General features: G+C 74.5%; 51 protein-coding genes and 2 pseudogenes (2 of these 53 running past the window's edge). 15 read left to right on the forward strand and 38 right to left on the reverse strand.

Going from position 1 to position 56,950, the window contains the following annotated elements; all coding sequences use genetic code 11:
* From alaS to IEY75_RS08690, 9 genes are all read right to left on the reverse strand, one after another.
* A protein-coding gene (gene alaS, locus IEY75_RS08650) for an alanine--tRNA ligase (RefSeq protein ID WP_189113724.1) crosses the window boundary here: on the reverse strand, positions 1-359 show its start. The gene continues 2,323 nt to the left of window position 1, outside the view; 359 of the gene's 2,682 nt are visible here — the first part of the coding sequence; it begins with the start codon at positions 357-359; the stop codon falls past the left edge of the window.
* Positions 356-625: a hypothetical protein gene (locus IEY75_RS08655; RefSeq protein WP_189113725.1), complete on the reverse strand. Its 270-nt coding sequence runs from the start codon at positions 623-625 to the stop codon at positions 356-358. The genes alaS and IEY75_RS08655 overlap by 4 nt, the downstream gene beginning before the upstream one ends.
* A gap of 58 nt (positions 626-683) precedes the next feature.
* A complete protein-coding gene (locus IEY75_RS08660) occupies positions 684-1,145 on the reverse strand; it encodes a DUF948 domain-containing protein (RefSeq protein WP_268244339.1) in 462 nt (153 codons plus the stop codon).
* Positions 1,146-1,239: 94 nt separating this feature from the next.
* Positions 1,240-4,026, reverse strand: coding sequence for a hypothetical protein (locus IEY75_RS20845; protein ID WP_229789463.1), 2,787 nt, complete (start codon positions 4,024-4,026; stop codon positions 1,240-1,242).
* Positions 4,023-5,450 (reverse strand): replication-associated recombination protein A, encoded by a 1,428-nt coding sequence (locus tag IEY75_RS08670; protein ID WP_189113726.1) that lies wholly within the window; start codon positions 5,448-5,450, stop codon positions 4,023-4,025. The genes IEY75_RS20845 and IEY75_RS08670 overlap by 4 nt, the downstream gene beginning before the upstream one ends.
* Before the next feature lie 189 nt (positions 5,451-5,639).
* Positions 5,640-7,454, reverse strand: a complete 1,815-nt coding sequence (gene aspS / locus IEY75_RS08675) for an aspartate--tRNA ligase (protein ID WP_189113727.1) — start codon at positions 7,452-7,454, stop codon at positions 5,640-5,642.
* A gap of 150 nt (positions 7,455-7,604) precedes the next feature.
* Positions 7,605-8,819: a S8 family peptidase gene (locus IEY75_RS08680; protein WP_189113728.1), complete on the reverse strand. Its 1,215-nt coding sequence runs from the start codon at positions 8,817-8,819 to the stop codon at positions 7,605-7,607.
* 212 nt (positions 8,820-9,031) lie between these two features.
* Complete coding sequence (gene hisS, locus IEY75_RS08685; RefSeq protein WP_189113729.1) at positions 9,032-10,378, reverse strand: histidine--tRNA ligase; 1,347 nt, start codon at positions 10,376-10,378, stop codon at positions 9,032-9,034.
* A 1-nt stretch (position 10,379) separates the two neighbouring features.
* Positions 10,380-11,093: an MBL fold metallo-hydrolase gene (locus IEY75_RS08690; protein WP_189113730.1), complete on the reverse strand. Its 714-nt coding sequence runs from the start codon at positions 11,091-11,093 to the stop codon at positions 10,380-10,382.
* A 284-nt stretch (positions 11,094-11,377) separates the two neighbouring features.
* Between IEY75_RS08690 and IEY75_RS08695 the strand changes: the two genes are divergently transcribed.
* Positions 11,378-12,235: a peptidylprolyl isomerase gene (locus tag IEY75_RS08695; RefSeq protein ID WP_189113731.1), complete on the forward strand. Its 858-nt coding sequence runs from the start codon at positions 11,378-11,380 to the stop codon at positions 12,233-12,235.
* A gap of 43 nt (positions 12,236-12,278) precedes the next feature.
* Positions 12,279-13,082 (forward strand): peptidylprolyl isomerase, encoded by an 804-nt coding sequence (locus tag IEY75_RS08700; RefSeq protein WP_189113732.1) that lies wholly within the window; start codon positions 12,279-12,281, stop codon positions 13,080-13,082.
* A 110-nt stretch (positions 13,083-13,192) separates the two neighbouring features.
* Here the strand turns inward: IEY75_RS08700 and IEY75_RS20850 are convergent.
* From IEY75_RS20850 to ruvC, 10 genes and pseudogenes are all read right to left on the reverse strand, one after another.
* A pseudogene (locus IEY75_RS20850) lies at positions 13,193-13,510 on the reverse strand (transposase family protein); the annotation flags it as partial.
* Between the two features lie 217 nt (positions 13,511-13,727).
* Positions 13,728-13,907, reverse strand: a pseudogene (locus IEY75_RS20855) (IS5/IS1182 family transposase); the annotation flags it as partial.
* A gap of 563 nt (positions 13,908-14,470) precedes the next feature.
* Positions 14,471-14,995 carry a hypothetical protein gene (locus IEY75_RS08710; protein WP_189113733.1) on the reverse strand — a complete coding sequence of 175 codons (525 nt, stop codon included), beginning with the start codon at positions 14,993-14,995 and terminating at the stop codon, positions 14,471-14,473.
* Positions 14,996-15,163: 168 nt separating this feature from the next.
* The gene (locus IEY75_RS08715; RefSeq protein WP_373290237.1) at positions 15,164-18,001 is read right to left on the reverse strand and encodes a RelA/SpoT family protein; all 2,838 of its coding nucleotides are present in this window, start codon (positions 17,999-18,001) and stop codon (positions 15,164-15,166) included.
* 271 nt (positions 18,002-18,272) lie between these two features.
* Positions 18,273-19,394 carry a protein translocase subunit SecF gene (secF, locus tag IEY75_RS08720; RefSeq protein ID WP_189113734.1) on the reverse strand — a complete coding sequence of 374 codons (1,122 nt, stop codon included), beginning with the start codon at positions 19,392-19,394 and terminating at the stop codon, positions 18,273-18,275.
* Position 19,395: 1 nt separating this feature from the next.
* On the reverse strand, positions 19,396-21,204 hold the full coding sequence (secD, locus tag IEY75_RS08725) for a protein translocase subunit SecD (RefSeq protein WP_189113923.1): 1,809 nt from the start codon (positions 21,202-21,204) through the stop codon (positions 19,396-19,398).
* A 169-nt stretch (positions 21,205-21,373) separates the two neighbouring features.
* Positions 21,374-21,715 (reverse strand): preprotein translocase subunit YajC, encoded by a 342-nt coding sequence (yajC, locus tag IEY75_RS08730; protein WP_189113735.1) that lies wholly within the window; start codon positions 21,713-21,715, stop codon positions 21,374-21,376.
* Between the two features lie 125 nt (positions 21,716-21,840).
* Complete coding sequence (ruvB, locus tag IEY75_RS08735; protein WP_189113736.1) at positions 21,841-22,896, reverse strand: Holliday junction branch migration DNA helicase RuvB; 1,056 nt, start codon at positions 22,894-22,896, stop codon at positions 21,841-21,843.
* The gene (gene ruvA, locus IEY75_RS08740) at positions 22,896-23,498 is read right to left on the reverse strand and encodes a Holliday junction branch migration protein RuvA (RefSeq protein ID WP_189113924.1); all 603 of its coding nucleotides are present in this window, start codon (positions 23,496-23,498) and stop codon (positions 22,896-22,898) included. Before ruvA ends, ruvB begins: the two co-directional genes overlap by 1 nt.
* Positions 23,498-24,019: a crossover junction endodeoxyribonuclease RuvC gene (gene ruvC / locus IEY75_RS08745; RefSeq protein ID WP_189113737.1), complete on the reverse strand. Its 522-nt coding sequence runs from the start codon at positions 24,017-24,019 to the stop codon at positions 23,498-23,500. Before ruvC ends, ruvA begins: the two co-directional genes overlap by 1 nt.
* Positions 24,020-24,166: 147 nt before the next feature.
* Here ruvC and IEY75_RS08750 point away from each other — a divergent pair, with 147 nt between their 5' ends.
* The gene (locus IEY75_RS08750; RefSeq protein WP_189113738.1) at positions 24,167-25,426 is read left to right on the forward strand and encodes a GNAT family N-acetyltransferase; all 1,260 of its coding nucleotides are present in this window, start codon (positions 24,167-24,169) and stop codon (positions 25,424-25,426) included.
* Between the two features lie 4 nt (positions 25,427-25,430).
* On the opposite strand, the gene IEY75_RS08755 is transcribed toward IEY75_RS08750, so the two are convergent.
* The 8 genes from IEY75_RS08755 to pgsA all read right to left on the reverse strand — a co-directional run bounded on the left by IEY75_RS08755 (position 25,431) and on the right by pgsA (position 32,396).
* Positions 25,431-26,183 carry a YebC/PmpR family DNA-binding transcriptional regulator gene (locus IEY75_RS08755; RefSeq protein WP_189113739.1) on the reverse strand — a complete coding sequence of 251 codons (753 nt, stop codon included), beginning with the start codon at positions 26,181-26,183 and terminating at the stop codon, positions 25,431-25,433.
* 15 nt (positions 26,184-26,198) lie between these two features.
* The gene (gene pdxT, locus IEY75_RS08760; RefSeq protein ID WP_189113740.1) at positions 26,199-26,849 is read right to left on the reverse strand and encodes a pyridoxal 5'-phosphate synthase glutaminase subunit PdxT; all 651 of its coding nucleotides are present in this window, start codon (positions 26,847-26,849) and stop codon (positions 26,199-26,201) included.
* A 35-nt stretch (positions 26,850-26,884) separates the two neighbouring features.
* Positions 26,885-28,066 (reverse strand): serine hydrolase domain-containing protein, encoded by a 1,182-nt coding sequence (locus tag IEY75_RS08765; protein ID WP_189113741.1) that lies wholly within the window; start codon positions 28,064-28,066, stop codon positions 26,885-26,887.
* A 64-nt stretch (positions 28,067-28,130) separates the two neighbouring features.
* Positions 28,131-29,042 carry a pyridoxal 5'-phosphate synthase lyase subunit PdxS gene (gene pdxS, locus IEY75_RS08770; RefSeq protein WP_189113742.1) on the reverse strand — a complete coding sequence of 304 codons (912 nt, stop codon included), beginning with the start codon at positions 29,040-29,042 and terminating at the stop codon, positions 28,131-28,133.
* A 75-nt stretch (positions 29,043-29,117) separates the two neighbouring features.
* The gene (locus IEY75_RS08775) at positions 29,118-29,663 is read right to left on the reverse strand and encodes a hypothetical protein (protein WP_189113743.1); all 546 of its coding nucleotides are present in this window, start codon (positions 29,661-29,663) and stop codon (positions 29,118-29,120) included.
* Between the two features lie 59 nt (positions 29,664-29,722).
* A complete protein-coding gene (locus IEY75_RS08780; protein ID WP_189113744.1) occupies positions 29,723-30,892 on the reverse strand; it encodes a glycosyltransferase family 4 protein in 1,170 nt (389 codons plus the stop codon).
* Positions 30,892-31,788, reverse strand: coding sequence for a phosphatidylinositol mannoside acyltransferase (locus IEY75_RS08785; RefSeq protein WP_229789465.1), 897 nt, complete (start codon positions 31,786-31,788; stop codon positions 30,892-30,894). Before IEY75_RS08785 ends, IEY75_RS08780 begins: the two co-directional genes overlap by 1 nt.
* Positions 31,785-32,396, reverse strand: a complete 612-nt coding sequence (pgsA, locus tag IEY75_RS08790) for a phosphatidylinositol phosphate synthase (RefSeq protein WP_189113745.1) — start codon at positions 32,394-32,396, stop codon at positions 31,785-31,787. The genes IEY75_RS08785 and pgsA overlap by 4 nt, the downstream gene beginning before the upstream one ends.
* Positions 32,397-32,575: 179 nt before the next feature.
* On the opposite strand from pgsA, the gene IEY75_RS08795 reads away from it, so the two are divergent.
* Positions 32,576-34,696 carry an elongation factor G-like protein EF-G2 gene (locus tag IEY75_RS08795; RefSeq protein ID WP_189113746.1) on the forward strand — a complete coding sequence of 707 codons (2,121 nt, stop codon included), beginning with the start codon at positions 32,576-32,578 and terminating at the stop codon, positions 34,694-34,696.
* Between the two features lie 214 nt (positions 34,697-34,910).
* On the opposite strand, the gene IEY75_RS08800 is transcribed toward IEY75_RS08795, so the two are convergent.
* Positions 34,911-35,435, reverse strand: a complete 525-nt coding sequence (locus IEY75_RS08800; protein WP_189113747.1) for an HIT family protein — start codon at positions 35,433-35,435, stop codon at positions 34,911-34,913.
* Positions 35,432-37,456, reverse strand: coding sequence for a threonine--tRNA ligase (gene thrS / locus IEY75_RS08805; protein ID WP_189113748.1), 2,025 nt, complete (start codon positions 37,454-37,456; stop codon positions 35,432-35,434). The genes IEY75_RS08800 and thrS overlap by 4 nt, the downstream gene beginning before the upstream one ends.
* A 354-nt stretch (positions 37,457-37,810) precedes the next feature.
* Here thrS and IEY75_RS08810 point away from each other — a divergent pair, with 354 nt between their 5' ends.
* The 3 genes from IEY75_RS08810 to IEY75_RS08820 all read left to right on the forward strand — a co-directional run bounded on the left by IEY75_RS08810 (position 37,811) and on the right by IEY75_RS08820 (position 42,018).
* Positions 37,811-38,497 (forward strand): response regulator transcription factor, encoded by a 687-nt coding sequence (locus tag IEY75_RS08810; RefSeq protein WP_189113749.1) that lies wholly within the window; start codon positions 37,811-37,813, stop codon positions 38,495-38,497.
* Positions 38,498-38,517: 20 nt separating this feature from the next.
* Complete coding sequence (locus IEY75_RS08815; protein ID WP_189113926.1) at positions 38,518-39,936, forward strand: HAMP domain-containing protein; 1,419 nt, start codon at positions 38,518-38,520, stop codon at positions 39,934-39,936.
* Between the two features lie 240 nt (positions 39,937-40,176).
* A complete protein-coding gene (locus tag IEY75_RS08820) occupies positions 40,177-42,018 on the forward strand; it encodes an RICIN domain-containing protein (protein WP_189113750.1) in 1,842 nt (613 codons plus the stop codon).
* A gap of 35 nt (positions 42,019-42,053) precedes the next feature.
* Here the strand turns inward: IEY75_RS08820 and IEY75_RS08825 are convergent, their stop codons facing one another.
* Both IEY75_RS08825 and IEY75_RS08830 read right to left on the reverse strand, forming a co-directional pair.
* On the reverse strand, positions 42,054-43,064 hold the full coding sequence (locus IEY75_RS08825; protein WP_189113751.1) for an adenosine deaminase: 1,011 nt from the start codon (positions 43,062-43,064) through the stop codon (positions 42,054-42,056).
* A complete protein-coding gene (locus IEY75_RS08830) occupies positions 43,061-43,864 on the reverse strand; it encodes a methyltransferase domain-containing protein (protein ID WP_189113752.1) in 804 nt (267 codons plus the stop codon). Before IEY75_RS08830 ends, IEY75_RS08825 begins: the two co-directional genes overlap by 4 nt.
* Before the next feature lie 98 nt (positions 43,865-43,962).
* On the opposite strand from IEY75_RS08830, the gene IEY75_RS08835 reads away from it, so the two are divergent.
* Positions 43,963-44,934 (forward strand): aldo/keto reductase, encoded by a 972-nt coding sequence (locus tag IEY75_RS08835; protein WP_189113753.1) that lies wholly within the window; start codon positions 43,963-43,965, stop codon positions 44,932-44,934.
* Between the two features lie 6 nt (positions 44,935-44,940).
* Here IEY75_RS08835 and IEY75_RS08840 read toward each other — a convergent pair whose 3' ends face one another.
* A complete protein-coding gene (locus tag IEY75_RS08840; protein ID WP_189113754.1) occupies positions 44,941-45,294 on the reverse strand; it encodes a hypothetical protein in 354 nt (117 codons plus the stop codon).
* A gap of 24 nt (positions 45,295-45,318) precedes the next feature.
* Here IEY75_RS08840 and IEY75_RS08845 point away from each other — a divergent pair, with 24 nt between their 5' ends.
* A complete protein-coding gene (locus IEY75_RS08845; protein WP_189113755.1) occupies positions 45,319-45,609 on the forward strand; it encodes a GNAT family N-acetyltransferase in 291 nt (96 codons plus the stop codon).
* 83 nt (positions 45,610-45,692) lie between these two features.
* Positions 45,693-46,196, forward strand: a complete 504-nt coding sequence (locus IEY75_RS08850; RefSeq protein WP_189113756.1) for a hypothetical protein — start codon at positions 45,693-45,695, stop codon at positions 46,194-46,196.
* A gap of 30 nt (positions 46,197-46,226) precedes the next feature.
* Here the strand turns inward: IEY75_RS08850 and IEY75_RS08855 are convergent, their stop codons facing one another.
* Complete coding sequence (locus IEY75_RS08855) at positions 46,227-47,363, reverse strand: glycosyltransferase family 4 protein (protein ID WP_189113757.1); 1,137 nt, start codon at positions 47,361-47,363, stop codon at positions 46,227-46,229.
* Positions 47,364-47,537: 174 nt separating this feature from the next.
* On the opposite strand from IEY75_RS08855, the gene IEY75_RS08860 reads away from it, so the two are divergent.
* The 3 genes from IEY75_RS08860 to IEY75_RS08870 all read left to right on the forward strand — a co-directional run bounded on the left by IEY75_RS08860 (position 47,538) and on the right by IEY75_RS08870 (position 49,625).
* Positions 47,538-48,923 carry a hypothetical protein gene (locus tag IEY75_RS08860; protein ID WP_189113758.1) on the forward strand — a complete coding sequence of 462 codons (1,386 nt, stop codon included), beginning with the start codon at positions 47,538-47,540 and terminating at the stop codon, positions 48,921-48,923.
* A 121-nt stretch (positions 48,924-49,044) separates the two neighbouring features.
* On the forward strand, positions 49,045-49,269 hold the full coding sequence (locus IEY75_RS08865) for a DUF6410 domain-containing protein (RefSeq protein WP_189113759.1): 225 nt from the start codon (positions 49,045-49,047) through the stop codon (positions 49,267-49,269).
* On the forward strand, positions 49,266-49,625 hold the full coding sequence (locus IEY75_RS08870; protein WP_229789467.1) for a DUF6401 family natural product biosynthesis protein: 360 nt from the start codon (positions 49,266-49,268) through the stop codon (positions 49,623-49,625). The genes IEY75_RS08865 and IEY75_RS08870 overlap by 4 nt, the downstream gene beginning before the upstream one ends.
* A gap of 129 nt (positions 49,626-49,754) precedes the next feature.
* On the opposite strand, the gene IEY75_RS08875 is transcribed toward IEY75_RS08870, so the two are convergent.
* From IEY75_RS08875 to IEY75_RS08885, 3 genes are all read right to left on the reverse strand, one after another.
* The gene (locus tag IEY75_RS08875) at positions 49,755-50,567 is read right to left on the reverse strand and encodes a mechanosensitive ion channel family protein (protein ID WP_189113760.1); all 813 of its coding nucleotides are present in this window, start codon (positions 50,565-50,567) and stop codon (positions 49,755-49,757) included.
* Between the two features lie 152 nt (positions 50,568-50,719).
* Entirely contained in the window at positions 50,720-51,232 is a 513-nt protein-coding gene (locus IEY75_RS08880; protein WP_189113761.1) for a CAP domain-containing protein, read from the reverse strand.
* 154 nt (positions 51,233-51,386) lie between these two features.
* Positions 51,387-51,863, reverse strand: coding sequence for a protealysin inhibitor emfourin (locus IEY75_RS08885; RefSeq protein WP_189113762.1), 477 nt, complete (start codon positions 51,861-51,863; stop codon positions 51,387-51,389).
* A gap of 422 nt (positions 51,864-52,285) precedes the next feature.
* Here IEY75_RS08885 and IEY75_RS08890 point away from each other — a divergent pair, with 422 nt between their 5' ends.
* Positions 52,286-53,569 (forward strand): citrate synthase, encoded by a 1,284-nt coding sequence (locus IEY75_RS08890; RefSeq protein WP_189113763.1) that lies wholly within the window; start codon positions 52,286-52,288, stop codon positions 53,567-53,569.
* Between the two features lie 92 nt (positions 53,570-53,661).
* Here IEY75_RS08890 and IEY75_RS08895 read toward each other — a convergent pair whose 3' ends face one another.
* Together IEY75_RS08895 and secA2 are read right to left on the reverse strand one after the other, a co-directional pair.
* Positions 53,662-53,931 carry a hypothetical protein gene (locus IEY75_RS08895; RefSeq protein WP_189113764.1) on the reverse strand — a complete coding sequence of 90 codons (270 nt, stop codon included), beginning with the start codon at positions 53,929-53,931 and terminating at the stop codon, positions 53,662-53,664.
* A gap of 219 nt (positions 53,932-54,150) precedes the next feature.
* The gene (secA2, locus tag IEY75_RS08900; RefSeq protein ID WP_189113765.1) at positions 54,151-56,439 is read right to left on the reverse strand and encodes an accessory Sec system translocase SecA2; all 2,289 of its coding nucleotides are present in this window, start codon (positions 56,437-56,439) and stop codon (positions 54,151-54,153) included.
* 170 nt (positions 56,440-56,609) lie between these two features.
* Here secA2 and IEY75_RS08905 point away from each other — a divergent pair, with 170 nt between their 5' ends.
* A protein-coding gene (locus IEY75_RS08905; RefSeq protein WP_189113766.1) for a LamG domain-containing protein crosses the window boundary here: on the forward strand, positions 56,610-56,950 show its beginning. Its footprint extends 400 nt past the window's final position; only the first 341 of its 741 coding nucleotides appear in the window; the start codon lies at positions 56,610-56,612; its stop codon lies off the right edge, out of view.

Consider the following 56,950-nt stretch of genomic DNA (forward strand, 5'->3'; position numbering starts at 1 on the left):
AGGCCGAAGCCGCCGTCGGCGACGGCGTTGGTCGACAGCTCCCAGGCCAGCGGGATCGCCCGCTCCTTGAAGTAGTCGCCGAACGAGAAGTTGCCGTTCATCTGGAAGAACGTGCCGTGCCGCGACGTCTTGCCGACCTCGTCGATGTCCGGCGTGCGGATGCACTTCTGGACGCTGGCCGCCCGCTGCCACGGCGGGGCCTGCTGGCCGAGGAAGTACGGTACGAACTGGACCATGCCGGCGTTGATGAACAGCAGGTTCGGGTCCTCGATGGCCGGCAGCGGGGCACTGGGCACGGCAGTGTGCCCGTTGGCCTCGAAGTGCGCCAGGAACCGGCGCTTGATCTCCGCTGTCTTCATCGCTGCCCTTCCTCCGACCACGCCGGATCCGCGTCCGGCACGACGGTGCCCTCGGCGAACGCGGAGTGGATCTCCGCCTCCCGCTCCGCCATCGCGGCGCGGACATCGTCCACGAAGCTACGCACCGCGCCGACCGCGTTCTCCGCCGACCCCGCCACCGCGCCGGCGATCCCCTGCGGGGTGAAGGCCTGCGCCCTGCGGGTGACCTTGCGTACCACCAGCGCGCCGACCGCCAGGCCGATCCCCAGCCACAGCATCCGCTTCACGGGTCACTCCTCGATCTGTTCGGGTCGCCGACGCCGGGCGCCGGGCGGGAGGCGGCGGTCAGACCTGGTGCCGGCCGCCGCGGCGGCGGTCCTTCATCGTCGCCCGCACCTCGCGCTCGGTGTCGGCGTGCCGGCGGGCCGACGCGGCCTTGCGCAGGCCGTAGCCGAACGACGCGACCTTCACCAGCGGGTTCGACGCCGCCGCGGCCACCACGGTAGCGAGGTTGGCGACGTTCCCGCTGACCTGCTGGGCGTGCGCGGTGATCGTGTCGATCCGGGCGAGCTGCGCATTGACCCCGTCGAGGGACACCTGCACCTGGCCCAGCGCGACGTTCACACCCTCCACCGTGGCCGTGACGTTGCCGATCAGCGGCTCGGTGCGCGCGTTCAGGTCGGTGATCGCCTGGGTGGCCGCGTCGATCGTCCGGCGCAGCCGCAGGATCGGTACGGCCAGCACCAGTACCAGCATCAGGAAGGCACCGGCTGCCACCAGCCCCGCCACGTCCCCAGCAGCCCCCAACGCGTTGCCTCCTCACTAGCGCGCGGGTGCGGTGACACCCACGCTCGTCCGCTCGACCCGGCTGACCTTACCGGCCGGGTCGAGCGGGCGGGCATCACGACGGCGCGGATGTCGGCGGCGGCGCGTCCGTGAAGACCGGGTCGGGATCCTCGCCGGTCTCGTTCGGGTCCGTGCCGGGCGGGTCGGGGTCCAGCCGCTCGTCGGCCACCGCCTGGCGCACCTTCAGCGTGACGGCGGCGCCGGTGCACCCCGGGGCCTGCGGATTCTCGCACGCGGGCTTGCGCACCCACAGGTCCAGCGTGAACTCGTCGCGGCGCCAGCAGCTGTAGAACTCCTCCGGGCGCAGCGGCTGGCCCGGGCAGAGCTGCACCTGCCACGGGCGCCAGCCGTCGGCCGCGAGCCCGGCGGTGTACGCCCGGTTCGTCTCCTCCGGGGAGCGGTCGGCGGTCGCCCGGCGCTCCCGGAACCGGCACTCCTCCAGGCACCAACTGCTGCCGCCGCTCTCGTCGCGCGGCTGGCCGGCGGCCCACGCCGGTACCGCCAGGGCGTCCAGCGCACCGAAGACGGGGTCCTGGACGCTCGCCCGGATGCCGAAGAACAGCGGCACCGCGCCGAGGATCACGACGCAGCCGACGACCAGCGTCGCCAGCCGGAGGCGCTTGCGCTCCCGGAGCTGGCGGCGGATCTCGGCGGGGGTCAGGCGCAGCGGCGCCGCGCGTCCGTTCCCGGGTGGTGGCCCGTCGGCCCCGGCCGCGTGCGTCCGGTCGGCGTCGCCCCCGCGCGCCGGGGGGGCCGCGTCGTCGGCGTACGGCCGGCGCGGCGCGGCGTCCCGGCCGGCGAACGGCGGGACCGCGTCGTCGGACGGGGCGCCGAACGGAGCCGCGGCGCGGCCGCCGTACGGCGCGTCCCGATGCGGGTCGTCCCCCTGCGGGGCCGGCGCGGCCGGCAGGGGCGCGGTCCCCCGCGGGTGCGCCCGCGGTACGGAGGGCGGCACCTGGCGGGCCGGCAGCGCGGGCGGGATCGGGGACGTGTGCGGCGCCGCGGGCGGGTGCAGCGCCGCGGGCGGGTGCGGCAACGCAGGTGTGGGCGGCAACGCGGGCGTGTGCCGGGTCGCGGGCGGGGTCGGCGGTGCCGGGGGGCCGGCGAGGCTCGGCGGCGAGTCCGCGGCGCGGCCGGGCGCGCGGGGCGCCGCGGCCGGCGGTCGGACGGGCGGAGCGGTCGCCTCACCGGAGCGGGCCAGACTCGGCGGCGAGTCCGCCGGCCGGCCGGGGCGCCGGACGGACGCCGGAGCGCCGCGGTCGGCGGCCGGGGGCGGGGTCGCGCGGCCGGCGGTCGGCGGCGCACCGCGCCCGGCGGCGGCCGGCGGCGGTCCGTCGTCGCGGGTGGGTCCGGCGGGCAGCGCGCGGCCGGATCCGCGGGCGTCCACGACGTACCCGGTCGACGGGGCCGCGGGCGGTCGGGGCGCGGCCGGGCCGCCGCCGCGGGCGCCGCGCGGCGGGTTGGCGGGGCTGGTCCGGCCCGGGCTGACCGGCGGCGGGGCGGCGTGGGTGTCCGGGCGGCGCGGCTCCCGGGTGCGCCCGCCGGGCGGCGCGGCGCCGGGCGGGCCGGCCGGCGGCAGTCCGGTCGGGGGCAGGCCCGGCGACGCCGCGGCGGGCGGGGGCCGGTCGGCCGGCGGCGGTCCGGCCGCGCGGCGCGGGGCGCTCGTCGGCGGCAGCGGCGGGAAGTTCCGCGGATCACCGGTCGGGCGGGCGCCGGTCGGCGGCGCCGCGGCGCCGCGGCGCCGCGGCGGCTCGACCGCGGGCCGGCGCGGGTCGGCCCCGCCCCCGGGACCCGCCGTGTCCCGCCGGGACGCGCCAGGCTCGGCAGGACGCGGCTCGGACTGACGCAGCTCGGACTGACGCGACTCGGGCTGACGCAGCTCGGGCTGACGCGACTCGGACTGACGCAGCTCGGACTGACGCGACTCGGGCTGGTGCCTGCCTGGCTGGCGCGGCTCGCCGCGACGCAAGTCGGTGCGGTGCACCTCGGGTACCTCGGGCCGACGCGACCCGGGGTGACCGCTGTCGGCGGGGCTGGCCTCCGGGTGGCGCGCCCGGGCGGCGCGGGTGTCGGCGGGCTCCGGGCGGCGCGGCAGCGGCTCCGGGGCAGGCTGGCGCGCCTCCGGACCTTGCGCGGCGCGGGGCCGCGTCGGATCCGGGTCGGCCGGCCCCCGGTCCCGGCGGGGCGCGTCAGGATCGCGCCGGGGCAGGTCGGGGAGCCGCGGCGCGGCGGTGCCGTCCCGGTGCGGGGGGACGCCGGCGCGGGGCGGCTGGCCCGGATCGCGGCGCGGCTGCGGCCGCTGCGCCCGCTGGTCGACCGGCGGTACGGCCCGCGGGTCGACCGCCGGTACCGCGCCGGAGTGGGGCGGGGCGGCGGCGCGCGGCGGCGGTTCGGCGGCCGGCGCGCGGCGCGGCGGCTCCGTCGCCGGTCGGCGCGGCGGGGCGGTCGCGGGTCGGCGCTGCGGCTCCCCGCCCTGCTCCTGCGTACCCCGGCCCTGCTGGCCCCCTGTGCCCTGCTGGACACCCGGACCAGGCGGGGCAGCGGCCGGACGCTGCAGCGCACTCGGACGTTGCGGAGCACCCGGACGCTGCGGCGTACCGGGGCGCGGCTGGGTACCCGAGCGCGGCTCGGTGCCGGGGCGCTGCTCGGTGCCGGGGGCCAGGCTCGCCTTGGCCTCTTTGGCGTCCCGGAGGTCGGCGATCCAGCCCAGCTCCTCGCGGGGGACCTCCTCCTCGACCGGGACCTCGGTGGGCTTGCCCCGCCCCCAGCGACGGTTCCTGCCCCGGCCCTGCCGGCCCTCGTCGTCGCTGTCCTCGGGGCGATCGCCGCCGCGCGCTCTCACGTCGTCCTCTTTCCGTCGGTGGGTGCGCCGTCGGCGCCCCGGCGGGAACCCCCGGCGCGGACGATGCGGCGCAGCGCGGGCATCCGCGCGGCGACCGCCTCCTCCGCCCCGTGCCGGGTCGGCTGGTAGTAGTCCACACCGACCAGGGGGTCCGGTGCGTACTGCTGCGCGACGATCCCGCGGGAGTCGTCGTGCGGGTAGCGGTACCCCACCCCGTGGCCGAGGCCCCGGGCGCCGCCGTAGTGCCCGTCGCGCAGATGCGGCGGTACCGCGCCGCCCCGGCCCGCCCGGACGTCGGCGAGTGCCGCCGCCAGGGCCGCGGTCACGGCGTTGGACTTGGGCGCGGTCGCCAGATGGATAACGGCGTGGGCGAGGTTGAGCTGCGCCTCGGGCAGGCCGACCCGGTCGACGGCGGCCGCGGCGGCGGTCGCCACGCCGAGCGCGGCGGGGTCGGCGAGGCCCACGTCCTCGCTCGCGAAGATGACCAGCCGGCGGGCGACGAACCGGGCGTCCTCGCCGGCCGCGAGCATCCGGGCGAGCCAGTGCAGCGCGGCGTCGGGGTCGGAGCCGCGCATACTCTTGATCAGCGCGCTGGTGATGTCGTAGTGGGCGTCGCCGTCGCGGTCGTACCGGACGGCGGCGGTGTCGATGGCGCGCTCGGCGGTGCTCAGGTCCACCGTGTCCAGGCCGGCCGCGAGGGCGGTGGCCGCGGCGGCCTCCAGCGCGGTGAGGGCCTTGCGGACGTCGCCGTCGCAGAGCCGCACCAGGTGGGCGCACGCGTCGTCGGTCAGCGTCACGGCGCCGCCGAGGCCGCGGGGGTCGACCAGGGCGCGCGCCAGCAGGGTCTGCACCGCGTCGGGCGTGAGCGGACGCAGTGTGAGCAGGACGCAGCGCGACAGCAGTGGGGCGATGACCGCGAAGTGCGGGTTCTCGGTGGTGGCCGCGAGCAGCGTGACGGTGCGGTCCTCGACGGCGGCCAGCAGCGAGTCCTGCTGGGTCTTGCTGAACCGGTGCACCTCGTCGATGAACAGCACGGTCGCCGGCCCGCCGACCCCGCGCTGCCGGCGGGCCTCGTCGATAACGGCGCGCACGTCCCGGACCCCGGCGTTGAGCGCCGAGAGGGCGACGAACCGCCGGTCGGCGGCCCCGGCCACCAACCGTGCGACCGTCGTCTTTCCGCAGCCCGGCGGCCCCCAGAGGATGACCGACAGGAGCGCGCCGCCGGTGACGAGCTGGCGCAGCGGCGCCCCGGGGGCCAGCAGGTGGTCCTGGCCGACGAGATCGTCCAGGCGGGTCGGCCGCATCCGGGCGGGCAGGGGCGCGTCGGCGCGCTCACCGGCGGCGCCCGGGCCGCGGGACGGGACGCCGGCCGCGCCGCCGGTCGACGCGGGCGGCGTCACCGGGAACAGTGCGTCGGACTCCATCAGCACCGAGAGTACCGGCCGCCGGTGATGGGCCGAAAATCACCGTTCAGCGGCCCATCACTCTCGGTAGCTGATCGAGATCGTTGTGCTAGGTCCACCTGCCAGGGCGGAGGCGGCGCGGTCGAAGCGGCCCGGGCGGAATCTGCGCGCGCCGGGTCGGCCCCGCCCCGGTCGGGGCGGGGCTCGCCGTCAGGCCGGTCCGGGCGCCGACGCCGCGGCCGACGGGGCTTGGGCCGCCTGCTTGGGCTTCCCGTCGATGCCCGCCTCGGCGCGCTGCTGGCCGGTGATCGGGGTGGGCGCTCCGGTCAGCGGGTCGTACCCGCCGCCGGTCTTCGGGAAGGCGATGACCTCGCGGATCGAGTCCGCGCCGGTGAGCAGCATGCACACCCGGTCCCAGCCGAAGGCGATGCCGCCGTGCGGCGGCGGGCCGAACGTGAACGCCTCCAGCAGGAAGCCGAACTTGTCGGCCGCCTCCTGCGGGCTGATGCCGAGCAGGTCGAAGACGCGCTTCTGGACGTCCCCGCGGTGGATACGGATCGAGCCGCCGCCGATCTCGTTGCCGTTGCAGACGATGTCGTACGCGTAGGCCAGCGCCTGGTCCGGCGCCGTCTCGAAGCGGTCCGCCCACTCGGCGGTCGGCGAGGTGAACGGGTGGTGCACCGCCGTCCAGCCGTCGCCCTGGGCGCCCACGCCCTCGACCTTCTCGAACATCGGCGCGTCGGTCACCCAGCAGAACATCCACGCGTCGGGGTCGATCAGCTTCGTCCGCCGCCCGATCTCCAGCCGGGCCGCGCCGAGCAGCTCCTGCGCCGTCCGCCGCTCCTCGTCGGCCGCGAAGAAGATCGCGTCGCCCGGCTTGGCGCCGGCCGCGTCGGCCAGGCCGGCCAGGTGCTCCGCGGACAGGTTCTTCGCCACCGGGCCGCGCGCCTCGCCGGTCTCGGCGTCGAGGACCACGTAGGCCAGGCCGCGGGCGCCGCGGGCCTTGGCCCAGTCCTGCCAGCCGTCCAGCTCCTTGCGGCTCTGGGCCGCGCCGCCGGGCATGACCACGGCGCCGACGTACCCGCCGGACTCGATCGCCCCGGCGAACACCCGAAACGTGGTGCCGCGCAGGTAGTCGGTGAGGTCGACCAGTTCGCAGCCGAAGCGCAGGTCGGGCTTGTCGGAGCCGTACCGCTCCAGCGCCTCGTGCCAGGTGATCCGCGGCAGCGGCGACGGAATCTCGTGCCCGGCCAGGTCGCGCCACAGCGCGCCGACGATCTCCTCGCCGAGGGCCATCACGTCGTCCTCGCCGACGAACGACATCTCGACGTCGAGCTGGGTGAACTCGGGCTGCCGGTCGGCGCGGGAGTCCTCGTCGCGGTAGCAGCGGGCGAGCTGGTAGTACCGCTCCATCCCGCCGACCATCAGGAGCTGCTTGAAAAGCTGCGGCGACTGCGGCAGCGCGTACCAGGTGCCGGGCTGCAGCCGGACGGGGACCAGGAAGTCCCGCGCGCCCTCGGGCGTCGAGCGGGTCAGCGTCGGGGTCTCGATCTCCACGAAGTCGTGCGCGTGCAGGACCCGGCGGGCGATCTGGTTGGCCTGCGAGCGCAGGCGCAGCGCCGCCGCGGGGCCGGCGCGCCGCAGGTCCAGGTAGCGGTAGCGGAGCCGGATGTCGTCGCCGGCCTCGACGTGGTCGTCGACCGGCAGCGGCAGCGGCGCGGACTCCGACAGGACGGTCAGCGAGGCGGCGATCACCTCGATCTGGCCGGTCGGCAGCTCCGGGTTGTCGTTGCCCTCGGGGCGGCGCCGGACCTCGCCGGTCACGGCGACGCAGAACTCGTTGCGCAGCGCGTGCGCGGCCGGGACCTCCTCCCGGAACACCACCTGGGCGACGCCGGAGCCGTCCCGGAGATCGACGAAGATCACGCCGCCGTGGTCGCGGCGGCGGGCGACCCAGCCGGCGAGGGTGACGGTGGCGCCCGCGTCGGCGGCCCGCAGGCTCCCGGCGTCACGGCTTCTGATCACGGCGTTCTCCTTCGGTCGGTCTGCCGCCATTGTGTCAGTGCCGCCGAACGATTTTCGCCCGGCTCCGGGATCCGGCGGGGACGGCCGAGGGCCCCGGTCCGACCGCGGTAGCGGCCGGGCCCGGGGCCCTCGTGGAGCGCGACGTGCGGGTCAGGAGCCGACGTACATCAGCTTGTTGACCGTGTTGTTCGGGTTGCTGATCACGTTCGGCGTCGACTTGGCGATCATCGCCTCGGCGATCTGGGCCGGCGTGGCGGTGGGGTTGGCCTCCAGGAACAGGGCCGCGGCACCCGCGACGTGCGGCGAGGCCATCGACGTACCGCTGATGGTCTTGGTGGCGGTGTCGCTGTCCTTCCACGCGCTCGGGATGTCGACGCCCGGTCCCCAGATGTCGACGCACTTGCCCCAGTTGGTGAACGAGGCGCGCGCGTCGGTCTTCTGGCTGGCCGCGACCGTGATCGCCTCCGGGGTGCGGGCCGGCGAGGTGTTGCAGGCGTCCTTGTTGTCGTTGCCGGCGGCCAGGACGAAGACGACGCCCGCGGCGATACCGCGCCGCACCGCGTCGTCGGTGGCCTGGTTGGCGCCGCCGCCGAGGCTCATGTTGGCCACGGCGGGCTTGACGGCGTTCTTGGCCACCCAGTCGATGCCGGCGACGACGCCGCTGTTGGAGCCGCTGCCGTTGCAGTCCAGCACCCGCACGGCGAAGACCTTCGCCTTGGGGGCGATGCCGTAGGTGGTACCGGCGGTCGAGCCGCCGACGTGGGTGCCGTGGCCGTGGCAGTCGTCGGCCTTGCCGCCGCTGGTCACCGCGTCGAAGCCGGGGACCGCGCGGCCGCCGAAGTCCTTGTGGGACTGGCGGACGCCGGTGTCGACGATGTAGGCGTTGACGCCCTCGCCCTGGCCCATCGGCGAGTAGTTGCCGTCGAGCGGCAGCTTGCGCTGGTCGCTGCGGTCCAGGCCCCAGGCGGTGGCGAGCCGGCCCGGCTTGTAGTCGAGGCGGACCGTCTGGTCCTGCTCGACGTAGGCGACGGCCGGGTCGGCGGCGAGCCGGGCGGCCTCGGCGGCGTCGCCGACGAACTGGAAGCCGGACACCGCGGTGTAGGTGCGGACGACCTGGCCGTCGTGCGCGCCGGCGAGCCGGTGGGCGGTCGCGTCGACCGCGCCGCGGGTGACGGCGTCGTCCTTGAACTTCACGATGTAGCTGCCGGGGATCGCGGTGGGGCTGTCGGCGGCCAGTACGCGGCCGACGGCCTCCTCACCGGCGGACGCGGTGCCGGCGCCGGCGAGGGTGGCCGCGGCGACGGCAGCGGCGGCCACGACGGATCCGGCGATCCGGCGGGTGGTGGAACGGGTGGTGTGCCCCATGGGTAATGCCTCCTGACGGGCGGTGGGTGAGCCCGGTATCGCGGGCACGGCGTGCCCCCATGCACGGCCGCAGGGAAATACGGCAGCGATGTCGATCGATACCCGAGAACTTATGTGCAGGAGGTCATCTCATGACAGCCTTGAACTTTCACACTGTGAATGCTATCGCTTGCCGTCAATGTGTGAAGTTCAGGACGTGAAGTCGCCCGCGTTCACGGCGCGAGGACCTCGGGCCGCAGGTCGGCGGCCGGCGGCTGCCAGGTGGCGGCGTCGGCGGCGTCCTGCGCACCGGAGCGGATGTCCTTGACGGTGTCCGGCTCCCCGTCGGCGCCCGGGAACCACACGAACGGGATGCCGCGCCGCTGCGCGAACCGGATCTGCCGGCCGAACTTCGCCGCCGACGGGGCGACCTCCGTGGCGATCCCCCGCCCCCGCAGCGCCGCCGCGGTCCGCTGGCAGGCCCCCCGCGCGCCCTCGTCCGCCAGCGCCACGAGCACCGCCGTCGGCACCTCCCGGCTGGCCGTCAGCGCGCCCGCGCCGAACAGCAGCCCGAGCATCCGGGTGACCCCGATCGACAGCCCCACCCCCGGGTACCGGTCCGCGCCGGCCGAGGCCAGGTTGTCGTACCGCCCCCCCGAACAGATCGAGCCGAACCGCTCGTACCCCCGCAACTGCGTCTCGTACACCGTGCCCGTGTAGTAGTCGAGCCCTCGGGCGATCTTCAGCTCCGCCCGGCACAGGCCCGGCGCGTGCGCCGCGGCGGCCTCCATGACCTGCGCCAGCTCGGCCAGCCCCTCGTCCAGCAGCGGGTCGACGACGCGCAGCGCCCGGACCCGGTCCACGAAGGACCCGTCCGCGGACGAGATCTCCGCGAGCGCCAGGCAGGCGCGCGCCTGCGCGTCGGTGGCCCCGGCGGTCGCGGTCAGCAGCCCGGCCACCTTCGCCGGCCCGATCTTGTCGAGCTTGTCCACGGCGCGCAGCGCCGCCTCGGTGTCGGTCAGCCCGAGGCCCCGGTAGAACCCCTCGCAGACCTTGCGGTTGTTCACCTGGATGACCACCGGCAGCGTGCCGGCCTCCTGACCCAGCGGCAGGCCGCCCAGGGCGTCGCCGATCACCAGCGGCAGCTCCACCTCGTAGTGGAACGGCAGCGCGTCGCGGTCGACCACGTCGATGTCGGCCTGGAGGAACTCCCGGTACCGGCCCTCCTGCGGCCGCTCGCCCCGCCACACCTTCTGGATCTGGTACCGGCGGAAGGGGAAGTGCAGCCGGCCGGCGTTCTCCAGCACGAACCGCGCGAAGGGCACCGTCAGGTCGAAGTGCAGCCCCAGCCCGGCGTCGGCCCCCTGCGCCACCTCCTGGAGGCGGCGCAGCACGTACACCTCCTTGGAGGTCTCGCCCTTGCGCAGGAGCTGGTCCATCGGCTCGACCGCCCGCGTCTCCAGCGACGCGAAGCCGTACAGCTCGAAGGTCCGGCGCAGCCGGTCCAGCACGTGCAGCTCGACGGCGCGCTGCCGGGGCAGCCACTCGGGGAAACCGGACAGCGGTGTGGGCCTGCTCATGTCACCAGCCTCGCTCGGGGGCCGCCAGGCCGGCCGCGTCGGCGGCGACCTCGCGCAGGTACGGGTTGGCGCGGCGCTCGCGCCCGATCGTCGTGGACGGCCCGTGGCCGGGCAGCACCACCGTGTCGTCGGCCATCGGCAGGACCTTGTCCCGCAGGCTGGCCAGCATCCGGGGCATACTGCCGCCGGGCAGGTCGGTGCGGCCGATCGAGCCGGCGAACAGCACGTCACCGCTCAGGCACACCTGGTCGGCGTCGAACGCGCCGCCGGCCGGCAGCCGGAACAGCACCGACCCGCCGGTGTGCCCCGGCGCGTGGTCGATGGTGATCTCCAGTCCGGCGATGGTCAGGGTGACTCCGTCGGTCAGCTCGCGCACGTCGTCGGGCTCGGTGTAGGGCAGGCGGCCGCCGAACAGCGCCGTCAGGTCGGCAGACAGCCCCTTGGCCGGGTCGGCCAGCAACTCGCGGTCCGCGGGGTGGGCGTACGCCGGGATGCCGCGGGCGCCGCACACAGGCGCGACGGAGAAGGTGTGGTCCAGGTGGCCGTGGGTCAGCAGGACCGCCGCCGGGTGCAGCCGGTGCCGCGCGAGCGCCTCGTCCAGCCGGTCCAGCACCCCGATCCCGGGGTCGACGATCACGCACTGCTCCCCCGGGGCCGGGGCCACCACGTAGCAGTTGGTGCCGAACGCCTCGGCCGGGAAGCCGTCGACCAACACTGATTTCCTCCAAGGGCCGGGGCGCGCGCGGGAGCCGGCTGCCGGAGCGCGCCGCAGCGACCGATCATACGGGGCACACCGGGCGCCGGTGCCCTCCACGCACCGGCGCACGCCGCCGGCGACCGCCGCAAACCCGGCGCCTCGGTACCACCGCGGCCAGGTCGAACCCGTACACTCTGGCGAACGTGTGGCGCGGCCCACGTCACCGGCCGTGACGGTCGGTGGAGGCGGGGCACCACCCGGGCGCCGCGGGCGGGCCGGGGCGGACGGAGGAGGGAGCGCACATGGCTTCCCGCAACGAGCGGCAGCGGGCACTCGACCGCGCCAAGTACGACCGGCAGCTCGCCCGGCGGGCGGCCCGGGCGCGGCGGCGCCGGCAGTGGATCGCCGGCGCGGGCACCGCCCTCGCGGTCCTGCTGATCGTCGCGGGCACCGTCTACTTCTTCCGCGGCGACGACGACGGGCGGCCCACCGGGGCCGGCGCGTGCGGCTGGAGCCGGCTCGACCCGGCCGCCAACCCCCGCCTCAAGGACGTGGGCACCCCGCCGCGCGAGGGCAACCCGACGGCCGGCACCACCCCGATGAGCATCAACACCAACGTCGGCCAGATCGGCGTCACCCTGGAGCAGGGCACCGCCCCCTGCGGCATCGCCAGCCTGCGCCACCTGTCCGCCAAGGGCTTCTACGCGGGCACCGCCTGCCACGAGCTGACCGGCGACTACCTGCGCTGCGGCGACCCGTCGGGCACCGGCGAGGGCGGCCCGACCTACGGCCTCCTCGGCGAGAATCTGCCGGCCGCCGCCAGCGGCACCCCCGGCCCCGGTACCCCGGCGCAGTACCTGCGCGGTACCGTCGCCCTGTTCCGCACCGGCCCCGGCACCTACGGCAGCCAGTTCGTGATCGTCCACAAGGACATCCGGACCAGCGACCCGACCCTGTCGCCGGTCGGCTACGTCAGCACCAACATGGGCCTGGTCGACAAGATCGTCCGAGCGGGGACGGTGGCCGACGCCGCAGGCGCCAAGACCAAGCCGGCCTCGCCGGTGACCATCGACACGCTGAAGGTCGACGACCGGGTGATCCTGCCGGGGGACGGGGCGCCGGCAACCGGGGCACCCGCCCCGTCGGCCGCCGGCCGGTGAGCGGCCGGGCGGGCAGCAGCAGCACACGCCGTAAGGAGCGAGGGTGAACGCGACGAACCAGCCGGAGCGGGCCGCGGCGCGGGCGCGCCTGGAGAAGGACATGGCGGACCGCCGCGCGGCCGCCCGCAGGCGCCGCAGGACCCAGTCCTGGGTGGCCGGCGGCGCGGCGATCGCCGCCGTCGTCGGTGGCACGGCCTGGGTGATCTACAAGGTCACCTACGTCCCGCCGCCGCCGACGTCGAAGGCGTGCACCTGGCTGGACGCCGAGCCCGGCGCGCCCGGCACGGTCAAGGACGTGGGCAAGCCCCCGGCGACCGTGTCGATGGTGGGGTCGAAGACCGTCACGTTCAGCACGAACTTCGGCGACATCAGGGCCGTGATGGACCTGACCAAGTCGCCCTGCACCGCGGCCAGCCTGGCCTACCTGGCGGAGAAGGGCTTCTTCACCGGCACCAAGTGCCACCGGATGATCCCGGCCGTCCTCCAGTGCGGCGACCCGGGCGCCAAGGGCAAGGGGTACCGGCAGACCGACGGCCAGGGCGGGCCGAGCTACCGGTTCGACACCGAGTACCTGCCGACGAGCGCGGCGGAGCCGTACCCGGCCGGCACGCTGGCGATGGCCCGGCGCTCGGACTCCACCCAGACCAACGGCAGCCAGTTCTTCTTCACGTACGAGAACTTCAAGCTCCCGCCGGAGTACACGGTGTTCGGCCAGCTCGACCCGGCCAGCATCGAGGTCGTGAAGAAGGCGACCAAGGCCGGCGACGACAAAGCCTATGAAAAAATTGGCCAGTCTGGCGGTCATCCAAAAGCTGAAATTGTCTTCCAAAGTGTGATAGTGAAGTGATCTCAATACGGATTCGGTAGGTACCGGTATTCGAAGTGTGTGAGGTGGAGGGCGGGGCGGGCGATGTCGCCGAGGTTTCGTGGGATGCTGGTGGTGTGTTTGAGGGTGCGTCAGCGGCCGGTGAGGGTGGCGAATCCGCGTTCGCCTTGGGCGCGTAACGTTCGTAGACAGCGGTTGTAGGCGCGGTTGTCGGGGGCGAGTTTCTTGCCGTCGGTGGGCTGCTTGTGTGGGGTGTGTATGCCCTGGCCAGCGCCTTGGTAGCCGATGTCGGCCAGCGTCGGAAGGTCCAGTTGGGAGGCGGCCCAGTAGAGGGCGCCGGTGACGTCTAGCTGGTGGGCGCAGGTGATGTCGTGTAGGTGGCCGGGCATGACGTCGGAGGTCCAGATCGGTAGTCCGTCGGGGCGCATGACGGCTTGGAGGTTCCCGCCGAAGTGGCGGTGCTTGCCCGAGTACCAGGCGTCGCTCCTTGCCTCTGACGCTGACGGTGGTCTCGCTGAGCCGGTCTGTGTCGAAGACCTTCCCGTCCAGGATCACGTGTGACCAGCCGTCGGCGGCTACCCGCGCCAGGGCATCGCATAAGTTGGGAGCCTGGGCGGCCAAGACCTCGACCGCTTCGGCCACGTACCGGTAGGCGGTGGCCCGCGACACCCCGAACCCTGTCCCGAGGGTGCTCTTGTCTTCGCCCTTACGGAACCACACCGGCACGAGAAGCGCCTGGTAGAAGCAGGTCAGCTTCCGTGTCCCCCGCCGGGTACCGACCGTGCGACGGCAGGAGCGTAGGAGCCACGCCACATGCCGCACGAGTTCCCTGGGCACGTCCAGCATGGCACGATAGGCAATCACGTGGGACCCTTCCGATGACCGGTTTCTGTCCCAAGAACCTGTCTATCGAGGGCCCCACGCCCTCCACCAGCACCGTCCGGTATAGACGTGATGCCCGTGTCGTTCCCAGCTACGATGCGCCCCTTGTTGAGATCACCTCAGTGAGCTAACGGAAACGTAGTCCTGTGGGGACGTCGTGCAGATATTTGAACGGCGTCCCCACAACAAGCTCGCCTAGATTCTTACCGCGTTTTTTGCTATTAAGGGTTCAGCTTGATGGCAGTCTAGCCATTCAAGCAAATTTGCCCATACTACGAAAATAAAGGAATGATCTGGCCCTAACTCCGAACTATCGGGCAAATTATCCAACAGGTCACTCACATCGAGCGTCCACAGCCAACGCTCTAATTGAGGCTCTTCCAAGAACTCTAAGACTATTCGAATTAGACAGTGGTCCACTCCGACCTCTGCGGTAAGGTCGACAATTCGAACCCTTCTTTTACCCACAGCAACTCGTGAATTAAAATCTTGGAGTTGCAAATCGAGTTCTCTTCGAAGGGGCTTGACTAAGAAATCAGACACCTTTCTGCTCCCGAATTAAATTTGCCAGTTACATGATAGGCTGTAATAACACCCTGAGGCTTGATGCCGTTACCATTATGGGCACCATAGTTAAAGATTACTTTGAAAATGTCTTTAGGCGGACAAGTTCCGTCTTTCAGAATGAACCCGTGGCCTGCACGCCACTCTCCGCTTGCCGTGGTCTGCACCATCATTCTCTCAAAGTCGCTGTTCCAGCGCCCTTTCTTAACAATGTGCCGGAAACCCCAACTGTCACTACCACAGCGCATTGGCAAATCTTCGACTCCCCGCTTGAAAAGCCGGATTACATGTTCGGCACCTTTCCCGTTGCAACTTAGCAACAGTTCATCTAGCGATTTTGCCTCGAAACTAGGCCGAATCGATGCCGATAACGCAAAGGTACGATCAAATTGATTTTGATTGTTGTTTGTTTTTGCAGCAGCAGGCTCACTGATCAAAAGGATGCTCAGAAGAGCAACTGGGATACTTCTCTTGATTGACTTGTGCATAAATATCCTCCGCGACGAGTGCACGAATTCGAACAACTCGCCACAGGTTAAGCGCGCCCACTTAACGATGGCAACCATGTTGTCAGGTTCTCGACACTTCTAAATACGATTTCGGCAGGTGCACGGACCGCAAGCTGAAGTCAGTGTCCAACTTTCGACGATGGATAGTCAGGCGCCGGAGGTCACCCGGTAGGCGTCGAAGACGCCGTCGACCTTGCGGACCGCGGCCAGCAGGTGGCCCAGGTGCTTAGGGTCGGCCATCTCGAAGCTGAACCGGCTCACCGCCACCCGGTCACGCGTCGTCGTCACCGTCGCGGACAGGATGTTGACCCGCTCCTCGCTCATCACGTTGGTGACGTCGGCTAGCAGCTTGTGCCGGTCCAGCGCCTCGACCTGTATCGCGACGAGGAACGTCGAGGCCGACGTCGGTTTCCACTCCACCTGGACCAGACGCTCGCTCTGTTCGCGCAGGTCCCCGGCGTTGGCGCAGCCCTCGCGGTGGACGCTGACGCCGCCGGAGCGGGTGACGAAGCCGAAGATCTGGTCGCCCGGCACGGGCGTGCAGCAGCGGGCGAGCTTGACCCACACGTCGCTGACGTCCTTCACCACCACGCCCGGGTCCTGGCCGGCGCCGCGGTGCCGCGGCGGGCGGGTCGGCATCGCCGTCTCGGCGATGTCCTCGACCGCCCCCTCCTCGCCGCCGTACCCGGCGACCAGGCGGGTCACCACCGCCTGCGCGGACACCTGGCTCTCCCCCACCGCGGCGTACAGCGACGCCACGTCGGACAGGTGCAGGTCGCGGGCGATGGCCATCAGCGAGTCGGGCGTCAGGAGCCGCTGCAGCGGCAGCCCCTGCTTGCGCATCGCCTTCGTGATCGACTCCTTGCCGATCTCGATGGCCTCCTCGCGCCGCTCCTTGTTGAAGTACTGGCGGATCTTGGTACGGGCGCGCGGGCTCTTGACGAAGCCGAGCCAGTCCTGCGACGGGCCGGCGGTCTCGGACTTGGACGTGAAGATCTCGATCACGTCGCCGTTGGACAGCGCCGACTCCAGCGGCACCAGCTTGCCGTTGACCCGGGCGCCGATGCACTTGTGCCCGACCTCGGTGTGCACCGCGTACGCGAAGTCCACCGGCGTCGAGCCGGTCGGCAGGGGGATGACGTCGCCCTTGGGCGTGAAGACGTAGACCTCCTGGCTGGACAGGTCGAAGCGCAGCGCGTCCAGGAACTCGCTGGGGTCGCTGGCCTCCCGCTGCCAGTCCAGGAGCTGGCGGAGCCAGGTCATCTCGTCGATGTGCGCGGGCGGGCCGACGACCGCCGCGTTCTTGATCTCCTTGTACTTCCAGTGCGCCGCGATGCCGTACTCGGCGGTGCGGTGCATGGCGTACGTGCGGATCTGCATCTCCACCGGCTTGCCGGTCGGGCCGATCACGGTGGTGTGCAGCGACTGGTACATGTTGAACTTCGGCATGGCGATGTAGTCCTTGAACCGGCCCGGGACGGGCTGCCAGTTCGCGTGGATCACGCCCAGGGCCGCGTAGCAGTCGCGGACGGTGTCGACCAGGATGCGGACGCCGACCAGGTCGTAGATGTCGGAGAACTCGCGGCCGCGGACGATCATCTTCTGGTAGATCGAGTACAGGTGCTTCGGCCGGCCGTTCACCTCGGCCTTGATCTTGGCACTGCGCAGGTCGAGGCCGACCTTCTTGGTCACCTGGCGCAGCAGGGCCTCGCGCTGCGGCTGATGCTCGCCGATCAGCCGGTTGATCTCCTCGTACCGCTTCGGGAACAGCGTGCCGAAGGACAGGTCCTCCAGCTCCCACTTGATCGTGTTCATGCCCAGCCGGTGGGCGAGCGGGGCGAGGATCTCCAGGGTCTCCTTGGCCTTCTGCTCCTGCTTGGGGCGGGGCAGGAAGGTCAGCGTCCGCATGTTGTGCAGCCGGTCGGCGAGCTTGATCACCAGGACGCGCGGGTCCTTGGCCATCGCCACGACCATCTTGCGGATGGTCTCGGCCTTCGCGGCGTCGCCGAGCTTGACCCGGTCCAGCTTCGTCACGCCGTCGACCAGGAGCGTGACCTCCTCGCCGAAGTCCTTGCGCATGTCGTCGAGCTTGTACGGGGTGTCCTCGATGGTGTCGTGCAGCAGCGCGGCGACCAGCGTGGTCGTGTCCATGCCCAGGTTGGCCAGAATCGTCGCCACGGCCAGCGGGTGGGTGATGTACGGGTCGCCGGACTTGCGGAACTGCCCGTCGTGCCAGCGCGCGGCGGCGTCGAAGGCGCGCTGCAGCAGCCGGGCGTCGGCCTTGGGGTGGGCGTTGCGGTGGACGGCGATCAGCGGTTCGAGGACCTCGCTGACCTGGGGCGACTGCCAGGGCGCGTTGAACCGCGCCAGCCTGGCGCGGACCCGCCGGCCGGTGGGCGCGCCGGAGAGCCCGAACGCGCCGGGCCCCTCGGCGGCGCCGTCGGCCGTGCCGGAGCCCGGGTCGGAGATGTCGGCGGCGGTCCCGGCGACGCCCGCGGCGCGCTGCTCCTCGCCCTGCGCCGGGTCGGCGCCCGGGGCGGGGAGGGTCGTCGCCGTCCCGGCGGGACCCGCCTCGTCGCCCGCCGGCTCGGCGGCGCCCCCGCCGCTCGTCCGCCCGCCAGCGGGGGTGACGGCCGGTGCCCCGGCGCCGGACGCGGACCGTCCCTCAGCGCCGGAGGCGGGCCGTCCCTCAAGGCCGGAGGCGGCCCGGCCGGCCGCGCCGTTCAGGGACGCGCCCCCGGGCGTACGCGGTCCGTCCGCGGGACCGGTGACCGTCGCGCCGTCCGCGGGACCGGTGACCGTGGCCCCGTCGACGGGACCGGTGACTGTGGCGCCGTCGGTCGCGGATCCGGTGACGGTGGCCCCGTCGGTCGCCGACGTGGTGACGGTGGCGCCGTCCGGGGGCGGAGCGGCGCCGGACGGACGCGACGGGGCGCCGTCGGCGTGCGCCGACCCGCGGGACGGGGGCGCGACGTCGCTGGACACCGGGGCTGCTCCTCACCACGCCTGCCCGCCGACGGCCGCCGACGCGCTGTGATCCCGACACCGAGGGCCAGAGCGTGCGGTACCGCCTGCGACGGCGCCGGCAGCCCGGGAAAACCCCGGAGCGGGCAGGAAGGCCATCCTACCCGGCGTTTCACCCCCGCGCGTCGCCCGCACGGCCGGTCTCCCGCGCCGCCAAACGATCAAGGGATTTCCCGCGGAATCCGTGTGGTCCCTGCGGGAAATCCCTTGCCGACGCCGGGGGCGTGCCGCGTCAGCGGCGCTTGCCGCCGCCCGGGCGCCGGTTCTTCGAGGCCGGGCGGGTACCCGGCTTCGGCGGGGCGGCCGGCGGCCCGGCCGGCGCCTCGGTGGCCGCCGACGCGGCGGTCTTCGCGGGGGTCCTGGCCCGGCGGGAGCCGGGGACCTCCTCGCCGCGGGCGATGGCCGCGCGGCGGCTCAGCACCCGCTGGGCGTGAGCCTTGATCCGCGGCTCCTGGGCCTTCAGCGCCACCAGGATCGGCGTGGCGAAGAAGATCGAGGAGATGACGGCGAACGCCATGCCGACGAACAGCACGAGGCTGAGGTCCTTCAGCGTGCCGGCCTTCATCAGCCCCGCGCCGATGAACAGCAGGCCGCCCACGGGCAGCAGCGCCACCAGGCCGGTGTTGATCGACCGCATCAGCGTCTGGTTGACCGCCAGGTTCGCCGCCTCGGCGTACGTCTGGGTGCCGCTGGCGGTGATCCCCCGGGTGTTCTCCTGGATCTTGTCGAACACCACGACGACGTCGTACAGCGCGAAGCCGAGGATCGTCAGGAAGCCAATGACGGTCGAGGGCGTCACCTCGAAGCCGGTCATCGAGTACACGCCCGCGGTGAGGATCAGGTCGAGGACGAGCGAGGCGATGGCCGCCACCGCCATCCGCCACTCGAACCGCAGCACCAGGTACACCGCGACGACCGCGATGAAGATGACCAGGCCGAGGACGGCGCTCTCGGTGACCTGCTCGCCCCAGGCGGGACTGACCGCGCTGGTGCTGACCTCGTCCGACGCCAGGCCGAACTTCGCCTCGATCTGCCTCTGGAGCTGGTTGGCCTCGTCCACCGAGAGCGCGGCGGTCTTCACCTGGTAGACGTCGCCGCCGACCTTCTGCGGCGTGGTGGTCACCGCGCCGTTGTCCTTGAACGCCTGCTCGACCTGCTCGATCGAGCCGGCCCGGGCGGGCACCGTGAACTGGTTGCCGCCCGCGAACTCGATGCCCAGGTGGAACCCCGAGAGCACGAAGCTGAGGATCGCCACGAGGATGGCGCCGCCGGCGATGCCGAACCACAGGTTGCGGCGGCCGACGATGTTCAGGCCGGCGTCGCCCTTGTAGAGGCGGGTTGCGATGCCGCTCATGTCAGGCCTCCTTCACCGCGTCGTCGCGCTGCAGGACGCGGCCCAGGCCGCTGACCCGCGGCGAGAGGAACGCCTTGGTACGCGCGAACATCGTCATGATTGGATGCCGGAACAGGAACACCACCACGAGGTCCAGGACGGTGGCCAGGCCCAGCGCGAACGCGAAGCCCTTCACCGTGCCGACGGACACGAGGTAGAGGACGACCGCCGCCATGATGGTGATGGCGTTGGCGGAGATGATCGTCCGGCGGGCGCGGGCCCAGGCGCGCGGCACGGCGCTGCGCGGCGAGCGGCCGTCCCGGATCTCGTCCTTCAACCGTTCGAAGTAGATGACGAACGAGTCCGCCGCGACGCCCAGCGACACGATGAACCCGGCGATGCCGGCCAGCGTCAGCGTGAACTGGATCTCCCGGCCGAGGACCACGAGCGCACCGAAGATGAGCAGCCCCGACAGCACGAGGCTGAGGAAGATCACGCCGCCGAGAAGGCGGTAGTAGAAGAACGAGTAGATGATGACCAGCAGCATTCCGATGCCCGCGGCCAGCAGGCCGGCCTTGAGGTGCTCGCTGCCCAGGGAGGCGGAGATGGTCTGCGCGTCCGGGACCTCGAAGGTGACCGGTAGCGCCCCGTAGCGGAGCTGACTCGCCAGCTCCCCCGCGCTCTCCGCGGTGAAGTTGCCGTCGATCTGGGACTGCTCCCCGAGCACGCCCTGAATCTCCGGCGCCGAAATGATCTTGTTATCGAGGACGACGGCGACCAGGCAGTGTCCGTCGTTGCCCAGGACCTGCTGCGGACACTTGGTCTCCTCGGGGCCGGAGTTGTTGTACGCCTCCGAGGTCAGCTTGCTCCACTTGTCGGCGCCCTCGTCGGTGAACTCGAGGCTGACGACCCGCTGGCCGGTCTGCGCAACCTGCGGACTGGCGGTCGCGACATCGCCGCCCAGGACCTTGGCGATGTCCAGCAGGTACTTCTGACTACCCTCACAGGCCACCGCCCGCACGTTCTCCCCGGAGATCGACCCCTGGCGGCGCTTGTCCAGCTTCTCGCAGGTCACCTGCGGCACGTTGAACTGAATCATGAACGGAAGGGCGCTGACCTCCTCCTCCGTCAGGCTGGCGAAGGGCTTGAGCGCCGCGTTCTTGCCGGTGTCGGGCGTCTTCAGCGCCTCGGCCGCGGCCCAGGCGGCCGGGCCGACCTTGCGCTTGGCGTCGGCGAGCAGCTCCGGCATCGGCTTCTGTCCCGGCCGGGCCGCCGCGGCCGACGGCGCAGCGGGCGCGGGGGACGCGGTACCGGGCGCGGCCGGGGCCGGGGCCGCGGCGCCGGGAGAGCTCGTGGCCTGGGGCCGCGCGGGCGGCGTCGTCGCCGGCTTCGGGGTGGCGCTCGCGCTGGCCGAGGGCGTCGGCACCGGGGTCGCCGAGGTGTCGTTGCCGTCGGTGACGTTGAGTACCTTGCGGAAGCGGAGTTGGGCCGCCTCGCCGATGTCGGCTCCGAGGTTCTGGCCCTTGCCCGCGCGGGAGATCACGATGTTGCGGTCGCCCTCGACGACGATCTCGGCCTCGGCGACGCCTCGGGCGTCGACACGCTGATGGATGATGTCGCGCGCCTCGGCCATCTGCTTCGCGTTCGGCGGCTGGCCGTTGGGCAGCGGCTGGGCCTCCAGGGTCAGGCGCTGGCCGCCGACCAGGTCGAGACCCAACCGCGGCGCGAACCTCTCCGCCCAGCCCATCCCGCTCGTGCCGACGAACATGACCATCACGTAGAGGAGGACGAGGAGCCCGCTGAGGACGGCCAACTGCCGCCCCGGGCGCATCTGCCCGTCTGAAGGTGGTGCCACGGCTAGCTATCTCCCATTGTCGTGGTCACGCGGGCGGATCACGAACACTCCCCCGGCGGACCTGCGGTGCGGCCGACGCGGGCGTCGGCGCGGTGGTGCCGGTGCCGCGCCGACCGCCCCGGCCGGGAGCGGCGCGGCACCGGGATCAGTCTGCCTGCTCCACGGCGGCGGCGGACGCGGTCTCGTCGGTCACCTTCGGCAGCACCTGCGCGATGGCAGGGCGCGCGAAGGTCACCCGGACGCCGGGCGCGATCTCGATGTCCACCGTGTCGCCCTCGATCGCGGCGACGGTCGCGTGCATCCCGCCGATGGTGACGACCCGGTCGCCGGCCGCCAGCTCGCTCTGCATCCGCTCGGCCTCGCGGCGGCGCCGCTGCTGCGGGCGGATCATCATGAAGTACATGGCGGCGAAGAGCAGGACGAGCAGGAGCAGGGGCAGGTAGCTGCCGCCGCCGCCGCTCTCGGGCGCTGCTGAGAGCACGATCATCGACCTTCCGGTGGGCCGCCGGGCGTGGGAGCACCGGCGGTCGCGCTGAACATGTCCAGGACGGACGGCGCGAAGTCTAGTCCGTGCGCCTGTGAAGACACGGACCCGCGCAGATCACGGTACGGTTACGGGCGGTCGCCCGGCTTGTCCGGCTCCGCGAAGAGCGCGTCCTGCGCCGGGCCGGGCGGGGTCCGGCCGAGATGGCGCCAGCCGGCCGCGGTCGCCACGCGGCCCCGGGGGGTGCGGGCGAGCAGGCCGGCCCGGACGAGGAACGGCTCGCACACCTCCTCGACCGTGTCCGGCTGCTCCCCCACGGCCACGGCCAGGGTCGACAGCCCGACCGGGCCGCCGCCGAAGGTGTCGACCAGGGCGCGCAGCACGGCGGTGTCCAGCCGGTCCAGGCCGGAGGTGTCGACGTCGTACACCCGCAGGGCCGCCTGCGCCGCCGCCCGGTGCACCACGCCGTCGCCGCGGACCTCGGCGAAGTCCCGGACCCGGCGCAGCAGCCGGTTGGCGATCCGCGGAGTGCCCCGGGAGCGGCCGGCGATCTCCGCCGCCCCGTCCTCGGTGGTCTCCACGCCGAGGATGCCCGCCGCCCGGCGGATCACCTGCTCCAGTTCGGGCGGGTCGTAGAAGTCGAGGTGGGCGACGAAGCCGAACCGGTCCCGCATCGGCCCGGTCAGCAGCCCGGCCCGGGTGGTGGCGCCGACCAGGGTGAAGGGCTCCAGGTCCAGCGGGATCGCGGTGGCGCCCGGGCCCTTGCCGACGATGACGTCGACCCGGAAGTCCTCCATGGCGCTGTAGAGCAGCTCCTCGGCCGGCTTGGCGATCCGGTGGATCTCGTCGATGAACAGCACGTCGCCGCGGTCGAGGCTGGTCAGTACGGCGGCCAGGTCGCCCGACCGCTCGATCGCCGGCCCGCTGGTGATCCGCAGCCCCCCGCCCAGCTCGGCGGCGACGATCATGGCCAGCGTGGTCTTGCCCAGACCGGGCGACCCGGACAGCAGGATGTGGTCCGGCGCCGTACCGCGCCGCAGCGCGCTGTGCAGCAGCAGCTCCAACTGTTCGCGCACCCGGTGCTGGCCCACGAACTCGGCCAGCCGCTGGGGACGGACACTGGCCTCGGCGTCGCGCTCCGCGTCGTCGTCGGCGTACGCCGACACCACGCCGTCGGCCGCCATCAGCGGGCCTTGCCGAGGAGGCGGATCGCGTGCCGCAGCAGCACCGGCACCGGCGGCGGCGTGCCGTCGACCGTCTCGGCGACCGCGGAGACCGCCGCGTCCGCCTGGGCGGCCGACCAGCCGAGCCCGACCAGCCCCTGGCGCACCTGGTCCTGCCACACCGCCGGCACGGCGGCGCCCGCGCCGTCGCCGCCCGCGGCGAGCCGCCCGACCTTGTCGCGCAGCTCCAGGATCAGCCGCTCCGCGCCCTTCTTGCCGATGCCCGGAACACGGGTCAGGGTGCCGACGTCGCCGTTGGCGAGCGCCGCCCGCACCGCCTCCGGGCTGTGGACCGCCAGTACGGCCTGGGCCAGCCGCGGGCCGACCCCGCTGGCGGTCTGGAGCAGCTCGAACAGCGCCTTGGCCGGCTCGTCGGCGAAGCCGAACAGGGTCAGCGAGTCCTCGCGCACCACGAGGCTGGTGGCCAGCGCCGCCTCGTCGCCCGGCCGCAGCCCGGCCAGCGTCGCCGGAGCACACTGGACGGCGAAGCCGATCCCCCCGACCTCGACCACGGCGTGGTCGGCACCGACGGCGGCCACCCGGCCGCGCACACTGGCGATCATCATCGTCCTCCGGGATGGCGGGCCGCGGCGGCGGCGACCTTGGCGCGGGTACCGCCGCGCCAGACGTGGCAGATGGCCAGGGCCAGGGCGTCGGCGGCGTCCGCCGGACGGGGCGGGGCGTCCAGCCGGAGCAGGCGGGTGACCATGGCGGTCACCTGCGCCTTGTCGGCCCGGCCGGAGCCGGTGACGGCGGCCTTGACCTCGCTGGGGGTGTAGGTCTCCACGGGCAGGCCGAGCCGGGCGCCGCTGAGTACGGCCACGGCGCTGGCCTGCGCGGTCCCCATGACGGTGCGGACGTTGTGCTGGCTGAACACCCGCTCGACCGCCACGGCGTCGGGGCGGTGGTCGGCGACGAGGCGCTCCAGCGCACGGTCCAGGTGGAGCAGCCGCAGCGGAAGCGGGTCGCCGGGGTCACTGTGCACGATGTAGTAGCCGACCAACTGGCACGGCCGGCCGGGAACGCCCTCGACGACCCCGACGCCGCACCGGGTCAGGCCGGGATCGATGCCCAGTACCCGCACCGCCGTCCACCTCCCCGCCCTCGCCGCACGTACACGTGTTCGACACCCTACCGGCTGCCCCGGCCGCCGCCGCGCACCTCACCCGCCGCGCCCGGCCCGCGGAAAAGGGGGCGCCGACCGGCCCGGCGGAGCCATAGGATCGCGGCCGTGGCGACTGACTTCACCGTCCGAACGCTGACAGCGGCGGACCTGCCCGCGGCGTGGCGGCTGGGCCGGGACGCGTTCGGCGGGCCCGCCGAGCCGCCGGCCCGCGCGCTGACCGTGCGCCCGGCGACGACCCAGTACGGGGCCTTCGACGGCGGCGGCGGGCTCGTGGGCCGGGCGATCGACCTGCACGACGGGCAGTGGTGGTCCGGCCGGCCGGTGCCCGCCGCCGACGTGGCCGGGGTCGCCGTGGCGCCGGCCTGGCGCGGCCGCGGGGTGGGCCGGGCGCTGCTGGCGGCGCTGCTCGCCGGGGCGCGCGGGCGCGGCGCCGCGGTGAGCGCGCTGTTCCCGACGGTGGCCGCGCCGTACCGGGCCGCCGGCTGGGAGGTGTGCGGGACTCGCCGCGAGTACCGGGTCGCCGCCAGCGCCCTGCCGTGGCACCGGCCCGGGGACGGGTTGACCGTCCACGACGGCGGCCCGGCCGACGAGGCGGAGGTACACGCGCTGTACACGCGGGTGGCGCGGCACCGGGCCGGGCCGCTGACCCGCGTCGGCGGGCGGTTCGCGCCGGCCGACGCGGCGGGCCCGGCCGACGTCGGCGGGCTGACGGTCGTGCGGCGGAGCGACGTGGTGGTGGCGTACGCGCGGTGGGAGCGCGGCAGCGGCTACGGCACCGACGGCGTGCTGGCGGTGGAGGACCTGGCCGCGGCCGAACCGGCGGCGGCGCGGGCCCTGGTCGGCGTGCTGGCCGGCTGGCAGAGCGTCACGCCCGTGCTGCGGCTGGCGCCGCTGGCGTACGACGCGCTGTCCCCGGTGCTGCCGTGGGAGGTGATGGCCGAGCACGAGGCGCAGCCGTGGATGCACCGGCCGGTGGACGTGGTCCGCGCGGTCGCGGCGCGTGGCTGGCCGGGGTACGCGCGCGGCGAGGCGACCTTCACCCTGGCCGACCCGGTCTGCCCGTGGAACACCGGTACGTGGCGGCTCCGCGTCGAGGGCGGCGACGGCGCGCTGACCCCGGCCTCACCGACGGAGGCGACGCCGGAGCTGACCGTGGGCGGCTTCGCCCAGCTCTACTGCGGGGTCGCCACCGGAGCGGGTCTGGTCGAGGCGGGGATGGCCGAAGCCGGCCCCGCCGAAGCAGAGCCGGTCGCAGCAGGGCCGGCCGAAACGGGTTCGGCGGGGGCGGGCATCGCGGGGTCTGGGGTCGCGGCGCTGGACCTGCTCGCGTGCGGCGGACCGGCCCAGCTCCCCGACTACTTCTGAGCCGTCACTCGTCGAGGGCGGCCATGATCTCGTCGCTGACGTCGAAGTTGGCGTACACGTTCTGCACGTCGTCGCAGTCGTCCAGGACGTCGATCAGCTTGAAGATCCTGCGGGCGCCGTCCTCGTCGAGCGGGATGGTGACGCTGGGCACCAGCGGCGACTCGGCGGAGTCGTACTCGATCTTTGCCTTCCGCAGCGCCTCGCGGACGCCGAGCAGGGCGCCCGGTTCGGAGACGACCTCGAAGACCTCGCCGAGGTCGTTGCACTCCTCGGCACCGGCGTCCAGGACCGCCAGCAGGACGTCGTCCTCGGTCAGGCCCTCCTTCGGCACGATCACGACGCCCTTGCGGGCGAACATGTAGGACACCGAGCCGGCGTCGGCGAACGAGCCGCCGTTGCGGGTCAGGGCGGTGCGGACCTCGGTCGCCGCGCGGTTGCGGTTGTCGGTCAGGCACTCGATCAGCAGCGCGACGCCGTTCGGGCCGTAGCCCTCATACATGATCGTCTGCCAGTCGGCGCCGCCGGCCTCCAGGCCCGAACCGCGCTTGACGGCGCGGTCGATGTTGTCGTTGGGGACCGAGGACTTCTTGGCCTTGGCGATCGCGTCGAACAGCGTCGGGTTGCCGGCCGGGTCGCCGCCGCCGGTGCGGGCCGCGACCTCGATGTTCTTGATCAGCCGGGCGAAGAGCTTGCCACGCTTGGCGTCGATCGCCGCCTTCTTGTGCTTCGTGGTCGCCCACTTTGAGTGCCCGGACATCCAGCCTCCGTCGTCTTAGGCCGCCGCCCGCACCATCTCCACGAACATCCGGTGGACGCGCAGGTCGCCCGTCAGCTCCGGGTGGAACGAGGTGGCGAGCAGTCGCTGCTGCCGAATCGCGACAATCCTACCGCTGGCGGCGGCGCCGTCGGCGGCGGCCGCATCGACGCCGCCCGTGGCCGTGCCGGGGGCGACCCGGCCGAGGACCTCGACGCCGGCGCCGACGGACTCGACCCACGGGGCGCGGATGAACACCGCGCGCACCGGCCCGCCCTCGACGCCGGCCAGGTCGACGGGCGCCTCGAACGAGTCGACCTGGCGGCCGAACGCGTTGCGGCGCACGACCATGTCGATGCCGTCGAAGCCGCGCTGGTCGGGCCGCCCGTCCAGGACGGTGCGGGCCAACATGATCATCCCGGCGCAGGAGCCGTAGGCGGGCAGGCCGTCGGCGATCCGGGCGGCGATGAGGTCGCGGACGCCGAACGTGTCCACCAGCTTGCTCATCGTCGTGGACTCGCCGCCGGGCAGGACCAGGCCGTCGACCGAGGCGATCTCCTCCCGGCGGCGGACCGGCCGGGCGATCACGTCGCACTCGGCCAGCGCCGCCAGGTGTTCCCGGACGTCGCCCTGCAGCGCGAGCACCCCGACGGTCGGATCAGCGTTCATGCCCCGCAGCCTAGGGGGCGCCCGCGCCGGTGCGGCTACCGGACCGCGGGGACGACGAAGTCGGCGAGGAACTGGCGGATGTCGAGTTCCCGGTTCTCCGCCCGGTCGCCGTCGCCCTGGGTGTTCTGCGTGGTGGTCACGACCAGGTCGAGGTCCCGGACGACGGCGACGTACTGGCCGCCGAAGCCCCACGCGAGCTGGACCGGGTGCCCGGCGACCTCGGTGGCCCACCAGCCCGACGCGTACTGGAAGCCGGGCTGCCGGACCCGGGTGGCCGTGACGGTGCGGGACTGGGCGACGGTGTCCTTCGGGACCACCTGGTTGCCGCCCCACACCCCGTCGGCCAGGTAGAGCTGGCCGAACCTGGCCAGCTCCCGGGCGGTCAGGTACATGTTGTAGCCGCCGGCGTAGACGCCCTGCGGGTCCTGGATCCAGCGCTCCGGCGCGATGCCCAGCGGGGTGAACAGCACCTGGTCGGCGTACGCGCAGGTGCTCATGCCCGTGGCCGCGGCGAGTACCGCCGAGAGCACATGGGTGTTGCCGGTGCTGTACGTGAATCCGGCGTCGGCGGTGCGCGGCAGGGCGAGGATGGCGCCCACCCAGTCGTCGGCGGCCTCGATCTGCTCCTCGGTCTCGTCCTCGCGCCAGCGCAGGCCCGAGGACATGCTCAGGAGCTGGCCGACCGTGATGGCGCCCGCGGCGGACCCGGCCGGCGCGTACTGCGGCAGGTACGCCGACAGGGGGGCGTCGAGGCTCTTGATTTTGCCCTGTGCCACGGCGATGCCGGTCACCGCCTGCAGGATGCTCTTGGAGGCGGAGTGCACGTTGTTGCTCTGCTCGCGCGCGCCGTCGCGGAAGTACCGCTCGTAGGCGAGCTTGCCGTGGCGCACGAGCACCATGCTGCGCAGCCCGCGCTGCTCGGCCAGCCAGTCGCCGGCCGCCTCGACGCCCCCGGCGTCCAGGCCGACGTCGCCCGGTGCGGCGGCGGCCCAGTCCGCGGAGTCCTCGCGCGGGTCCTCCAGCGGGCGGCCGCGGTCGTAGAACGACCGGCCCTGCCGCTCGCCCACGGCGGCGCAGTCCAGCGCGGCCGAGTGCGGGGAGCGGAGGCTGACGGCATCGCACGCGGTGGCGGTGGCGGCGAGGAGCCCGACGCACAGGAGGGCCGCCGACGGCCGGCCTGCACGCCCGGGCCGCCCGCGGCGGGAGGGGAGAGACATGCCGGCCATCGTGGCGCGAAAAGCTATGAGGGAGCTGTGCGCGTAGCTGGGAGGACGCTGTGGGTCACCAGCCACGCTCGGCGAGCCGGTGCGGCACCGGGATCTCGTCCACGTTGAGGCCGACCATGGCCTCGCCCAGGCCGCGCGAGACCTTGGCCAGGACGTCGGGGTCGTCGTAGAAGGTGGTGGCCTTGACGATCGCCTCCGCGCGCTGGGCGGGGTTGCCGGACTTGAAGATGCCGGAGCCGACGAACACGCCCTCGGCGCCGAGCTGCATCATCATCGCCGCGTCGGCCGGGGTGGCGATGCCACCGGCGGTGAACAGGACGACCGGCAGCCTGCCGGTCTCCGCGACCTCCCGGACCAGCTCGTAGGGCGCCTGGAGCTCCTTGGCCGCGACGTACAGCTCGTCGGCCGGCAGCGAGGCCAGCCGGCGCAGCTCGCCGCGGATCTGGCGCATGTGCGTGGTCGCGTTGGAGACGTCGCCGGTGCCGGCCTCGCCCTTGGACCGGATCATCGCCGCGCCCTCGGTGATCCGGCGCAGCGCCTCCCCGAGGTTGGTGGCGCCGCAGACGAAGGGCACCGTGTACGCCCACTTGTCGATGTGGTTGGCGTAGTCGGCCGGGGTCAGCACCTCGGACTCGTCGACGTAGTCGACGCCGAGGGCCTGGAGGATCTGCGCCTCGGCGAAGTGCCCGATCCGGGCCTTGGCCATGACGGGGATCGACACGGTGTCGATGATGCCGGCGATCATGTCCGGGTCGCTCATCCGGGAGACGCCGCCCTGGGCGCGGATGTCGGCGGGCACCCGCTCCAGCGCCATCACGGCGACGGCGCCGGCGTCCTCGGCGATCTTGGCTTGCGCGGGCGTGACGACATCCATGATCACACCGCCCTTGAGCATCTCGGCCATGCCGCGCTTGACGCGGGCGGTGCCGGTGGCGGTGGTCTGGTCGTTCTCGGCGTTCGCGGACACGGCGGTTCAGCTCCTCGGGCAGGGGTGATTCGCGGCTCATGCTACGCCGCGGCGCGCGCCCGCCCCGACGGCCAATCAGTCCCCGGTGGCCTGCGCTGTGGCCGTTCTCACTCCTGCCGCACCGGCGCCGACGGGCACGGGGGCCGGCGCCCCGGCCAGGGCCGGGTCGTCGATGTCGAAGTACGCCGGCAGGGCGTGCTGCTGGGCCAGGCGCAGCAGCCGCACCGGCCGCAGGCGCCGCACCGCCAACGCGTCCCGGACCAGGTCGGTGTGCACCTGCCGGGCCACCGCAACCCGGCGGCTGGCCGCCCGGACCGGCTCGCCCACGTCGCAGCGCGCCGCCACCGCCCGGAGCTGGCGGGTGAGGGCGTTCTCGGCGGCCTCCCGGTCGCCGGGAGCGCCGTCGAGGGCCCCGCGGGCGGCCGCGTAGAGCAGCGGCGCGGGGAGCCGCTCGGCGAGGACGGCGGCCGCGGCGGCCCGCCGGACCAGGTGGGCGTCCAGTGCCCGGGCCGCGGCGCCCGCGCGCGCGTGCAGCCGGTTGACCCGGGCCGTCGTCGCCGCGAGGTAGAGGGCGAGGACCAGGACCGCGAGCAGCACCGCCGTGTAGAGCATGTCCGGCATCGTAGGCGGCCCCCGGCGGCGCCGCGAGGCCCGCGACCCCCCGGTGGGCGTGGCCGTCGTTACACCACGTCGAGGTCGAGCGGCAGCGCGGTGTCCACGACCCGGCCGCTGACCGCCTCGATCGCGGTCGCGTACACCTCCAGGACCCGGCCGGCGACCAGCGGCCAGTCGTAGGCGGCCACGGCCCGGCCGGCGCGCGCGGCCAGCTCCGCGCGGCCGGCCGGGTCGTCCAGCAGGGCGCCCAGGGCCGCGTCGAGGGCCGCGGCGTCGCCCGTGGGGAAGAGCACCCCGGCCGCCCCGCCGTCGAGCACCCGGCGGAAGGCGTCCAGGTCGCTGGCGACCACCGGCGCCCCGGCGGCCATCGCCTCGGTGAGGATCATGCCGAAGGACTCGCCGCCGGTGTTGGGGGCGACGTAGACGTCGACGCTGCGCAGCATCCGGGCCTTCGCCTCGTCGGAGACCATGCCGAGGAAGGTCACCTGGTCGTGCCGCGCGGCCGGGAGCTGGGCCAGGGCCGACTGCCGGTCCCCGCGGCCGGCCACCAGCAGCCGTACCCCCGGCCGCCGGGCGGCCAGCCGGTCGAACGCCTCCAGCAGCACCGGGAAGCCCTTGCGCGGCTCGGTGTACCGGCCCAGGAAGCCGACCGTGCCGCCGTGGCCGGGGCCGCACGGGCCGGGCAGGTCCGGCAGCGCTACGGCGTCGCGGAAGGCCGCCACGGCCACGCCGTTGGGGATCTCCACCGCGCCGCCGTCGAGGTGCTCGACCTGGACCCGGCGGGCCAGCGCGCTGACGGCGATCCGGGCGGTGATCCGCTCCAGCACCAGTTGCAGCACGTTCTGCGCCGCGGCCATCGCCCGCGAGCGGGTCATCGCCGTGTGGAAGGTCGCCACCACGGGGCCCCGGGCGCAGAGCACGGCCAGCAGGCTGAGGCTGGGCGAGAGGGGCTCGTGCACGTGCAGGACGTCGAAGTCGCCGGCCGCCAGCCAGCGCCGCACCCGCGCCGCCGACAGCGGGCCGAACGCCAGTCGCGCCACCGAGCCGTTGTACGGCACCGGCACGGCCCGCCCGGCGCTGACCACGTACGCCGGCAGGGCGTCCTCGTCGTGGGCCGGGGCCAGCACGCTCACCCGGTGCCCCAGGCCGGCCAGCGTCTCGGCCAGGTCGCGGATGTGGCCCTGGACCCCGCCGGGGACGTCGAAGGAGTAGGGGCACACGATGCCGACGCGCATCAGGCCGCACCCGCCGACGCGTCGTCCCACAGGGGCTGGAGCATGTGCCAGTCGGCGGGGTGCGCGGCGATGCCGGCGGCGAACCGGTCGGCGATCTCCTGGGTGAGCCGGCCGACCCGCTGCGCCCGCGGCCCGTCGGCGGGCAGCGGCAGCGGCCCCTCCAGGGCGCCGGCCGGCCCCTCGGCGTCGTACCACATCCGCACCGTGTAGAGCGGGGCACCGGTGAGCAGGGCCAGCATCGCCGGGCCGCCGGGCATCCGCGCCCGGCCGCCGAAGAACCTGACGGGCACGCCGCTGCCGCCCAGGTCCCGGTCGGCGAGCAGCGGGACCACGTACCCGGCGCGCAGCTTCTCGACCAGGACCCGCAGCGGCGGCCGGTCGCCGCCGGTCAGCGGGAGGATCTCCAAGCCGAGGCCCCGCCGGAAGTCCAGGAACCGCGCGTACAGCGCCGCCGGCTCCAGCCGCTCCACGACCGTCACGACCGGCCAGCCCTGCGCGGCGACCCACGCCCCGGCCGCGTCCCAGTTGCCGGCGTGCGGCAGGGCCAGCACGGCGCCGCGGCCGGCCGCGACGTCGGCGGCGAGCCGCACGGCGCCGGCCAGCCGGAAACACTCCCGGCGCTGGTCCGGGCGCAGCGCGGGCAGCCGGAACGCCTCCAGGTAGTACCGGGCGTACGAGCGCATCGCGCACCGGAGCAGGTGCTCCAGCGCGGGGCCGGGGACCTGCGCGCCGACGACCCGGCGCAGGTTGTCCCGCAGCGTCTCGACCGGCCTCCCGCCGCGCCGGGTGGCCAGGTCCGCCACCGCGCGGGAGGCCGCCGCCGCGACCGGCTCCGGCAGCGCCCGCGCCAGTCGCCAGCTTGCCGCGTAGCCCCAGGCGGTCAGCCGGTCGCTCACGGGGGCGGCGCCTCGGCACGGGCGGCGAGGATCCGCTGCCCGATGGTCACGACGGTGAGGACCCCCAGCAGACACAGCGCGGCCGCCATCCCCCAGGGCAGGCCGACGCCGTCGGTGAGCACGGCGCCGATGCCGACGAGGACCAGCCGCTCGAAGCGCTCGGCGATGCCCACGTCGCAGCGCAGGCCCAACCCCTCGGCGCGGGCCTTGACGTAGGACACCACCTGCCCCCCGGCGAGGCAGACCAGGGCCGCCACCAGGGCGAGGTCGTCGCCCTGGCCGGCCGCCCAGAAGGCGACGGCGCCGAAGACCGCGCCGTCGGCGACCCGGTCCAGGCTGGAGTCCAGCAGGGCGCCGAAGCGGGTGGACCCGCCGCGCAGCCGGGCCATCGTCCCGTCCACCACGTCGGTGAGGGCGAACAGGGTGACGACGGCGGCGGCCGCGAGCAGCCAGCCCCGCGCGCCGAGCAGGGCGCCGCCCAGGACCCCGACCGTGCCGAGGACCGTGACGGCGTTGGGGGTGAAGCCGGTGCGCAGCAGCCCGCGGGCGACCGGCTCGACGACGCGGCCGACACCCACGCGCGCGGACACACTGAAGATCTTCGCCATGGCCGCTCCACCCTATCCGCGGCGGTCGCCGGGCCCGGCGACCGGAGTCCCCCCGGCGGGGTGGTGGCGGCCGGTTTCACCGTCGGGCTGACGCACACCTGCCCGAAAAGCCCAGTTCGTGCGGCAGACTCATCGCCAGGGGGCGCGAGCGCCCACCCGAGTACCGAGGAGGTACGCCGATGGCGCAGAAGGGTTCCGACCGCGTCGCCGCCGGGCCGGCACCGACCGCCGACGGGCCGGCCGCCATCCGCAACGTCGCCGTGGTGGGCCACAGCGGCGCCGGCAAGACGACCCTCGTGGAGGCGCTGCTCGTCGCGGCCGGCGCGATCGCCCGGGCCGGGGACGTCGCCGTCGGCGGCACCGTGTGCGGCAGCGACCCGGCCTCGGTCGCGCAGGGCCGGTCGACCACCCTGTGCTGCGCCCCGCTCCGGCACGGCGACGTGAAGATCAACCTGCTGGACACCCCCGGGTACGCCGACTTCGTGGGCGAGCTGCGGGCGGGCCTGCGGGCGGCGGACGCGGCGCTGTTCGTCGTGTCGGCGGCCGAGGGCGTCGACATCGCCACCGCGACCCTGTGGCAGGAGTGCGCCGCGGTCGGGATGCCGCGCGCCATCGCCGTGACCCGGCTCGACCACCCCCGCGCCGACTACGACGACACCGTGGCCCTCTGCCAGCGCATCCTCGGCGGCGAGGACGCCGCCGACGCCGTGCTGCCGCTGTCGCTACTCCTGCCCGGCGACGACGTGCTGCACCTGCTCGCCGGGCGGGTGCGCGCCCCGGGTACCGGTGGCGGCCCCCGGGAGCGCGCCGCCACCGACGCGGAGCTGTCCGCCGCCGCGGAGGCCCGCGGACAGCTCCTGGAGGCGATCATCGCCGAGAGCGAGGACGAGGGCCTGATGGACCGGTACCTGGCCGGGGAGGCCATGGACCCCGCGGTGGTCCTCGCCGACCTGGAGCGCGCCGTCGCCCGCGGCCACTTCTACCCGGTGGTGCCGGTGTGCGCCGGTACCGGCCTCGGCCTCGGCGCCCTGCTCGACCTGCTGGCCACCGGGTTTCCCAGTCCCCTGGAGCACGGCTCCCCCGCCGTCACCACGCCCGCCGGGGCGCCGTGCCCCGCGCTGGCCTGCGACCCGGCCGGGCCGCTGGCCGCCGAGGTCGTCAAGAGCACCGTCGACCCGTACCTGGGCCGGGTGTCGCTGGTCCGGGTGTTCTCCGGCACGCTGCGGCCGGAGGCCACGGTGCACGTGGCCGGGCACGCGCTCGCCGCGCGCGGGCCGGCCACCCACGACGCCGACGAGCGGGTCGCCCACGTGTACGCCCCCCTCGGCGCCCAGCTCCGCGAGGTCCCCGCCGGCATCGCGGGCGACCTGTGCGCGATCGCCAAGTCCGGCACCGCCCAGACCGGCGACACGCTCTCCGACCCGGCCGACCCACGGCTGATCGCGCCGTGGGACCCGCCCGAGCCGCTGCTGCCGGTGGCCGTGCGGGCCGGCACCCGGGCCGACGAGGACGCGCTGGCCCGCAACCTGGGCCGCCTCGTCGTCGGCGACCCGGCCATGCGGCTGGAGCGCAGCGCGGACACCGGCCAGCTCGTGCTGTGGTGCATGGGCGAGGCGCACGCGGAGGTCGCGCTGCACCACCTGCGCACCGGCGGCGTCGAGGTGGCCACCGAGCCGGTGCGGGTGGCGCTGCGGGAGACCTTCGCCGGGACCGCGCGCGGGCACGGCCGGCACGTCAAGCAGTCCGGCGGGCACGGCCAGTACGCGATCGTGGACCTGCTGGTCGAGCCGCTGCCGCGGGGTACCGGCATCGTGTTCGTCGACAAGATCGTCGGCGGGTCGGTGCCGCACCAGTACGTGCCGTCGGTGGAGAAGGGCGCGCGGGCGCAGCTCGCCAGGGGCCTGCTGGCCGGCCACCCGGTGGTGGACGTACAGGTGACGCTCGTCGACGGCCGGGCGCACAGCGTCGACTCCTCGGACGCCGCCTTCCAGGCGGCCGCCGGCCTGGCGCTGCGGGACGCCGCCGCGGCGGCGGTGATCCTGCTGGAGCCGGTGGACGAGGTGCGCGTCCGGGTGCCCGAGGCGCTCGTCGGCGCGGTGATGAGCGACCTGCCGGCCCGGCGCGCCCACGTCCTGGGCACCGAGGCCGACGCGGCCCGGCCGGATCTGGCGCTGGTCCGCGCCGAGGTGCCCGCGGCGGAGCTGGTGCGCTACGCCGTCGAGCTGCGCGCCCTCACCTCCGGCGCCGGCACCTTCACCCGGGCCTTCGCCCACTACGCGCCCGCGCCGCCGACGCGCTGAGCCCCCGGGCGCGCCGCCCCGGCCGCCCACTGGTGCCGTTCTCCCGCATCCCGCCTCGTGCGTGGTCGCCGCGGCGGCCACGCACGTCGACAGCTCTGGTCGCCGGCAGCGCGTCACACCCCGTAACGCATCCTAGGAAGACAGGTTGGAGCTGTCGTCGCGGACGCACCGAGGATGCCGGGCCGGGCGGCGGTTTCCGCCCGCCGGGTGCCCGTCAGGCGGGCCAGGCGGCGGCGAACAGGTCGCGGGTGTCGGTGAGGAGCTGCGGCAGCACCTTGGTCCGGGCCACCACCGGCATGAAGTTGGCGTCGCCGCCCCAGCGCGGCACGACGTGCTGGTGCAGGTGCGCGGCGATGCCCGCCCCCGCGACGCCGCCCTGGTTCATCCCGAGGTTGAAGCCGTGGGCGCCGCTGACCTGCCGGACCACCCGCATCGCCGTCTGGGTGAGGTGCGCGACCTCGGCCGTCTCCGGCACCGTCAGGTCGGTGTAGTCGGGGACGTGCCGGTACGGGCACACGAGCAGGTGGCCGGGGTTGTACGGGTACAGGTTCAGGACCACGAACGCGTGGGTGCCGCGCGCGACGATCAGCGACTCCTCCCTCGGCCCGTCCGGCGCCTGGCAGAACGGGCAGCCCGCGCGCTCCGCCCCGCCGTCGGCCGGCCGGACGTCGCCCTTGACGTACGCCATCCGGTGCGGCGTCCACAGCCGCTCCAGCCCGTCGGGCTCCCCCGGCCTCATGCGGCGCCGTCGGCGGCGGCGGACGGCCCGGCGTTGACCCGCGAGCGGACGACCTCGACGACGTGGGCGACCGCGTCGGCCAGCGGCACGCCGTTGCGCTGCGAGCCGTCGCGGTACCGGAACGAGACCGTCCCCTGCGCCACGTCCTCGTCGCCGGCCAGCGCCATGAACGGGATCTTCTGCTGCTGCGCGTTGCGGATCTTCTTCTGCATCCGGTCGTCCCCGGCGTCGACCTCGGCCCGGATGCCGTGCTCGCGCAGCCGCGCGACGAACCCGTCCAGGTAGCCGGCGTGGTCGTCGCGGATGGGGATGCCGACGACCTGGACCGGCGCCAGCCAGGCCGGGTACGCCCCCGCGTAGTGCTCGGTGAGGATGCCGAAGAACCGCTCGATCGAGCCGAACAGCGCCCGGTGGATCATCACCGGCCGCTGCCGGGTGCCGTCGGCGGCCTGGTACTCCAGCCCGAACAGCTCCGGCAGGTTGAAGTCGAGCTGCACGGTCGACATCTGCCAGGTCCGGCCGATGGCGTCGCGCGCCTGGACCGAGATCTTGGGACCGTAGAAGGCGGCGCCGCCCGGGTCCGGGACCAGTTCCAGGCCGGAGGACTCGGCGACCTCGCGCAGGGTGTCGGTGGCGACCTCCCACTGGGCGTCGTCGCCGACGGACTTGTGCGGGTCCCGGGTGGACAGTTCGAGGTAGAAGTCCTCCAGCCCGTACGCCGCCAGCAGGTCCAGCACGAACCGCAGCGTGCGCGCCAGCTCCTCGCGGAGCTGGTCGGCGGCGCAGTAGATGTGCGCGTCGTCCATGGTCAGGCCGCGCACCCGGGTCAGGCCGTGCACGACCCCGGACTTCTCGTACCGGTAGACCGTGCCGAACTCGAACAGCCGCAGCGGCAGCTCCCGGTACGACCGCCCGCGCGCCCGGAAGATCAGGTTGTGGAACGGGCAGTTCATCGGCTTGAGGTAGTAGTCCGCGCCGTCGACCTCCATCGGCGGGAACATGCCGTCGGCGTACCAGTCGAGGTGCCCGGAGGTCTGGAACAGGTGGCCCTTGGTGATGTGCGGGGTGTTGACGAACGAGTAGCCGGCGCGCTCGTGCGCCTCGCGCGAGTAGTTCTCCAGCTCGCGCCGGATGATCCCGCCCTTGGGGTGGAACACCGGCAGGCCGGAGCCGACCTCGTCGGGGAAGGAGAACAGGTCCAGGTCGCTGCCGAGCTTGCGGTGGTCGCGGCGGGCGGCCTCCTCCAGCAGGGTCCGGTGCGCCTTCAGCGCGTCCCGGGTCGGCCAGGCGGTGCCGTAGACCCGCTGGAGCTGGGGGTTCTTCTCGCTCCCCCGCCAGTACGCGGCGGCGCTGCGGGTGAGCGCGAACGCGCCGATCAGCTTCGTGGAGGCCAGGTGCGGGCCGCGGCACAGGTCGCCCCAGCAGCGCCGGCCGGTCTTCGGGTCGACGTTGTCGTAGATCGTCAGCTCGCCGCCGCCGACCTCCATCACCTCGGCGTCGTCGACGTCACCCTTGAGGTCGACCAGCTCCAGCTTGTACGGCTCGGCCGCCAGCTCGGCCCGGGCCTCCTCCAGGGAGTCGAAGCGGCGCCGCTGGAAGGTCTGCCCCGCCTTGACGATCTCCTGCATCCGCTTTTCGAGCTTCTTCAGGTCGTCCGGGGTGAACGGTGTGGCGACGTCGAAGTCGTAGTAGAAGCCGTCCCGGATCGGCGGGCCGATGCCCAGCCTGGCCTCACCGAACAGATCCTGCACCGCCTGGGCCAGCACGTGCGCGGCGGAGTGGCGCAGGACGTCCAGGCCGTCCGGCGAGTCGACGCGGACGGGGGTGACGGTCGCCTCGGCGTCCGGCGCCCAGGCCAGGTCCCGCAGCCGGCCCTCGGCGTCGCGCACGACGACCACCGCGCGGGCGCCGTCGGCGGGCAGCCCGGCCGCGGACACCGCGGCCGCGCACGTCGTGCCGGCCGGTACGACGAGGGGGGCGTCGGTGTCGGCGGTCGGGGCGGACTGTGCGGCAGGCGACACGGGAACTCCTCGGGCAGCGGATCGGCGGACCGGACGGCGCGGGACCCCGGCGGCGGTGCCGGCCACCCGGGGGACCGCCGCCGGGGACGGCCTCCGGGACAGCCGCCCGGAGACGGCCGTCGTGCGGCGAACCGCCCTGATGCTATCCGCCTGCACCGCCGCGGTCGCCGCAGCACCGGTCCCGAATCGCCCGCGCCCGCCGCCCCGGGCCGCCGGTGCCCGCCCACGCGCCGGGCCGGGCCGGCAGGCCCCGACCGGCCGGATCGAGGCATTTACCGGTGTTCGCCACCTCGGGCGGACAGTCCTGGCTCATCGGAGGGTCATCAGCCGCCGGATACGGACTACGGTGCACGCATGGCGTCGCTTCTACTCGTCGAGGACGATCACGTCGTGCGCGGCGCCATGCAGCGGTCGCTGACCGACCGCGGGCACGCCGTGCACGCCGTCGGCACGGCGCTGGAGGCGCTGCGCCGGGTCGCCGACGGGGCGCCCGACCTGGTCGTCCTCGACCTCGGGCTGCCGGACCTGGACGGGTCCGACGCCCTGCGGATGCTGCGCGGCCTGACCGACGTCCCCATCATCATCGCGACGGCGCGCGACGACGAGCAGGCCATCGTCCGGCTGCTGCGGGCCGGCGCCGACGACTACATGGTCAAGCCGTTCACGGCCGCGCACCTGGAGGCGCGGATCACCTCGGTGCTGCGCCGGGCCGGCCGGCCGGCCCGGCAGTCGCCGACCTCGCACCAGATCGGCGGGCTGCACGTCGACGTCGGCCAGCGGCTCGCCACGCTCGACGGGTCGGCACTGCACCTGACCCGCAAGGAGTTCGACCTGCTCGCCTACCTGGCCGCCCGGCCGGGCCAGGTGGTGTCGCGGCGGGAGTTGCTGGAGGAAGTATGGCGGCAGCCGGCGCTCGGCGAGGACCAGACGATCGACGTGCACCTGTACTGGCTCCGGCGGAAACTGGGCGAGTCCGCGGCCAAGCCGCGGTTCCTGCACACCGTGCGGGGGGTGGGCTTTCGGTTGGTGGCACCGGCCTGAGGATGTCGGTCGGCGCCGCCATGCTGGCGCTGGGCACCCTCACCGCCCTCGCCACGATCGTGCCGGCGCTGGTCCTGCTCGACCGGGCCGCCCGCGCCGAGGCGCTGGGCGAGGCGCACACCCGGGCCGCCGCCGTCGCCGAGGTGCTGGCGCTGACCGGTCGGGAGGCCGCCGTCGCCGACGCGCTGGCCCGGGCCGGGGAGACCGTCCGGGTGCACGGGCTGCCCGGCCGCCCGGACGTCGAATCCTGGGTCGGCGAGGCGCACGTCGAGCGCGCCGCCGACGCCGCCGCGGCCGCCGAGCACGCCGTCGCCGGCGGGGCCGTCCACCTGCTGCCGGTACAGATCGGCGAGCGCACGGCCGTGGTCGAGGCGTTCGTGCCCGCGGACCGGCTGCGCGGCGGCGGCGCCGGGCGGGGCTGGTTCGGCTGGGGCGGCGCGGGCGTCATCGTCGCCGGGTACGTGCTGCTCGGCGATGTCCTGGCCCGCCGGATCACCCGGCCGGCCCGCAACCTGCGGGCGGCGGCGCTGGCCCTCGGCGACGGCAACCTCGCCGCCCGGGTCGCGCCCGCGGGTCCGCGGGAGCTGGCCGACGCGTGCGCGGCGTTCAACCGGATGGCGGACCGGCTCGCCCAGTCCCGGACCAACGAGCGCGAGCTGGTCGCCGACCTGTCGCACCGGCTGCGCACCCCGCTGACCGTGCTGCGGCTGGACGCCGACACGCTGGTCGGGGCCCCCGAGCCCGACGGGAACGCGCTGGACACCGGCGAGCTGTTCCTCGGTACCGAGGAGGAGGCCGACCGGCGGCGCACCCTGCGCCGGATCCGGCAGGCGGTGGCGAGCCTGGAGCACGAGATCGACGTCCTGATCCGCGCGACGCGGGAGGTCGTGGCCGCCGAGCCCAGCGGCGACCAGTTCTGCGACGCCACCGAGGTCGTCCGCGACCGGATGCACTTCTGGTCGGCGGTGGCCGGCGACCAGGAGCGGCCGTGCGCCGTGCTCGGCACGGGGCGGCCGGCGCCGGTGCGGGTGTCCCGGACCGAGCTGGTGGCGGCGCTGGACGCGGTGCTGGGCAACGTGTTCCGGTACACGCCGCAGGGCACGCCGTTCGAGGTGGCGGTGTCGCGGCGCGACGGGTACGTGGCGGTCCGCGTCGACGACGGCGGGCCGGGCATCAGCGACCCCGACCGGGCGCTGCGCCGGGGGGCCAGCGACACCGGCTCGACCGGGCTGGGGCTGGACATCGCCCGCCGGGCCACGCTGTCGGCGGCCGGCTCGGTGAGCGTGGACCGCGCCCGCCTCGGCGGCGCCAGCGTGGTCATGCTGTTCCGCGACGCCGAGGCCGCGATGCCCGTGCCGAACCGGTTCGGCCTGGTCGGCCGGCTGGCCGGCGAGCCCGGCGGCCCGCTGTGGCCCCGGCAGCGCCGCAGCGGGCGGTGAGCGGCGTCGCACCCGGTGTGCGCCGCGGCGCAAGTCTTCCTTAGGGATCGGTTAAGTGAGTTCCCCCGCGCCGCCGTCGCTGGCTAGCCTTCAGGTCAATCCCATCCGGTTCCTTCCGGACGTCGGCCGCAGTGCATCCCCCAGATCGCCGGTCCGGAAGAGCCCCACGCGCGGTGGGGCGTGGCAGCCCCCACAGCACCCGCCCCACCGCGCGTCCCTCTACAGCGGCAGGAGACAGTGGTGCCAGCGCGGCGGAAGACAGCGCGGCCCGTCCCGGTCCGCCCGCGCCGTCGGCGTGGCCCGCGACTCAGCCGGGGGCGGGTCGCCGTCACCGCCGCCATCGCCGCGGTCGGGCTGGGCCTGGGGGTCGCACCGGACCTGGTCGACGTGCGCCTGGGCGCCCCGCGCCCGGTGGGCGCCGCGCCGCCGGACAACCCCCGGCTGGGCCTGGTGTACCAGGAGCTGACACCGGCCGACGACGACGCGCCGTGCGTGGGCGGGTACGAGGTCACCGACCGCCGGACCTGCACCCTCGGCCCCGACCCGGCGCCGGCCGGCGTCGACCTCGGCGCGACCGTGCCGCCCGCGGGCGCCGTCGCTCCGGCGCCCGCCCTGCCCACGCGCGACGACGGCCCGCCGCCGCGCGCCCGGGACCTGCTGCGCGAGGCGGGCGCGGTCGCGGTCGACGACACCCTGCCCGGCCTGGCGCCGGCCCACCGGTTCCACCTGCGCGAGGGCGTCGTCTGCCAGGCCGACGGGCGCAGCGACCCACGGGTGCAGTTGCTGTACCTGTACCCCGAGGGCGCCAGCAGCCAGGCCGCCCGGTACCGCGACTCGATCCGCGGCTGGGCCGTCGCCGCGCAGGAGCGCACCCGCGGCGCGGACGCGCCGGTGCGGTACGCCACCACCGGGGACTGCCGGCCCGACGTCCGCGAGGTCGGGCTGCCGGCCGCCGCGCTGGGCACCTTCACCGGCACGGTGGCGGCGCTGCGCGAGCGCGGGTTCGCCCGCGGCGACCGCGCCTATCTGGCCTTCGCCGACGCGCACGTCTACTGCGGCATCTCCACCCACGGCCCGGACCCGCGCCGGCCGTCGCCGACCTTCGCGCGGGTGGACGCCGGCTGCTGGGGGGAGGACACGACCGCGCGCCAGCTCGACCGGCTGCTCGGCGACCCGCGGGAGCCGACCGGGGGCGCGTCGGCGGGCAGCCCGTTCCTGGTCCGCGGCAACGCGGAGGCGGCCGCGGACGTCACGCCGGTCCTGCCGGCCGCCGCGCCGCCGGCCGCCGCGCCCACGCCGCAGCCGTCGGCCAGCCTGCCCTCCCCGCCCCCCGGCCCGGCGCCGACGCGCACGGCCACCCCGACGCCGACGCCGACGCCGGCCGCGCCCACCGCCCCGGCCGCCGGGACCGGCCGGCCGCTGCGGGCGGCGGCGGAGTCGGCGAGCGCCGTCACGCTCACCTGGCCGGCCGCCGGGCGCGCGGCCAACTACACCGTCGTCGTGGACGACCGGCCGGTGGGCACCCTCGGCGCGCCGGCCGCGCGCCTGGTGGGCCTGCGCCCGGCGCGCGCCTACGACGTGCGGGTGTGGATCGCCGGCGCCGGCGGCGCCCTGCGGCCGCACACCGACGCGCAGCGGGTCCGCACCGGGGTGCCGGCGGACGCCGCGGGCGCGGTCACCCTCCGCGACGCGCTGACCGGCGGCGCGGTCGAGCTGGCCGCCGGGCGCGGCGGCGCCCCGGCGGTGCTCGGCCCGCCGGACACCACCGCCGGCCAGAGCTGGCAGACCCGGCCGGCCGGCGGCGACGAGGTCCAGTTCGTCGCCGCGGACGGGCGCTGCCTGGCCCCGCGCGGCGGGGTCGCCGCCGGGGCGGTGCTGGCCTCGACCGCCTGCGACGGCTCGCGCGCGCAGCGCTGGCGGCTGCGCCGCACGCCGGCCGGGCTGGCCGTGACGTCGGCCGCGGCCGGCGACCTCGTGGTGGGGGTGGCCCGGCCGCGGTTCGGCGAGGCGCACCTGCTCACCCTCCAGCGCGACCGCGAGTTCCGCAGCCAGCGCTGGCACGCCCTGCCCGCCGCGGACTGACCCGCGCCGCCGGGTGCACCCCGCCGCCGGGCGACTCAGCGGTCCAGGTACTCCCGCTGGGCGGCCAGCAGCCTGCGCTTGTCGGGATCGGGCAGGAAGGAGGCCCGGACGGCCTGCTGCGCCAGCCGGGTGACGCCGGCCGCGTCCAGGCCCAGCAGCGAGGCCGCGACGGCGTACTCCCGGTTCAGGGTCGTGCCGAACATGGGCGGGTCGTCGGAGTTGACGGTGACGAACAGGCCGGCGTCCACCATCTGCTTGAGCGGGTGCTCCTCCAGGCTGGACACGGCGCGGGTGCACACGTTGGAGGTCGGGCACACCTCCAGCGGCACCTGCCGCTCGCGCAGGTGCGCCACCAGCGCCTCGTCCCGGACGCAGTCGATGCCGTGGCCGATGCGCTGCGCGCCGAGGTGGCGCAGGGCGTCCCACACGGACTGCGGCCCGCTGGTCTCGCCCGCGTGCGGGACGGAGTGCAGGCCGGCCGCGCGGGCCTGGGCGAAGTACGGGGCGAACGGCGCCCGGGGCACCTCGGGTCCGCCGAGGCCGAAGCTGACCAGGCCGTCGGGGCGTTCCCGCAGGGCGATGTCGAGGGTCACCTGCGCGGCGTCGGGCTCCAGCCCGCCGGGGATGTCGAAGCACCAGCGCAGGGCGATCCCGAAGTCGGCCTCCGCGGCGCGGCGGGCGTCCTCCACGGCGGCGCAGTACTCGGGCGCGGGGATGCCGCGCCGCACGTGGGAGAAGGGGGTCAGGGTCAGCTCGGCGTACCGGACCTGCTGGGCGGCCAGGTCGCGGGCCACCTCGTAGGTCAGCAGCCGGACGTCCGCCGCGTCCCGGACCAGGTCGACGACGCTGAGGTAGACCTCGATGAAGTGGGCGAAGTCGCGGAAGGCGTAGTAGTCGGCGAGCTTCGCCGGGTCGGCGGGCACGGCGGTGCTGCCCTCGTGGCGGGCGGCCAGGTCGGCGACGATCCGCGGCGACGCCGAGCCCACGTGGTGGACGTGCAGCTCCACCTTGGGCAGGCCGGCGATGAAGTCGGCGAGGTCGGTCACGCGGCAGCCTCCACGGCGTGGGCGGCGCGCACCTGCGCCGCGACGAAGATCCGGCGGAACGGGTAGTAGACCACGCCGTCGCGCACCGGGTACGCGCGCGCCAGGCGCTCCTGCACGGCCTCGCGGTACCGCTGCCAGTCCGCGTCCCCGGGCAGCGCGGCGCGGACCGGCCGCAGCCCGGTGCCCTCCAGCCAGCGCAGCACCGGGTGGGCCTCGCCGGCCGGCGCCGGCAGCAGGTGCACGTAGGTGGTCTCCCAGACGTCGGCGGCGGCGCCCGTGCCGTGCAGGAGCGCGGCGTAGTCGACCGGGTCGGGCACCGGCCGGGGTACCGCGACCGCGGCGAGCCGGCTGCGCCAGGGCGGCGAGCCGGCGACCTCGCGGACGATCCGGTGCGCGGCGGTGTCGTTGTTGCCCGGCACCTGGACGGCAACCCACGAGCGCGCGGGCAGCTCGCCGGCCCAGCGGGCGAGCAGCGCCGGATGGCCGGGCACCCACTGGAGCACGGCGTGGCAGACCAGCAGGTCGAGGTCGGCCGGCGGGGTCCACTCCCGGGCGTCGCCCGCGGTGAACCGCAGGCGGGGGTGGTCGGCGGTGGCCCGCGCGACCATGGCCGGGTCGGCGTCGACGCCGCTGACGTCGGCACGCGGCCACCGGGCGGCGAGCTGGGCGGTCAGGTGGCCGGGCCCGCAGCCGAGGTCGACGATGCGGCGGGGGTCGTCGAGCAGGACGCGGGCCAGCAGTTCGGCGAAGGGGCGTGAGCGATGGTCGGCGAAGCGCAGGTACGCGGTCGGGTCCCACATGGGCCACTCCTCAGAAAACCGTACGTACGTCTTGGCACGTGCATACACTACTGACGGTTGTAGTCGCGTTGCAACCAGCTACGAGTAAGCTGCGGACCGTGGACAGTCGACCGATTCCGCGCCTGGGTACCGAGGTCAGCGTGATCGGCCTCGGCAGCGCCCGGTACGGCGGCGGCCGGGGTGCGGTGGACGAGGACCTGGCCCTGGCCACGGTCGCCGCGGCGGTGGACGCCGGGGTGACCCTGATCGACACCGCGGACGACTCCGGCGACGGAGTCGGCGAGCGGATCGTCGGCCGGTATCTGGCGGCCCACCCGCTGACCCGCGTCGTCGTCGCCACCAGGATGGGCCAGCGCGCGGCGCCCGGGGCCTACGACCTCGACCACTTCCGGACCTGGACCGACCGCTCCCGCGCCAACCTCGGCGTGGACGTGCTGGACCTGGTCCACCTGCACTGCCCGCCCCGCGAGGTGTGCCGCCGCGACGCCGTGTTCGACGCCCTCGACGTGCTCGTCGACGAGAAGCGGACCACCGGCTACGGCGTCAGCGCCCGCACCTGCGAGGACGCCCTGGCCGCCATCGCCCGGCCGCACGTGGCCACGGTGGAGGTGGTCCTCAACCCGCTGCGCCCCAAGGCCATCGAGGAGGTGCTGCCGGCCGCGGCAGCGGCCGGCGTCGCCGTGCTCGCCCGGGTGCCGCTGGCCAGCGGCCTGCTGTGCGGCGAGTACCACGAGGGCACCGCCTTCGCCGACGGCGACCCCCGGTGCGCGGCGCGCCGGGAGGACGACGACGGCGAGACCTTCGCGGGCGTCGACTTCGCCACCGGGCTCGCGGCGGTCCGGGCGCTGGAGCAGGCCGTCCCGCCGGGTGTGCCGATGGCGCAGTTCGCGCTGCGCTGGATCATCGACCAGCCCGGGGTGACCAGCGCGCTGCCCGGCGCGCGGACGCCGGCCCAGGCGCGGGCCAACGCCACCGCGGCGGACCTGCGCCCGCTGCACGTCGACGCGCAGGCCCGGATCGTCGACGTGTACGACGAACTGGTCCGGCCGCAGGTGCACCACCGCTGGTGAGCGGCGTCAGGGACGGGCGATCCGCACGACGACGCGGTCGGCGTCCGCGCTCTGCAGCGTCGCCTGGAAGCCGCCGACGTCGACCGCCTGCTGCCCGACGTTGAGCGTCGCCTGCTGGCCGGCGACCTGGAGCGTGACCTGCTCGCCCTGGACGCCGAGCACCTTGGCCTCGACGCCGAGGATGCTCGCGCTGGCGTCCACCCCGTTGAACGTCACCGTGCAGGAGTTCAGGTCGCAGCGGGTGTCGGAGTTGTTGCCGCCGCAGCCCGCGAGCAGGCCCGCGGCCAGGACGGCCGCCGCCGCGAGGGACGCGGCCCGACGCGCGCCGCAGGTACCGGGGACGGGGTGCCGAGAAGTCATGGCGTCAGAGTAACGTGGTCGCGCATGGACATTACGGTCACAGAGCAGCCGGACCAGCACCGCTTCGTCGCCCGCGCCGGTGCCGACGAGGTCGGCGTGCTGGACTACCAGCTCCGCGGCGAGGTGCTGGCCCTCACCCACACCGGCGTCGATCCCGCCCGCCGCGGCGACGGCATCGCCACGACGCTGGTCACCCGGGCGCTCGACGAGATCCGGGCCAGCGGACGCCGCGTCGTCCCGGTCTGCCCCTTCGTCGGCCACGTCCTGGCCCGCCACCCGGAGTACGCCGACCTCGCCGTCGGCGACGCCGGGTAGGGGCGGCGGCGTGCGGGCCGGCCGCCACCCGACCGGCGGACGCCGACGCGCGGGCGGCGGCGCGGCGTGCGACGCTGGTGCGCATGACAGATCACGGTGTACGCGACCAGTGGGGCTTCTCCGACGGGGAGTGGAGCCTGCTCGTCGGCCTGCCCGAGGCCGTCGTGACGGCCGCCAGCGCGGTCGAGAACGACGGCAGCCGCCGGACCCAGGCCGAGAGCGCGGCCGGCCACGAGGTGATCTCGGCGGGCCGCGAGTCGGCCAGCCCGCTGGTCAACGCGGTGGCGGTGGCCCTGCTGCACCGCGTCGGCGACCCGGAGGCCGGCGAGGTTCCCCCCACCATCACGCCGGCCGACCCGCAGGTCGCCGCCAAGGACGCGGTGGAGCGGGCGCGGATCGCCCGGGCGCTGCTGGGCGACCGGGTGGACGAGGGCGAGCGCGGCGCCTACCTGCACTGGCTGGTGTCCGTCGCCGACGCGGTGATCGGCGCGACCCGCACCGGCGGGGTGCTGGGGCTGGGCGGGGAGCAGGTGACCGACGCCGAGCGCCGGTTCCGCGACACGCTGGCCGCCGCCTGCGCCGACTAGCACCCCCGCCGACCTCCTGCGCGTCGACTCCTACGCGTCGACGGTGCTGCGGCGCCCGGCCGCCTGGGCGTAGACCCCGGCGAGCTGGGTGGCGCAGCGGCTCCAGGAGTAGCAGTGCCGGGCGCGGTCGAGCCCGGCCGTCGCGTACGCCATCCGGCGCACGTCGTCGCGCAGCAGCCGCCGCGCGGCGGCGCCGAGCGCGCGCGGGGCGCCGGCCGGGACGAGGTCGCCGGTGAGCCCGTCGACCACGGCGTCGGCGAGGCCGCCCACCGCGGTGGCCACCACCGGTACCCCGGAGGCCATCGCCTCCAGGGCCGGGGCGTGCCGGCCCATCGTCCGGGACGGGCAGAGCACGAGGTCGGCGGAGCGGTACCAGGCCGGCAGGTCCCCCGGGGGCACCGCCGGCAGCGCGACGAAGCGGTCCTCCACCCCGGCCGCCCGGGCGACCGTCTCCAGCCACCGGGCGTCCTCCCCCTCGGCGCCGACCGCGACGCACTCCGCGGCGGGGATCCAGCGCAGCGCCGCCGCCAGGTCGGCGTGCCCGTGGTCGGCACCGGGCCGCCCGACGACCAGCAGCCGCGGGGTGTCGACGCCGCGCGGGGCCACGGGGCCGGCGGGGTGGAAGCGCACGGGGTCGACGCCGGGCGGCACCACGCTGACGTGTCCGCGCGGCACGCCCCAGCCGACCAGCGTCTCGCACTCGGCCTGGCTGCTGACGACCACCCGGTCGGCGAGCCGGCCGACCGTGCGGCTGACCCGACCGCGGGCGGCGCCGTCCGGGGTGGCCAGCCCGTACACCGACTGGACGACGGTCGCGCCGCAGTCGTGGGCGGGGCCGACCGCGGCCCGGCCGGCCGGGCCGCCCAGGGCGTGCACCACGTCGGGCACCCAGGCGCCGGCCGACCAGTGCGCGGCCAGCCAGCCGGCGACGACGGCCTCGACCTGGCCGGCGGGCGGCGTGGGTACGGCGACCAGCGTGACGCCGTCGGCCAGCGCCGTCGCGGGGCCGGCCGGGCCGCGCGCGTACAGCCGCACCTCGTGGTCCACCGCCGCCAGCGCGGCGGCCAGCTCGGCCAGGCGGGCCGCGTCGGCGGCGCCCCGGCCGGGCCGCGGCGCGGTGAGGTCGACGGCGGTGAGGTTGCTGGAGATGATCGCTACCCGTGACACTCCGCGCGACTGCCCCAGTCGGCGGCAAATAAACCTGAACCATGACATCTCGCCTTAGGTACCCCACGGCGGACACGGGTGTCGGCCAGTCGGCGGCGGCCCGGGCCCGGCCGCCGGGGCAGGCGGCACCGCATAGATGTGTTGGAATGCATCCAGGTCAATTAGAGTGCCGTCGTGGCACAGCAGCGACCCCCCGGGACCACCGGCAAGATCCCCCAGCAGCGCACGGCGGCGTCCGCCCGGCCGGGCGGCGGCGACGCGGCGCCGGCCGACACCGGGCGGGGCGGCCCGCTCCTGCGCAGGGTCCGCGCCGTGCCGCCGCGGACCCTGCTGGGCGCGGGCGGGGTCGCCGCCGCGGTCGTCGCGGCCGTCGTCCTGCTCGCCCAGCCCGCCGCTCCCCCGGCCGCGCCGCCCGCGCCCGGCGACGGCTCCGTCCCGATCGCCCAGGCCTGGCCCGCCGTCCGCGTCTCAGCCGCCCACGCGGGGAACCTGGCCGACAACACGACGTTCACCCCGCGCCTGTTCGTCACCCCGGACCTGGCCGTCGGCATGGCCCGCACCCCCGACGGCGCCCACCTGCGCGTCGTCCTGCGCGGGGTCGACGGCACCACCACCGAGGTCAACCGCAGCCCGTCCGCCGACGACCCGATCTTCAACGGCTTCACCGTCGCCGATCCGCGCACGGTTGTCTACGCGGAGTCGCACAGCGTCAAGGGCGAGTTCGCCACCACGATCTGGCGGGTGGACGTGCCGACCGGCAAGGCCAGCGTCGTCACCACCGACACGGGCAACGCGACCTTCCGCAAGAGCGCGTTCGACCTCGTGGTCGCCGAGGGCAAGGTCCACTGGCTCACCGGCGGCAACATCAAGTACATCCCCGCGGAGCTGCGCTCGGTGCCCGTCGGCGGCGGCCCGGTCACCCGGCAGAGCGTGCCCACCCTGCTCTCGCTGTCGACGTGGCCGTACCTGACGAGCGCCGAGTCGGCCCTGTCGGTGGCGGCCAAGGTGTACCACCTGAAGACCCGCAGGGAGGTGACCGTCCCGACGACGCCCACCGAGTCGGTCAAGTGCAGCGCGACGTGGTGCCGGATCGGGGTCAGCGGACCGAACGGCCTGAGCCGCATCGACGTCATGCACCCCGACGGCAGCGGCCGCACGCGGATGGCCGGCCCCGTCGGCTCGGTGATGAACGACGTGGCCGTGGCGGGGCGGTTCGAGCCGTTCAGCCTGCCCGAGGACCCGATGACCGGGACCATCACGCTGCGCCTGTACGACCTGGCCACCGGCCAGGTGGTCGAAATCGCCAGGGGGGCGGCAGTCGTCGAGGCCCAGGGCACGATGCTGTGGTGGTCGATCGGCGAGCCCGGCAAGTCCTACACCTGGCACGCCGCCGACCTGGCGGCCGTCCCGGCGGCGCCGGCCCCCACCGCGTCGGCCCCGACGGCGTCGGCCACGCCCGCCGCGGGCGGCGGCACCCCGACCGGCCCCGCCCCGACCGACCCCGCGTCCGCGAGCCCCGCCGCGACCGCCGGTACGCCGGAGCCGGCGCCCTCGTCCTGAGGCCGTGCCCGGCGGCGGCGTCCGCCGGGGTCGCGGCGCCCGGCCGGCGGCGGATCATGCTACCGATCCGCACCTGTTTGGCTGGCGCCCCGCACCACCGTGCCCGGGCACACTGTCGGACATGCCCTTCGACGAGCGTTTCCTCAGCACCCGCCAGCGCCGCTGGGCGTGGGTCGGCTTCGCCCTGCTCGCCCTCAACGCACCGGTGGTGGCCCGGCTCCTGCCGGACGCCTCCTGGCTGCTGAACATCTGCGTGGCCGCTGTCGTGGCCGTCGTGCTGATCGCCGACGACAGCGCCGGCCGCCGCGCCGCGCAGGAGCCGGCCGCCGAGGAGAGCTGGCGGTGACGGCCGCCCTGCGCCGCGTCCTGGGCGACCGGACGACCGTCCGCGAGGTCCGGGCCACCCTCGCGGCGCTCGGCCGCGACCTCGGCGACGCGGGCCTGGCCGTGGCGGAGGTGCTGCCCGGCCTGCGGGCCGCGCTGGACCAGCACGCGGCCGCCGTCCGGGACAGCCTGGGCGGGGACACCGCCGCGCTGACCGCGGGCGCCCTGGCCGGGTACGCCGCAGGCCTGTGCGAGGCGGCGGGGACGCGCGGCTGGCGGATGCCCGCCGAGCCCGTCGACTGGTCGGCCGCCGACTGGGTGGCGACCCGCCTGCTGGCGGTGTGCGCGCTGGCCGCCCCGCTGTCGGCCCGCGCCTGAATCGCACCTGCTTCCACGTTCACGAGGCGTCCGGGACCGACTGGTCCCGGACGCCTCGTTCGTGTGGTGCGGCGGCCTGCGTGCCGCGCCGCCCGTTTCGGTGGCGCGCGCCGTCAGCGGCGGGCGCCGTCAGTGGCGGGCCGCGCCGGAGTCCGCGCCGGTGGCGGTGGCCGTCGGCGCCGTGGCGGTCGCCGTCGGCGCGGCCGCGGCGCCGGTCCGGTCGGCGAGCTGGCGGTCCAGGTCCGCCTGACCCGCCTGGTACCCCTGGCTGCGCGCCATCATGGTCTGCGACTCGGACTCGGCCCGCTGGAGCCAGCCCTCCCACCGCTGCGCCATCGGCTTGATCAGGCCGCCGCCGATGCCGACGACGGCGATCCCGGCGACCGTGGCCAGCGCGGCGATCATGACGGAGTTCGTCACGGTGACGGCGATGCCCACCTGGTTGAGGGCGGCGATGACACCCATCCCCAGGATGAACACCTGAGCGACGTTGCCGAGGATCCGGCCCGAGGACAGCCCGCCGAGCGAACCGGTGACCAGGTCCTTGGCCGCGCTGGCGATCGCGCCGGCCACCAGGACGATGACGATGGCGACGAAGGCGTTGGGCAGCCACGCCACGACGTCGTTGATCAGGGTGCTGACCGGGTTCGCGCCGAAGACCCCGAACGCGATCTGGAGCGTCACCAGCAGCAGGGTGTAGTACGCGAGCCGGGCGAGGATCCCGCTGGCGTCGTACCGGCCGCGCTGCATCGCCTGCCCGACGGCGCCGCGCCGCATGAGGCGGTCGAAGCCGACCCGCTCCAGGACGGCGCCGATCACCCGCCGGACCACGCGGGCCACGATCCACCCGACGGCCAGGATCACGAGGAACGCGACGGCCTTCGGGGCGAAGTTCGCCACCGACCGCCACATATCGGTCAGTGCCGCGCTGATGTCACCCATGTGCGCCTCCCGTAGCTTCCGCTTCTGTGGGGCGTATTCCCGCGGGTGAGGCGTTCACACATGACGGTGGCGCCGGGGTTCGCCGACGCGAACGCCGACGCGCGCGGCCGCCGGGGGGCGGTCGCGCGCGTCGGTTCCGGGGGCGGGTCGCGTCAGCTCCGGCCGAAGACCTGGGTCCAGTAGGGGGTGCCGTTGCTGGCGTACGCCATGCCGACGCCGACCGAGCGGGCGGCGCAGTTGAGCATGTTGGCGCGGTGGCCGGCGCTGTTGGCCCAGCCGACGAACACGCTGCGGCCGTTGCCGTAGCCGAAGGCGATGTTCTCGCTCATGGCGTACTGGTAGCCGGCCCGGCGGGCGCGCTGGACGAACGTGCCGGTGCGGGGGCTGACGTGGTTGAAGTAGCGGTACGCGGCCATGTCGGCGGAGTGGCGGCGGGCGGCGATGTTCAGGCTGGCCAGCGGGCGGACGGCGCGGCAGCCGCTGCGGACCCGGTAGGCGTTGGTGTAGCGCATGGCCTCCGCCGAGTAGGTGGCGGCGCGGGCGGCCCGGGCGGCGGCCACGGAGGTGGTGGCGGCGGCGGGGGCGGCGGGCGTGGCGGGAACGGCGAGGAATCCGACACCGGCGGCGGCGACGAGGAGGGGCGCGAGACGGCGGAGGATAGACACTCGGTGGTTCCCCTTTGCGAATGGCGGTCCGCCACGGGCTTCGACCCGCAGCGGCGGTGGCGCCATTCCCATCGGTCCCCGGCGAAGGGGAACGAGTGCGCGCAAGGTGACCCTCAGTAGCAGACAAGTTACTGAGGGTCGTCACGTTCCGTGACTACTGGCTGTACTGGGCCAGCAGCGCCGTCATGGTCGACAGCGCCGGCTCCAGCGCCTCCGGGATGCTGCCGTCGGTGACCCGCAGCGTCCGCCCGGCCGCGCGCAGCTCGTAGTGGAAGCCGTCGCTCACCCCGCCGGTGGCGCCGGGCTGGCGCACCGACGCGATCCGGGCGGCGGTCAGCACCCGCCGCAGCTCGGCCAGTTCCTCCGGCTGCAACTCCCCCGTGCGCGGGCGGGCGCCGCGGACCGCCAGCGCGTAGCGGCCGTCCTCGCCGACCGTCAGCCTGTCCTCCACCCCCGCCAGCCCGCCCGTGCGCCGGTAGTCGACCAGCTCGGCGCCGGTGGGCGTGGGAGCGGGAGTCGTCGTCGGCGGCGCGCTCGGCGACGGCGTGGCCGCCGGCCCGCCCTTCGGGGTGCACCCGCCCAGGAGCACCACCGAGATCACCGCCACCACCGTCGCGAACCGCACGCGCATCGTCCCGCCTTCCGCTCGTCCGCCCGGACTGTGCCCAGGCCGATCCGTGGCCTCAACATAGCCACCCAGGTGAATCGACGCACGGCGATGCTCCGCGGTTCGTCCGGGGGCCACGCAATTCTGCCGGCGGAGCCGCCCGCGCCACTCCCGGCAACACGGCTGCGGGAGCGTCACACAGGCCCCGACCCCGTCAATCGTGGCGACCGTCACATCAGCACCCCATGCGGGCAGCATTGGTCTGTCCGGCGGAAACCCGGCGGTGTAACGTACGCACGCCGCGACCGACACACCGCGCGCCGACCGCCGAGCCGGGGCGGTCCATGCGGGCGTCTCCGCCCCGGAGTACGGCCGGCGGTGGTTACGGTGAGCAGGCGGGCAGACCAGGAACGGCCAGACGACAGGAACGGACGGCGGGGAGCGTAATGACGAGTTACACGCTTGAGCACCCGGGCGGAAAGCTGCCGCTTGAGGTCCGAGACGCGGTCGAGGGTCCGCCCGGTCTGGAGATCGGCAAGCTCCTCTCGGCGACCGGGCACGTCACCCTGGACCAGGGCTTCGTGAACACGGCCTCGTGTACGTCGGCGATCACCTACATCGACGGCGATGCGGGCATCCTGCGCTACCGCGGGTACCCGATCGACCAGCTCGCCGGTGAGGCCAGCTTCATGGAGGTCTCCTACCTGCTGGTGTACGGCGAGCTGCCGACCCAGGCCCAGCTCGACGAGTTCACCAACCGGATCCGCATCCACACCCTCCTGCACGAGGAGATGCGCCGGTTCTTCGACGGCTTCCCCCGCGACGCGCACCCGATGGCGGTGCTGTCCTCGGCGGTGAGCGCGCTGTCGACCTTCTACCAGGACAGCCTCGACCCGTTCGACCCCGCGCAGGTGGAGATGTCGACGGTCCGGCTGCTGGCCAAGGTGCCGACGATCGCCGCGTACGCGCACAAGCAGTCCATCGGCCAGCCCCTGCTGTACCCGGACAACCGGCTCGGTTACGTCGAGAACTTCCTGAGGATGACGTTCGGGGTGCCGGCGGCCGAGTACGAGATCGACCCGGTCTTCGCCAAGGCGCTGGACATGCTGCTGATCCTGCACGCCGACCACGAGCAGAACTGCTCGACGTCGACGGTGCGGCTGGTCGGCTCGTCGCAGGCCAACATGTTCGCCTCGGTCTCCGCCGGGGTGAACGCGCTGTTCGGGCCGCTGCACGGCGGCGCCAACCAGTCGGTGCTGGAGATGCTCCAGCAGATCCACGACAGCGGCGACGACGTCGACGCCTTCGTCACCCGGGTCAAGAACAAGGAGTCGGGCATCCGCCTGATGGGCTTCGGCCACCGGGTCTACAAGAACTACGACCCGCGCGCCACCATCATCAAGCAGGCGGCGCAGGAGGTCCTGGGGCGGACCACCGGCAACGACCCGCTGCTGGACATCGCGATGCGGCTGGAGGAGGTCGCCCTCGGCGACGACTTCTTCGTCTCGCGCAAGCTGTACCCGAACGTCGACTTCTACACCGGCCTGATCTACAAGGCCATGGGCTTCCCGCCGAAGATGTTCACGGTGCTGTTCGCGCTGGGCCGGCTGCCGGGCTGGATCGCCCAGTGGCGCGAGATGATCAGCGACCCGGCCACCAAGATCGGCCGTCCGCGGCAGATCTACACGGGTGCCCCGGAGCGGGATTTCCTCCCGCTCGAAAAGCGCTGACCCACCAGCACGACGACGGCGCGGCCCCGGCGGGGTCGCGCCGTCGGTGTTTCCACCCGCCCCGGCGCCCTCCGTGGCGCGTCCGCGGCGGGTCAGGCGGCCGGGTGGGCCGGGCGCGCGGGCGGGAGGTTGGCGATGGCGCGGGCGTAGGCCTCCAACTGCCGGACGGAGATCGTCACGCCCAGGCCGCGCAGCTTGGCCTGCATGTCGGCGGCGATCTCCTCGGGCGGGCGGCCCGCGTGGGTCGGGGCCAGCAGACCCACCACGCGCTCGATGCGGACGCTGAGATGGCGCTCCAGGGCGCCGCCCGCGCCGCTCTCGGGGCGGGCGACCGCGGCGATCCGTGCCGTTTGGTCAGTCATTCCCCAACTGTAAGAAAACTCACGTCTCCGGTAAACCCCTGGCCGCGCCTGGGGCTCCAACTGCCCGAATGGCCGACAGCGGCCGCTGAACGCGGCCCGGAGCAGGCCGCCACTGGTGACGGCGTGACCCGGCCCGGCCACCGGGTCGCGGTGGCCGGGCCGGGTCACGCCGTGTGCTTCCCCGCCCGCGCCCCGGCGGGGCGGCGGCGGGCGGCCGGGTCAGCGGCCGGCGATGCGGCGGGCGACCGCCGAGATCAGCCGGTCCAGCTCCGAGCCGAACGGGTTGTCGTGCACCAGGTAGGTCCACGTCGCGCTCGGGCGCACCAGCTCCGCCTTGTCCGGCTGCCAGCCGTCGCTGAAGTCGGTGTCGGCGAACGTCGCCGTCGTCCGCTCCTCCACCTCCGGCACGAGCTTGGTGAAGGCCGGTACCGCCGAGCGGTGGAACTCGTCCAGGGGGTCCAGCCGGCCCAGCGCGCGCAGGTGCACGCCCTCGCGGATCTCGGTCAGCTCGGCCAGGTGGGCCGTCCAGAGCCGGTCCAGGTGGAACAGGGCGATCGCCCGGGCCGCCGTGGACAGCACCTCGGGGTCGATCTCGGCCGTCTTCTCCGGGAACTTCTCGGTCAGCATGACCGCCGCGATCTCGCTGTTCAGCAGGCGCTCCCGGCGCTCGGCCAGCGCCTGCCGCTGCTGCTCGACGACGACGCTGTACCGCCAGGTGTTGCGGTGGATCTCGAAGTTGACGCCCTCGGCGACCCGCTGGGCGTGCTCGACGGCGTAGATGGCCCGCTCGTCGGTGACCAGGCCGTCGGACTGCATCTCCGGCGAGGGCGGGATGACGTCGGCCGCGTGCTTGACGATCAGCTCGTCCTCCAGGCTGACGAAGAACACAGAGCCGCCCGGGTCGCCCTGGCGGCCGGCGCGGCCGCGGAGCTGGTCGTCGATGCGGCGGCTGTCGTTGCGGCCGCTGCCGATGACGAACAGCCCGCCCAGTTCGGCGACCCGGTCCGCCTCGGCGGCGTCGCTGCCGCCGAGGCGGATGTCCACGCCCCGGCCGGCCATCTGGGTGGAGACGGTGACCGCGTTGTACGCGCCGGCCTCGGCGATGATCGCCGCTTCCTCGGCGTCGTTCTTGGCGTTGAGCACCACGCACTCGATGCCCGCGTCGGCGAGCGACTTGGCGAGCCGCTCGGACTCCTTCACGTCGAGCGTGCCGACGAGCACGGGGCGCCCGGTGGCGTGCTGGGCGGTGATCTCGGCGACCAGGTACTCGTCCTTCTCCGCCCGGGTGGCGTACAGGCGGTCGGGCTGGTCCTCGCGGATGTTGGGGGTGTTCGGCTCGACGACCGCCACCTCCAGCTTGAAGAACTCGCGGAGCTGGTCGCCGACGAGGACCGCGGTGGCGGTCATGCCGCACAGGTGGGCGTACAGCGCGACGAACGCCTGGACGGTGATCGTGCCGAGCACCTCGCCCTCGGCGGTGGCCTCCAGGCCCTCCTTGGCCTCCACGGCGGCCTGGAGCCCGTCGGGCCAGCGGCGGCGCTGGGCGACCCGGCCCCGGAACTCGTCGATCAGCTCGACCTTGCCGTCGCGGACGAGGTAGTCGACGTCGCGCTTGAGCAGGGCGCGGGCGTGCAGCGCCAGGTTGAGCGCGGTGAGTTCGGCGACGTGCTCCTCGTCGTAGAGGTCCGCACCGCCGAGCTGCTGCTCCAGCTCCGCCAGGCCCTTGCTGGTGAAGGCGACGCTGCGGCCGTCGTCGGCGACCGTGAAGTGCAGGCCGCGGCGCAGGCCGCGGACCAGCTCGGCGGCCGAGTGGACCGGGTCCTGGTCGTGGGTGACGGCACCGGCGAGGATCAGCGGGACGCGGGCCTCGTCGATGAGGATCGAGTCGGCCTCGTCGACGATGGCCGTGCGGCGCTCCGGCTGGACCCGGTCGGCGAGGTCGGTGACGAGCTGGTCGCGCAGGAAGTCGAAGCCGGCCTCGGAGACGGAGACGTAGGTGACGTCGGCGTCGTAGGCGGCCCGCCGCTCCTCGGGGGTGCTCGCCTCGGTGACCCAGCCGACGGTCATCCCGAGCAGCTCGTAGATCGGCTTCATCCACTGCGCGTCGCGGCGGGCGAGGTAGTCGTTGACGGTCAGCAGGTGGACCGGGCCGTTGCCCTTGCGCACGTGGCCGAACGCCGCGATGGCGGCGGTCAGCGTCTTGCCCTCGCCGGTGGCCATCTCGGCGACGCGGCCGCCGAGCAGCGCCATGGCGCCGAGGAGCTGCACGTCGTACGGCCGCTCGTCGATCGCGCGGCGGGCGGCCTCGCGGCCGAGCGCGCAGATCTCGACGAGGCTCGCCGCGACGCTGGCGCGCGCGGTCAGCGCCTCGTCGTCCAGGTTCTCCAGCTCGGCCTCAAGGGCCTCGATCGCGGCCAGGTGCTCGCGCATCGGCGTGAGCTCCACCGTGGTGCCGGGGCGCTGGAGCATCCGCCGGACTCTGCTTCGGATCAGTTGCGACACACCCATGAGCGGCAACGGTACGCGACGCCGGTCGCGCCGCGCGCCCCTGGATCGCACTGGCGCGCCGAGTTCCGCGCAGAGGTCGGACAGAGGCCGGGTGTCACCCGCACAAAAGAATCCCAAAAAGATACACAGCACCCAAATTGCTTGAATCCGTAAAAACGTACTATCAGGGGATGAGAATCGCTTCTGCACTGCTCGCCGCCGGTCTCACGGTCGCCGCCGGCCCACCGGCGTCCGCGGCACCCGCGCCGCGCGAAGCGACGCAGACCATCGCCGCCTTCTACTCGTTCGACACCGCCGTCCCCGGCGCCACCGGCACCGTGGCCGACGTGTCGAACCACGGCCGCACCATGCGGATCCGCGCCGCCGACGGCGGTGCCGTCCGGTTCTTCGAACGGGCACCGAAGCTCGCCCTGCTGTTCCCCGCCCGCTGCGTGCCCCGGGCGGCCACGTGCGCCCGGGCGATGCTGGAGACCCCGCACCACGAGAGCCTCAACCCGGGCACCCGGCGCCT

Source organism: Pilimelia terevasa (assembly GCF_014647915.1).
Classification (GTDB): domain Bacteria; phylum Actinomycetota; class Actinomycetes; order Mycobacteriales; family Micromonosporaceae; genus Pilimelia; species Pilimelia terevasa.

Coding starts and splice junctions, on each gene's coding strand:
- IEY75_RS08885 (WP_189113762.1), bottom strand. CDS start 51,863: ATGCGCGTGCGGTTCGCGACGGTGGTGGCGGTGATCTCGGTGGTGCTC.
- pdxT (WP_189113740.1), bottom strand. CDS start 26,849: ATGAACGCTGATCCGACCGTCGGGGTGCTCGCGCTGCAGGGCGACGTC.
- yajC (WP_189113735.1), bottom strand. CDS start 21,715: ATGATCGTGCTCTCAGCAGCGCCCGAGAGCGGCGGCGGCGGCAGCTAC.
- IEY75_RS08800 (WP_189113747.1), bottom strand. CDS start 35,435: ATGAGGCCGGGGGAGCCCGACGGGCTGGAGCGGCTGTGGACGCCGCAC.
- IEY75_RS08755 (WP_189113739.1), bottom strand. CDS start 26,183: ATGTCCGGGCACTCAAAGTGGGCGACCACGAAGCACAAGAAGGCGGCG.
- IEY75_RS08845 (WP_189113755.1), top strand. CDS start 45,319: ATGGACATTACGGTCACAGAGCAGCCGGACCAGCACCGCTTCGTCGCC.
- ruvA (WP_189113924.1), bottom strand. CDS start 23,498: ATGATCGCCAGTGTGCGCGGCCGGGTGGCCGCCGTCGGTGCCGACCAC.
- IEY75_RS08670 (WP_189113726.1), bottom strand. CDS start 5,450: ATGGAGTCCGACGCACTGTTCCCGGTGACGCCGCCCGCGTCGACCGGC.
- IEY75_RS08680 (WP_189113728.1), bottom strand. CDS start 8,819: ATGGGGCACACCACCCGTTCCACCACCCGCCGGATCGCCGGATCCGTC.
- IEY75_RS08815 (WP_189113926.1), top strand. CDS start 38,518: ATGCTGGCGCTGGGCACCCTCACCGCCCTCGCCACGATCGTGCCGGCG.
- IEY75_RS08795 (WP_189113746.1), top strand. CDS start 32,576: ATGGCGCAGAAGGGTTCCGACCGCGTCGCCGCCGGGCCGGCACCGACC.
- IEY75_RS08895 (WP_189113764.1), bottom strand. CDS start 53,931: ATGACTGACCAAACGGCACGGATCGCCGCGGTCGCCCGCCCCGAGAGC.
- IEY75_RS08765 (WP_189113741.1), bottom strand. CDS start 28,066: ATGTCTCTCCCCTCCCGCCGCGGGCGGCCCGGGCGTGCAGGCCGGCCG.
- IEY75_RS08780 (WP_189113744.1), bottom strand. CDS start 30,892: ATGCGCGTCGGCATCGTGTGCCCCTACTCCTTCGACGTCCCCGGCGGG.
- hisS (WP_189113729.1), bottom strand. CDS start 10,378: ATGAGCAGGCCCACACCGCTGTCCGGTTTCCCCGAGTGGCTGCCCCGG.
- IEY75_RS08865 (WP_189113759.1), top strand. CDS start 49,045: ATGCCCTTCGACGAGCGTTTCCTCAGCACCCGCCAGCGCCGCTGGGCG.
- ruvB (WP_189113736.1), bottom strand. CDS start 22,896: ATGGCGGCCGACGGCGTGGTGTCGGCGTACGCCGACGACGACGCGGAG.
- secF (WP_189113734.1), bottom strand. CDS start 19,394: ATGAGCGGCATCGCAACCCGCCTCTACAAGGGCGACGCCGGCCTGAAC.
- IEY75_RS08890 (WP_189113763.1), top strand. CDS start 52,286: ATGACGAGTTACACGCTTGAGCACCCGGGCGGAAAGCTGCCGCTTGAG.
- IEY75_RS08850 (WP_189113756.1), top strand. CDS start 45,693: ATGACAGATCACGGTGTACGCGACCAGTGGGGCTTCTCCGACGGGGAG.
- secA2 (WP_189113765.1), bottom strand. CDS start 56,439: ATGGGTGTGTCGCAACTGATCCGAAGCAGAGTCCGGCGGATGCTCCAG.
- IEY75_RS08840 (WP_189113754.1), bottom strand. CDS start 45,294: ATGACTTCTCGGCACCCCGTCCCCGGTACCTGCGGCGCGCGTCGGGCC.
- IEY75_RS08710 (WP_189113733.1), bottom strand. CDS start 14,995: ATGCACAAGTCAATCAAGAGAAGTATCCCAGTTGCTCTTCTGAGCATC.
- pgsA (WP_189113745.1), bottom strand. CDS start 32,396: ATGGCGAAGATCTTCAGTGTGTCCGCGCGCGTGGGTGTCGGCCGCGTC.
- IEY75_RS08830 (WP_189113752.1), bottom strand. CDS start 43,864: ATGTGGGACCCGACCGCGTACCTGCGCTTCGCCGACCATCGCTCACGC.
- secD (WP_189113923.1), bottom strand. CDS start 21,204: ATGCGCCCGGGGCGGCAGTTGGCCGTCCTCAGCGGGCTCCTCGTCCTC.
- IEY75_RS08810 (WP_189113749.1), top strand. CDS start 37,811: ATGGCGTCGCTTCTACTCGTCGAGGACGATCACGTCGTGCGCGGCGCC.
- IEY75_RS08775 (WP_189113743.1), bottom strand. CDS start 29,663: ATGCCGGACATGCTCTACACGGCGGTGCTGCTCGCGGTCCTGGTCCTC.
- IEY75_RS08695 (WP_189113731.1), top strand. CDS start 11,378: ATGGCTTCCCGCAACGAGCGGCAGCGGGCACTCGACCGCGCCAAGTAC.
- IEY75_RS08875 (WP_189113760.1), bottom strand. CDS start 50,567: ATGGGTGACATCAGCGCGGCACTGACCGATATGTGGCGGTCGGTGGCG.